Origin of the sequence: Paenibacillus curdlanolyticus YK9 (assembly GCF_000179615.1) — a bacterium.
GTDB classification, from domain to species: domain Bacteria; phylum Bacillota; class Bacilli; order Paenibacillales; family Paenibacillaceae; genus Paenibacillus_T; species Paenibacillus_T curdlanolyticus.
In genome coordinates this window covers 439,376-496,175 of record NZ_AEDD01000003.1, presented here as the reverse complement: position 1 = coordinate 496,175, position 56,800 = coordinate 439,376, and the positions used below count along the sequence as shown (strand labels likewise).

At 53.3% G+C, this 56,800-nt stretch carries 57 protein-coding genes (1 of these 57 only partly in view); 52 read left to right on the top strand and 5 right to left on the bottom strand.

Annotation, left to right across the window (positions count from 1 at the left end; genetic code table 11):
* Nucleotides 1–132: 132 nt before the first annotated feature.
* The gene (locus PAECUDRAFT_RS08040) at nt 133–1,407 is read right to left on the bottom strand and encodes a BaiN/RdsA family NAD(P)/FAD-dependent oxidoreductase (protein WP_006037622.1); all 1,275 of its coding nucleotides are present in this window, start codon (nt 1,405–1,407) and stop codon (nt 133–135) included.
* Nucleotides 1,408–1,571: 164 nt separating this feature from the next.
* Here PAECUDRAFT_RS08040 and PAECUDRAFT_RS08035 point away from each other — a divergent pair, with 164 nt between their 5' ends.
* The 9 genes from PAECUDRAFT_RS08035 (at nt 1,572) to PAECUDRAFT_RS08000 (ending at nt 8,486) form a co-directional block, all read left to right on the top strand.
* Nucleotides 1,572–2,411: an alpha/beta hydrolase gene (locus tag PAECUDRAFT_RS08035; RefSeq protein ID WP_006037621.1), complete on the top strand. Its 840-nt coding sequence runs from the start codon at nt 1,572–1,574 to the stop codon at nt 2,409–2,411.
* A gap of 133 nt (nt 2,412–2,544) precedes the next feature.
* On the top strand, nt 2,545–3,690 hold the full coding sequence (locus PAECUDRAFT_RS08030) for a tyrosine-protein phosphatase (protein ID WP_006037620.1): 1,146 nt from the start codon (nt 2,545–2,547) through the stop codon (nt 3,688–3,690).
* Between the two features lie 214 nt (nt 3,691–3,904).
* On the top strand, nt 3,905–5,626 hold the full coding sequence (locus tag PAECUDRAFT_RS08025) for a two-component system sensor histidine kinase NtrB (protein ID WP_006037619.1): 1,722 nt from the start codon (nt 3,905–3,907) through the stop codon (nt 5,624–5,626).
* A 61-nt stretch (nt 5,627–5,687) separates the two neighbouring features.
* A complete protein-coding gene (locus PAECUDRAFT_RS26570) occupies nt 5,688–5,813 on the top strand; it encodes a hypothetical protein (RefSeq protein ID WP_006037618.1) in 126 nt (41 codons plus the stop codon).
* A gap of 18 nt (nt 5,814–5,831) precedes the next feature.
* Entirely contained in the window at nt 5,832–6,239 is a 408-nt protein-coding gene (locus tag PAECUDRAFT_RS08020) for a DUF3905 domain-containing protein (RefSeq protein ID WP_006037617.1), read from the top strand.
* Nucleotides 6,240–6,371: 132 nt separating this feature from the next.
* Nucleotides 6,372–6,806 (top strand): BrxA/BrxB family bacilliredoxin, encoded by a 435-nt coding sequence (locus PAECUDRAFT_RS08015; protein ID WP_040711942.1) that lies wholly within the window; start codon nt 6,372–6,374, stop codon nt 6,804–6,806.
* 36 nt (nt 6,807–6,842) lie between these two features.
* Entirely contained in the window at nt 6,843–7,652 is an 810-nt protein-coding gene (gene nadE / locus PAECUDRAFT_RS08010; RefSeq protein WP_006037615.1) for an ammonia-dependent NAD(+) synthetase, read from the top strand.
* A 107-nt stretch (nt 7,653–7,759) separates the two neighbouring features.
* The gene (gene acpS / locus PAECUDRAFT_RS08005) at nt 7,760–8,185 is read left to right on the top strand and encodes a holo-ACP synthase (protein ID WP_006037614.1); all 426 of its coding nucleotides are present in this window, start codon (nt 7,760–7,762) and stop codon (nt 8,183–8,185) included.
* A 76-nt stretch (nt 8,186–8,261) separates the two neighbouring features.
* Entirely contained in the window at nt 8,262–8,486 is a 225-nt protein-coding gene (locus PAECUDRAFT_RS08000; protein ID WP_040711819.1) for a hypothetical protein, read from the top strand.
* Between the two features lie 41 nt (nt 8,487–8,527).
* On the opposite strand, the gene PAECUDRAFT_RS07995 is transcribed toward PAECUDRAFT_RS08000, so the two are convergent.
* Nucleotides 8,528–8,881: a c-type cytochrome gene (locus PAECUDRAFT_RS07995; protein ID WP_006037612.1), complete on the bottom strand. Its 354-nt coding sequence runs from the start codon at nt 8,879–8,881 to the stop codon at nt 8,528–8,530.
* Between the two features lie 172 nt (nt 8,882–9,053).
* Between PAECUDRAFT_RS07995 and PAECUDRAFT_RS07990 the strand changes: the two genes are divergently transcribed.
* The 5 genes from PAECUDRAFT_RS07990 (at nt 9,054) to PAECUDRAFT_RS07970 (ending at nt 13,157) form a co-directional block, all read left to right on the top strand.
* Nucleotides 9,054–9,968: a helix-turn-helix transcriptional regulator gene (locus PAECUDRAFT_RS07990; RefSeq protein ID WP_006037611.1), complete on the top strand. Its 915-nt coding sequence runs from the start codon at nt 9,054–9,056 to the stop codon at nt 9,966–9,968.
* 1 nt (nt 9,969) lies between these two features.
* Entirely contained in the window at nt 9,970–11,274 is a 1,305-nt protein-coding gene (gene mutY / locus PAECUDRAFT_RS07985) for an A/G-specific adenine glycosylase (protein WP_006037610.1), read from the top strand.
* Nucleotides 11,275–11,278: 4 nt separating this feature from the next.
* A complete protein-coding gene (locus PAECUDRAFT_RS07980) occupies nt 11,279–11,914 on the top strand; it encodes a bifunctional 4-hydroxy-2-oxoglutarate aldolase/2-dehydro-3-deoxy-phosphogluconate aldolase (protein WP_006037609.1) in 636 nt (211 codons plus the stop codon).
* Nucleotides 11,915–12,008: 94 nt separating this feature from the next.
* Nucleotides 12,009–12,530 carry a GNAT family N-acetyltransferase gene (locus tag PAECUDRAFT_RS07975; protein ID WP_006037608.1) on the top strand — a complete coding sequence of 174 codons (522 nt, stop codon included), beginning with the start codon at nt 12,009–12,011 and terminating at the stop codon, nt 12,528–12,530.
* A gap of 129 nt (nt 12,531–12,659) precedes the next feature.
* Nucleotides 12,660–13,157, top strand: coding sequence for a DinB family protein (locus PAECUDRAFT_RS07970; RefSeq protein WP_006037607.1), 498 nt, complete (start codon nt 12,660–12,662; stop codon nt 13,155–13,157).
* Between the two features lie 126 nt (nt 13,158–13,283).
* On the opposite strand, the gene PAECUDRAFT_RS07965 is transcribed toward PAECUDRAFT_RS07970, so the two are convergent.
* On the bottom strand, nt 13,284–14,066 hold the full coding sequence (locus PAECUDRAFT_RS07965) for a helix-turn-helix transcriptional regulator (protein WP_006037606.1): 783 nt from the start codon (nt 14,064–14,066) through the stop codon (nt 13,284–13,286).
* 171 nt (nt 14,067–14,237) lie between these two features.
* Here PAECUDRAFT_RS07965 and PAECUDRAFT_RS07960 point away from each other — a divergent pair, with 171 nt between their 5' ends.
* The 34 genes from PAECUDRAFT_RS07960 (at nt 14,238) to PAECUDRAFT_RS24500 (ending at nt 50,014) form a co-directional block, all read left to right on the top strand.
* Nucleotides 14,238–15,503, top strand: coding sequence for an ACP S-malonyltransferase (locus PAECUDRAFT_RS07960; RefSeq protein WP_006037605.1), 1,266 nt, complete (start codon nt 14,238–14,240; stop codon nt 15,501–15,503).
* Between the two features lie 21 nt (nt 15,504–15,524).
* A complete protein-coding gene (locus PAECUDRAFT_RS24515; protein WP_006037604.1) occupies nt 15,525–19,202 on the top strand; it encodes an SDR family oxidoreductase in 3,678 nt (1,225 codons plus the stop codon).
* Entirely contained in the window at nt 19,177–19,695 is a 519-nt protein-coding gene (locus tag PAECUDRAFT_RS24510) for a nucleoside deaminase (protein ID WP_006037603.1), read from the top strand. Before PAECUDRAFT_RS24515 ends, PAECUDRAFT_RS24510 begins: the two co-directional genes overlap by 26 nt.
* Before the next feature lie 28 nt (nt 19,696–19,723).
* A complete protein-coding gene (locus tag PAECUDRAFT_RS07945; RefSeq protein ID WP_006037602.1) occupies nt 19,724–21,106 on the top strand; it encodes a coproporphyrinogen-III oxidase family protein in 1,383 nt (460 codons plus the stop codon).
* Between the two features lie 30 nt (nt 21,107–21,136).
* On the top strand, nt 21,137–22,345 hold the full coding sequence (locus tag PAECUDRAFT_RS07940; protein WP_006037601.1) for a class I adenylate-forming enzyme family protein: 1,209 nt from the start codon (nt 21,137–21,139) through the stop codon (nt 22,343–22,345).
* Between the two features lie 2 nt (nt 22,346–22,347).
* Nucleotides 22,348–22,710, top strand: a complete 363-nt coding sequence (locus PAECUDRAFT_RS07935; RefSeq protein WP_040711816.1) for a 6-pyruvoyl trahydropterin synthase family protein — start codon at nt 22,348–22,350, stop codon at nt 22,708–22,710.
* Between the two features lie 47 nt (nt 22,711–22,757).
* A complete protein-coding gene (locus PAECUDRAFT_RS07930; RefSeq protein ID WP_006037599.1) occupies nt 22,758–23,039 on the top strand; it encodes an acyl carrier protein in 282 nt (93 codons plus the stop codon).
* A gap of 30 nt (nt 23,040–23,069) precedes the next feature.
* Complete coding sequence (locus PAECUDRAFT_RS07925; protein ID WP_006037598.1) at nt 23,070–24,308, top strand: winged helix-turn-helix domain-containing protein; 1,239 nt, start codon at nt 23,070–23,072, stop codon at nt 24,306–24,308.
* Between the two features lie 30 nt (nt 24,309–24,338).
* Nucleotides 24,339–25,343, top strand: coding sequence for an ABC transporter ATP-binding protein (locus PAECUDRAFT_RS07920; RefSeq protein WP_006037597.1), 1,005 nt, complete (start codon nt 24,339–24,341; stop codon nt 25,341–25,343).
* Nucleotides 25,318–26,136 (top strand): ABC transporter permease, encoded by an 819-nt coding sequence (locus PAECUDRAFT_RS07915; RefSeq protein ID WP_006037596.1) that lies wholly within the window; start codon nt 25,318–25,320, stop codon nt 26,134–26,136. Before PAECUDRAFT_RS07920 ends, PAECUDRAFT_RS07915 begins: the two co-directional genes overlap by 26 nt.
* 1 nt (nt 26,137) lies before the next feature.
* Complete coding sequence (locus PAECUDRAFT_RS07910) at nt 26,138–26,923, top strand: ABC transporter permease (protein ID WP_006037595.1); 786 nt, start codon at nt 26,138–26,140, stop codon at nt 26,921–26,923.
* 16 nt (nt 26,924–26,939) lie between these two features.
* Nucleotides 26,940–27,971 carry a hypothetical protein gene (locus PAECUDRAFT_RS07905; RefSeq protein ID WP_006037594.1) on the top strand — a complete coding sequence of 344 codons (1,032 nt, stop codon included), beginning with the start codon at nt 26,940–26,942 and terminating at the stop codon, nt 27,969–27,971.
* Nucleotides 27,949–29,271, top strand: coding sequence for a cation:proton antiporter (locus PAECUDRAFT_RS07900; protein WP_050794295.1), 1,323 nt, complete (start codon nt 27,949–27,951; stop codon nt 29,269–29,271). Before PAECUDRAFT_RS07905 ends, PAECUDRAFT_RS07900 begins: the two co-directional genes overlap by 23 nt.
* Before the next feature lie 3 nt (nt 29,272–29,274).
* Nucleotides 29,275–30,462, top strand: coding sequence for a cysteine peptidase family C39 domain-containing protein (locus tag PAECUDRAFT_RS07895; RefSeq protein ID WP_006037592.1), 1,188 nt, complete (start codon nt 29,275–29,277; stop codon nt 30,460–30,462).
* Nucleotides 30,459–31,964, top strand: coding sequence for an amino acid adenylation domain-containing protein (locus tag PAECUDRAFT_RS07890; protein WP_006037591.1), 1,506 nt, complete (start codon nt 30,459–30,461; stop codon nt 31,962–31,964). The genes PAECUDRAFT_RS07895 and PAECUDRAFT_RS07890 overlap by 4 nt, the downstream gene beginning before the upstream one ends.
* Before the next feature lie 55 nt (nt 31,965–32,019).
* Nucleotides 32,020–32,268 (top strand): phosphopantetheine-binding protein, encoded by a 249-nt coding sequence (locus tag PAECUDRAFT_RS07885; RefSeq protein WP_006037590.1) that lies wholly within the window; start codon nt 32,020–32,022, stop codon nt 32,266–32,268.
* 18 nt (nt 32,269–32,286) lie between these two features.
* The gene (locus tag PAECUDRAFT_RS07880; RefSeq protein ID WP_006037589.1) at nt 32,287–33,315 is read left to right on the top strand and encodes a Gfo/Idh/MocA family protein; all 1,029 of its coding nucleotides are present in this window, start codon (nt 32,287–32,289) and stop codon (nt 33,313–33,315) included.
* Entirely contained in the window at nt 33,287–34,264 is a 978-nt protein-coding gene (locus PAECUDRAFT_RS07875) for a hypothetical protein (RefSeq protein ID WP_006037588.1), read from the top strand. The genes PAECUDRAFT_RS07880 and PAECUDRAFT_RS07875 overlap by 29 nt, the downstream gene beginning before the upstream one ends.
* A 30-nt stretch (nt 34,265–34,294) precedes the next feature.
* Entirely contained in the window at nt 34,295–34,561 is a 267-nt protein-coding gene (locus tag PAECUDRAFT_RS07870) for an acyl carrier protein (protein ID WP_006037587.1), read from the top strand.
* Entirely contained in the window at nt 34,558–35,625 is a 1,068-nt protein-coding gene (locus PAECUDRAFT_RS07865; protein ID WP_006037586.1) for a BtrH N-terminal domain-containing protein, read from the top strand. Before PAECUDRAFT_RS07870 ends, PAECUDRAFT_RS07865 begins: the two co-directional genes overlap by 4 nt.
* Nucleotides 35,622–36,470 carry a 3-hydroxyacyl-CoA dehydrogenase family protein gene (locus PAECUDRAFT_RS07860; protein WP_006037585.1) on the top strand — a complete coding sequence of 283 codons (849 nt, stop codon included), beginning with the start codon at nt 35,622–35,624 and terminating at the stop codon, nt 36,468–36,470. Before PAECUDRAFT_RS07865 ends, PAECUDRAFT_RS07860 begins: the two co-directional genes overlap by 4 nt.
* A 20-nt stretch (nt 36,471–36,490) precedes the next feature.
* Entirely contained in the window at nt 36,491–36,748 is a 258-nt protein-coding gene (locus PAECUDRAFT_RS07855; protein ID WP_006037584.1) for a phosphopantetheine-binding protein, read from the top strand.
* Between the two features lie 21 nt (nt 36,749–36,769).
* Complete coding sequence (locus tag PAECUDRAFT_RS07850) at nt 36,770–37,909, top strand: acyl-CoA dehydrogenase family protein (protein ID WP_006037583.1); 1,140 nt, start codon at nt 36,770–36,772, stop codon at nt 37,907–37,909.
* Between the two features lie 10 nt (nt 37,910–37,919).
* Nucleotides 37,920–38,996 (top strand): HAD-IIIC family phosphatase, encoded by a 1,077-nt coding sequence (locus PAECUDRAFT_RS07845; RefSeq protein WP_006037582.1) that lies wholly within the window; start codon nt 37,920–37,922, stop codon nt 38,994–38,996.
* Between the two features lie 17 nt (nt 38,997–39,013).
* Entirely contained in the window at nt 39,014–39,604 is a 591-nt protein-coding gene (folE, locus tag PAECUDRAFT_RS07840) for a GTP cyclohydrolase I FolE (protein ID WP_006037581.1), read from the top strand.
* A gap of 48 nt (nt 39,605–39,652) precedes the next feature.
* Nucleotides 39,653–40,684: a hypothetical protein gene (locus PAECUDRAFT_RS07835; protein WP_199558736.1), complete on the top strand. Its 1,032-nt coding sequence runs from the start codon at nt 39,653–39,655 to the stop codon at nt 40,682–40,684.
* Nucleotides 40,685–41,079: 395 nt separating this feature from the next.
* Nucleotides 41,080–42,576, top strand: a complete 1,497-nt coding sequence (locus tag PAECUDRAFT_RS07830; RefSeq protein WP_006037579.1) for an MDR family MFS transporter — start codon at nt 41,080–41,082, stop codon at nt 42,574–42,576.
* 112 nt (nt 42,577–42,688) lie between these two features.
* On the top strand, nt 42,689–43,372 hold the full coding sequence (locus PAECUDRAFT_RS07825; RefSeq protein ID WP_006037578.1) for a 50S ribosomal protein L25: 684 nt from the start codon (nt 42,689–42,691) through the stop codon (nt 43,370–43,372).
* Nucleotides 43,373–43,586: 214 nt separating this feature from the next.
* Nucleotides 43,587–44,192: a pentapeptide repeat-containing protein gene (locus tag PAECUDRAFT_RS07820; RefSeq protein ID WP_006037577.1), complete on the top strand. Its 606-nt coding sequence runs from the start codon at nt 43,587–43,589 to the stop codon at nt 44,190–44,192.
* A 22-nt stretch (nt 44,193–44,214) separates the two neighbouring features.
* Complete coding sequence (locus PAECUDRAFT_RS07815; protein WP_006037576.1) at nt 44,215–45,051, top strand: SDR family oxidoreductase; 837 nt, start codon at nt 44,215–44,217, stop codon at nt 45,049–45,051.
* A 60-nt stretch (nt 45,052–45,111) separates the two neighbouring features.
* The gene (locus tag PAECUDRAFT_RS24505; RefSeq protein ID WP_006037575.1) at nt 45,112–45,597 is read left to right on the top strand and encodes a metal ABC transporter substrate-binding protein; all 486 of its coding nucleotides are present in this window, start codon (nt 45,112–45,114) and stop codon (nt 45,595–45,597) included.
* A 227-nt stretch (nt 45,598–45,824) separates the two neighbouring features.
* Nucleotides 45,825–47,210, top strand: a complete 1,386-nt coding sequence (locus PAECUDRAFT_RS07805; protein WP_006037574.1) for an LLM class flavin-dependent oxidoreductase — start codon at nt 45,825–45,827, stop codon at nt 47,208–47,210.
* The gene (locus PAECUDRAFT_RS07800) at nt 47,207–48,538 is read left to right on the top strand and encodes a M20 metallopeptidase family protein (RefSeq protein WP_006037573.1); all 1,332 of its coding nucleotides are present in this window, start codon (nt 47,207–47,209) and stop codon (nt 48,536–48,538) included. Before PAECUDRAFT_RS07805 ends, PAECUDRAFT_RS07800 begins: the two co-directional genes overlap by 4 nt.
* Nucleotides 48,539–48,835: 297 nt before the next feature.
* Nucleotides 48,836–50,014, top strand: coding sequence for a transglutaminase domain-containing protein (locus PAECUDRAFT_RS24500; RefSeq protein ID WP_006037572.1), 1,179 nt, complete (start codon nt 48,836–48,838; stop codon nt 50,012–50,014).
* 438 nt (nt 50,015–50,452) lie between these two features.
* Here PAECUDRAFT_RS24500 and PAECUDRAFT_RS07790 read toward each other — a convergent pair whose 3' ends face one another.
* Nucleotides 50,453–51,622: a virulence factor gene (locus tag PAECUDRAFT_RS07790; protein ID WP_006037571.1), complete on the bottom strand. Its 1,170-nt coding sequence runs from the start codon at nt 51,620–51,622 to the stop codon at nt 50,453–50,455.
* A gap of 55 nt (nt 51,623–51,677) precedes the next feature.
* Nucleotides 51,678–51,833 carry a hypothetical protein gene (locus tag PAECUDRAFT_RS25870; RefSeq protein WP_158306239.1) on the bottom strand — a complete coding sequence of 52 codons (156 nt, stop codon included), beginning with the start codon at nt 51,831–51,833 and terminating at the stop codon, nt 51,678–51,680.
* 244 nt (nt 51,834–52,077) lie between these two features.
* Here PAECUDRAFT_RS25870 and PAECUDRAFT_RS07785 point away from each other — a divergent pair, with 244 nt between their 5' ends.
* From PAECUDRAFT_RS07785 to PAECUDRAFT_RS07770, 4 genes are all read left to right on the top strand, one after another.
* On the top strand, nt 52,078–53,157 hold the full coding sequence (locus PAECUDRAFT_RS07785; protein WP_006037570.1) for a Gfo/Idh/MocA family protein: 1,080 nt from the start codon (nt 52,078–52,080) through the stop codon (nt 53,155–53,157).
* Between the two features lie 152 nt (nt 53,158–53,309).
* Nucleotides 53,310–54,932: an ABC-F family ATP-binding cassette domain-containing protein gene (locus tag PAECUDRAFT_RS07780; RefSeq protein ID WP_006037569.1), complete on the top strand. Its 1,623-nt coding sequence runs from the start codon at nt 53,310–53,312 to the stop codon at nt 54,930–54,932.
* Nucleotides 54,933–55,074: 142 nt separating this feature from the next.
* Entirely contained in the window at nt 55,075–55,737 is a 663-nt protein-coding gene (locus tag PAECUDRAFT_RS24495) for a zinc ribbon domain-containing protein (protein ID WP_006037568.1), read from the top strand.
* Nucleotides 55,738–55,914: 177 nt separating this feature from the next.
* Nucleotides 55,915–56,800: the 5' portion of a cation diffusion facilitator family transporter gene (locus PAECUDRAFT_RS07770; protein ID WP_006037567.1), read on the top strand. Its footprint extends 23 nt past the window's final position; the window shows 886 of its 909 coding nt (coding positions 1–886); the start codon lies at nt 55,915–55,917; the stop codon falls past the right edge of the window.

The following is a 56,800-nucleotide window of genomic DNA, read 5'->3' as shown; positions in this document are numbered from 1 at the left end:
CAGCGGCCATGCGCCAGCGGCCATGCGCCAGCGGCCCCGCCGTCGCCAGCGGCCATGCCCCGCGCCAGCGGCCCCGCCGCCTGCCGCCGCTCCCGCTTGCAGCCATCCGCCTGCGCTCCGCCGCCGTCCCGCTTACGCGCGGCTTGCACGCGCCGATTCGGCAGCGCTCAGCCCGGCAGCATAACCCGTCGAGAACGCGGCTGTAATGTTGTACCCTCCCGTATAACCGTGGATGTCGAGCACCTCGCCGCAAAAATACAGGCCGTCCGTCAACTTCGAGGCCATTGTCTTCGGATCGATTTCCTTCAAATTTACGCCGCCGCCGGTTACGAACGCCTCCTCGATGGAGCGGGTACCGTACGCGCGGAGCGGGAAAGCTTTTGCGCTGCGGGCGAGCTCCAGCCAGCGCTGCTTTGGAATGTTGTCGTACGTTATGCTGTCCTCCAGCTCTGCTTTGGCGAGCAGAAGCGGAATCATTTTGTCCGGCAAATAACCGTGCAGCACGTTCTTGATTGCTTTCTTTGATTCCGTCTGCGCAAGCTTCAACGTTTCTACATATACCTCATCGGCACTCAGGTCCGGAAGCAAGTCGATCGTCAGCACGATGTTGCCGACTTTGAATTGCTTCAGCGCTTTGACGACGAATTGGCTGCAGCGAAGCGCGATCGGGCCGGATATGCCGAAGTGGGTAAACAGCATGTCGCCGCGATGCGAGATGATCCGCTTTCCTTTGGGATTCCAGACTGTTAGCTCTACGTCGCGGAGCGATACGCCCTGCAGCTCTTTGGATACGATAAAAGGCTCGTTCGAAGTAATCGGCACCTCGGTCGGGAATAATTCCGTAATGGAATGGCCGCCCTTCTCCGCCCATCCGTAGCCGTCTCCAGTCGAGCCGGTATGCGGAACGGATTTTCCGCCGGATGCGATAATAACGCTTTTACCGACGTAACGCTCTCCCGAGCGAAGCCGAACGCCAGCTACTGCCCCGGAAGCAAACAGCACTTCGGCTACCGGCGCATTAACCTTAATCGTAACGCCCTGCTTCACGACTTGATTCACGAGCGCGTCGACGACGGTTTTCGCTTTATCGGTAACCGGAAACATGCGTCCGTTATCCTCCTCCTTCAAGCGAATGCCGAGTCCCTCGAAGAACGCGATGATGTCCTTGTTGCCGAAGCTGTTGAGCGCACTGTGCAAAAACCGCCCGTTGCCCGGAATATGCTTGATCAGCTCGTCCATGTCCTTATTATTCGTAACATTGCATCGGCCGCCGCCGGATATGCCAAGCTTGCGCCCGAGCTTGTCGCCCTTGTCCAGCAGCAGGACGCTTGCGCCGCGCTTGCTCGCCGCGATGCTTGCCATTAATCCGGCGGAGCCGCCGCCTATTACAATTACATCGTAATTCATGTTGCTTCCAGCCTCCGTATCCTCTCATGCTATGCCCTTCATTGTAATCGGAATAAGCCAATCACGCAAAAGACGCCAGATGCGCTGGTACTGACATCCAATAAAGCGATTGCATTTTGCATACAAACATGATAAAGGTAAAGTAAAAAAAGGGGGAAGCGGCGATGATTCAATCCCACGCTTTTGCGCTGGCAAGCCCGGTAGACGGTATTCGCTTGCAAGCCTATGAATGGCCAGCTGCCAAGGCACCGGTCGGCGTTGTGTGCCTTATCCATGGAATGGGCGAGCATCAAGGGCGCCAAATGGCAATGATTCGTCCGCTTCACGAAGCGGGCTTTACGGTATTCAGCTACGATCAGCGCGGACATGGCCGTTCGGAAGGGCGCAGAGGGCATGCTCGTTACATCGAGCATTTGACTCGGGATGCAGAGGCGCTGCTGCAAGAGGCTTCGCGCAGGCATCCAGCTGCGCCGATGTTCCTGTATGGTCATAGCATGGGCGGCAACGTGGCAGTGAACTGCGCGCTCCGGCATCGTCCGAAGCTGAGCGGCCTCGTTCTGTCCAGCCCTTGGCTGCGCCTTGCGTTTCAGCCACCGGGGTGGAAGGTGCGGCTTAGCCGAATGATCGGGTCGATCTGGCCGACCTTCACGCAATCGGCTGGCTTGCAGCCTGGCGAGTTGTATCGCGCGGGTAATCCGCTGGCCGCCTCGAACAAGGATGAGTGGTCGCATGGGCAAATCTCCGCCGCGATGTTTAATACGATTTCCGACGGTGGGGAATGGGCGATTCAACAGGGGGGCGAGCTGCGGATGCCTACACTAATTATGCACGGTACGGCGGATCGCATTACCTCTGCGCCAGCCAGTCGCCAGCTCGCGGATGCGATGGACCCGTCGCTGTGCACGTATTTGTCGATCGAGGGCGGCTATCATGAGCTTCATCATGATCCGGAAGGGCCAGAGACGATGCGAATCGTGACCGATTGGCTGGCAGCCAGGCTGTAGGAGCGAGAACACCAGCTTTACAATAACGACATCTGGACGTGATATTCGGTTAACAGAGGACAACCATAATGGTCTTGTATACAACTTGTATACGAGAAGCGTCCATTATGAATTCATCGAGGAGAGATGAAGGTTGAAATCGATTAATCGTTTTTGCGCAGCATCTATTGTGACGGCATCCATCGCGGCTGCGGCTATCTGGAGTCCCGTTCAGGCGAATGCAGCTGCGCCGGTCGTGTCGGCCAAACAATCGGTGGGGCAGTTTACCCAATCATCCGTCGTGCGCGATAAGAACGGCAACTATATCATTCGTTGGAAGGCTAATCAGGACCTCGGTTCGGCTAAAGTGTACTGGAGCACATCACCAGACCAGATTGAGAAGAACGGCAAGGAGCTGGCTCGCACTTACACGCGCTATAACGGCCTTGTAGCGGCCGATCCGAAGCCTGGGCAACGCGTGTACTTTCTAATTAAAGGCGGCAATGGCGCAACGATCAAAGCGGCGGAGCGGGCAGTCGAGCTGCAAGGCGTTGTCAACTTCCGCGACCTTGGCGGCTACGCGACGTCAGATGGCCGCCATGTCAAGTGGGGCAAGCTGTTCCGTTCCGGCGAGCTGGCGGGATTGACGGACGCGGATAAGCTTCAGCTCAAGACGATTGGGCTCAAGACGATCATCGACTACCGAAGCAACGCCGAGGTTGCGCAAAAGCCGGATCCAGCGTTGAGCGGCGCTACGAATATTCGTATGCCTGCAATGAAAGAGGTCGAAGGAAGCAGCAACGCTACGGATCTGAACAGCTTGATCGCTACAGGAGATCTCAGCGCGCTTGGCAAGCCGGGCGAAATGCTGGTTGAAGCGAACAAAGGCCTCGTCCAAGCGCCGGATGCTTATGTTTCGCTAATGGATGCGCTGCTTGCCGAGAAGACGGCGCCGATCGTTCAGCATTGCACGGCAGGCAAAGACCGCGCGGGCTTAGGCTCGGCGATCATTCTATTAACGCTGGGCGTATCGGAGTCGACGGTAATGGATGATTTCCTGCTCAGCAACGTGTATCGTGCGGAAGCAAACAAGCAAGCGATGGCTTATATGGGCACGATCATTAAAGACGCGGACGCGCTTGCTTCTCTTCAAGCTCTGATGGAGGTGCGTCAAGAATACCTGCAGGCTGCAATTGATACAATGAAGCAGCAATATGGCTCGATCGACGGCTTCATCGAGAAGGGGCTTGGCGTTTCCAAAGCAGAGCGGGCGAAGCTGCAAGCGATGTATTTGGAATAGGATCTGAACCCGTCCTTTACTTGTAATAAAGGTTACAAAAAGGCAACTATCTGATCATGATAGTTGCCTTTCCGTTTTTTCCGAGATGAATTGCGGGAATTTGTAATGGATGTATAGTAAAATTACGGAATCTGTGATTTAATTTGTGGTAATGGATAACATTTGAACAATGAAATACGCAGGGAATAGAGATAGCAGAGAAGGAGATTTCCCCATGTGGAAAACGATGATGCTGCAGCTGTTCATCTCATTGTTGCCGGCTGTAGCCTATCAGATGTGGAACGACCGTGCAGAGCGTAACGATAAAACGGGCGCGCGTTTTATCGGGCTTGTTAGCGCAGCCGCTATGGCGTTATGCATGGTAATGGCGCATCATTCAGTTGAGGGCTATCAATTTGACTTTCGGCATATCCCTTACGTAATCGGATCATTGTACGGCGGCGCTTGGAGCTTGGCTTTTTTGACCGTGGTGTATGTGGCATTCCGTCTGCCATTCATTGAAACGGGCACGGACTATATCGTTTTCGGTCTTTTTATCGTCATTTTTGGCTTGCTGCTGCTGCTATCTATTCGTCCCTTTCAATTCGCCAGGCGGTCGGATAAGAATAAGATTGTAATGGTGCTGTTTACGGTAGTCGAGCTGTTTTTTGGCTCCTCGATCCTATCGCATGCCTCGGGCGACGGCTCTGATAGCTTGCAGCATCGATTGCTTCTATTCTTAATCTTGTCAGCATTATCGTACTTCATGATTTGGTGCTCCGTACATATTATTGAAAGCATTAAAGAAAAGCAATTGCTTCAACTGCAGCTAAAGCAGCTGTCCGAGAAGTATCGGGCTGAGGTGCAAAAGCTGCAGCAGTTTATAGATGAAACGCCAATCGGCGTTGTGTTGACGAATATTGAAGGAAAGATCACTCACATCAACGAGGTGGCGTTGGATCTCTTCGCAGGGCCAGATAATAAGAAATGCACGAGAGAGATGAGGGGAAGCCCTTACGTTGAGCTGTTTGACTCTGTACGGGACGAACCGTGCCTGAACATGCTGGGCAAGGCGCTTGAGGGCAGGCGCTCGTCGGTCGAGCTGGTCGAAACGGAGGGCCGCGTGCTCGTCAAGACCGCGTTCTCCTTGCATGACTCGGAGCGTACCGGTCTCCAGTCCATTACAGGCGCTGCGCTTATCGTCCATGATATTACGGAGCTCCGTTATTTAAGGGCAGAGCTGGACCGTATGGACCGGCTTAGCCTGGTCGGCCAGATGGCGGCAAGCATTACCCATGAGATACGCAATCCAATGGCTGTCATTCGCGGCTTCGTTCAGCTGCTGAAGGAGCGCAGCGGGCAGGATATGCAGGATTATTTTCGGATTATTATGGATGAGCTCGACCGGGCGAATGCGATTATTAACGACTTCCTGTCGCTTGCACAGAATCGGTTAATCGATAAAAATCTGCTCTCGCTCAACAACCTGCTGATGGAAATGCTGCCCCTTATTACAGCAGACGCGAATCTTCGCGGGCTGGCCGTCGAATGCCGACTGGAGCCGAACCTGCCGGAGTTGTTCTTGAATGATAAAGAAATCAAGCAGCTCATATTGAACCTAGCGCGCAACGGACTGGAGGCTATGGCCGATGGCGATGGCGCCCTTCAGCTATCTACCTATACTTCAGCCGAGATGGTGCAGCTGCGGGTACAGGATGCAGGCGTGGGCATTTCCCAAGAAAAAATGGAGCGGCTGTTCGAGCCTTTCTTTACGACGAAGACGAAGGGGACAGGTCTTGGGCTTCCTGTTTGCTTAAGCATTGCAGAGCGGCATCACGGTCGCATCGATGTGGAGTCGGAGGAAGGCAAAGGCACAACCTTCATTGTGAAATTCAAGCTTGATCAGAGCATGGCCGAAGCGTCGGCCGCTTCAGAGCGGTCACTTGCAGAAGGATAACCTTTCGAGGATAATGAGCCCCCTACGCGCGTATACTAACGCTCGGAAGGGGGTTCAATTTATGGCGAAGAACAAGAATAATCGCGATTCGGTCGCAGCACCGAAGCATCGCGAGGACTCCAGCAAGCCGGCGGATTCACAGGGATTTGACAAAAAGCTGGATGGCCCGAATCGGCCGTCTACTTAAATGGCGGTGGAGTGAACGATGTGCGCGGCGCGATATGATGATCGAGACGAGGAGCGTTATGAGCAGTTGTATGGCAATCATGACGATCCTGCGCTTGACCCATACGAGATAAATTTTTTGCCGGCTTTTCGCAAAGGCAGGGGCTCTAGGGCGCCATTCATCAATTCGCATGGCATCGTCATCGGCGATCACATGTATGCATCGGCTGATTCGCCGCTCGAGCAATGGTCGGTGGAAACCGATCCTTCGATTATGGCTGGAGACGAGTGGGTCCATCCGTATAAGGATATCGGTTTTCTGACAGCGGATAACCGAGCGATTTTCGAGGAAGGCGAGCAGTTGCAGCAGGGCATCTTCATGCATCCTGACAAGGATGTCGGTTATGCTGCGGATGAGCCGCTGCAGGAGCGGAGCCCTAAAGAATAGCGTATCGCGAAGGACTGGGCAGCCGTGCCATACCGGCTGCTTTTTCTTTACTTTCATTTTCCATGAGGTTTATAATAAGAATTATAAAGTAAGAATAATAACGCTACATGGAGCGAAAGGTGAGTGGAGAACATGTCAATGTCCTTCGAACGATATATGCTGGATATGGTACAACCAATGCGCGACGATCTGACCCGTCTCGGCATTACGGAATTGCGTACGCCAGAGCAGGTTGAGGAGAGCATCCCAGGCGCGAAGGGAACGGCGCTTGTCGTCGTGAACTCGGTATGCGGCTGTGCAGCTGGCCAATGCCGTCCAGGCGTAGCAGCTGCGCTGAACCATGATGTAACGCCTGACCATCTGTACACGGTATTCGCAGGCCAAGATAAAGAAGCAACGGCTAAGGCTCGCGAGTATTTTGCCCCGTACCCGCCATCTTCCCCATCGATTGCGGTTATGAAGGATGGCGAACTCGTTCATTTCATCGAGCGCCACCAAATCGAGAACCGCTCGGCGGCTGACATCGCGGCTGATCTGACGGCTGCATTCGACCGCTTCTGCCGGTAATGTAGATAGACGTTTCTGGAAGGGACGAATACGAGAATGAGCTTGCAACGCGAAATCATTGAGCGTTTCGGCGTACAGCCGACGATCGACCCGGATGCGGAAATTCGCAAACGCGTCGATTTTCTGAAGGAATATGTGAAGAAGTCCGGTACGACAGGATTGCTGATCGCAATTAGCGGAGGCATCGACAGCGCAGTTGCCGCGGGCTTGTGCAAGCAAGCGACAGATGAGCTGTCGGCCGAATCGGGCAGGGAATATATTACGCTGGGCGTCTTCCAGCCGTACACGGAGCAGGTTGATATTTCGGATAGCTACGCTGTGGCGGATGCGTTCAAGCTGACTCATCGCGTGGAAACGAACATTGGCGAGACGGTGGACGAGATTGCCCTTGAGGTAGAGCATAGCCTGAAGGCAATCGGCATCAGCCGCCATCTAAGCCGTGGCGGCAAGGGCAATGTGAAGGCGCGGACGCGGATGGTTATGCAATACGCAATCGCGTTCGATATGAATTTGCTCGTTGTCGGCACGGACCATGCGTCGGAAGCGATTACGGGCTTCTACACGAAGTGGGGCGATGGCGCGGTTGATATTACGCCGCTTAGCTCGCTGAACAAGCGTCAGGTTCGCCAAGTTGCGGCCAAGCTCGGCGTTCCGCAGAGCGTGCTCGATAAGGCGCCGACAGCTGGCTTATGGGAAGGCCAGACCGATGAGGCGGAGCTGGGCATTATTTATGATGACAACAGCGACTACCTCGAAGGGAAGGAAATTGCTCCGGAAGCACGCGAGAAGCTTGAGAAGCAATATCTTCGCACGGAGCATAAGCGTTCGCCGATTCCAGGCATTTAATGATGGCTGCAAGCGATTGATGACTTAAAGAAAACCGGGTTGTAGATGCGATTCGTCGCGGCAACCCGGTTTTTGTGATGTTATGAATACGGGGCGGAGGGATCGGATTGATTATCGGCATTGGCCATGATCTTGCAGATATTCAGCGGGTTGCTGGCATTCTGGAGAAGGAAACGGGGCAGCGTTTTGTTGAACGGGTATTAATCGGCCAGGAGCGTGAAATCGCGGCATCCCTAACCGGACGGCGATTGGCGGAATTCGTTGCAGGAAGGTTCGCAGTGAAGGAAGCGGTAGTGAAGGCGCTAGGCTGCGGAATTGGAGCGATAGCAGGGCTGCATGATATCGAGGTGGGCCGCGACCCGCTAGGCAAGCCGGAAGTGCGCTTATCCAGTTCAACGAAGAAGAAACTCGGTTGGCAAACAGGGGAAGAGAGAGAGGCGCTTCGTCAGCAGCTGCACGTGACGATTACGCATGAACGCGGATTGGCGTCAGCTTTCGTCGTGATCGAGCAGCTGCCTGCCATGCAAGTTTAGACACCGCACCAAATGCCCATAGTAGGAATAAGGTATAGCATCCATATTCCAAATGGGGCGAGGGGCGATGGGTAAGATGAACAGTCGGTTGCCGCAAGACGCCAGACGATTCAAAACAGGGACAAGCGTACTGTACGATGGCATTTATACGGACGGTTGGGGCGGGGAGCTGCTGCTGCTGCGCGGAGAATCATTTCCCCGACATCCTGAGATGGGGGCAACGACCTGGACGTATGCGTCTGCAAAAATGCGATCGCGCGGCCGTGGCACGGCTAGCCTCTCGGATAGCTTGTTTTACTAAGAAAATCAGATCGATAAGCCGGCCAGCAGGATGGGGCCGGCTTATTGGCGTGCCGCGAGCCACTCGCTTAAAGCGGCGATTTCGGCTGCGGATAGCTTGTTTTTGAAGGATGGCATAATATCTCCGCCGTTCGTTATTTGATTGGCGATTTGATCTTTGCTCATGCGTTTCCCAACGCTGCGCAGGTCGCTTTCGGGCCCTACCTTGCCGCTCAGGTCGGAGGCGTGGCAGCTAATGCAGCTGGTATTGTACAAATCGACGGTCGACGAAGGGCCGTCAAGAGCGGAAGCTTTGTTCGATGATGATCCGCAGCCTGATAGTGCTATTATAACGGCGCCTATCGCACTCAATAGATAGGCGTTCTTGCTGCGCTGCGCTTTGCCTGCATTTATCATGATCAATTGGGCTCCTCTCTAAGCCTTATTTCTCATTTTGGCCGATCGAATTCTACGCTATAATTTTAACATATTTTACTGCGTCTTCTCATCTGCTCGACACCTCTTTATAATAAGAAGGATTACACTAGGTGTAACATGTCATACGAACCTACTAGGAGTATTAAATCCATTGACTTATGAAAGTATTTTATACAGAAGATTAAAGCAAATTGACGTGGAGCATTTACTCAGCGGCATTTCCAGTCGCGAGCCAGGCTGGGTGCATGAATCGGTCGGGCAAGGGCTCAGCCGATTGTTCTATCCGCTGGAGGGCTCGGGCTGGCTTCGGGTCGGCGAACGTCATTATGAGCTGCGGCCAGGCCATCTCTATATGTTGCCAGGGGACGTAGATCAAGCGTTCGGCACATTGGGCAGCGGAAGCTTCGTATTTTATTGGACGCATTATCGGATTAATATGGCCGATTACAATTTGCTCAAAGAGCTGGACGTGCCGTTTCAGATGAAAGTAAAGGCAGAGGAGCATCGCGAGCTTGTTGCGCATTTTGACCGGCTGCTTTTGCTTCAGCAATCGACGGCCTTAACGAACAATTGGCGTGCCAAAGCCGTATTGCTTGAGCTCTCGGCTATTTTCTTGGAAAGCGTAGAGCTGGAGCGTAAGCTTGAGGCGAAGCAGGAGATGATCGAACGGTTCGATGAGGTGCTTGCCTTCATCGAGGAGCGGTTGGCGGAAAGCTTGTCGATCGAGCAGCTTGCGCAGATCGCCTGCTTGCATCCGAACTATTTTGTGACGATGTTCAAGAGCCTGACGGGCCTCTCGCCGGTCAACTATATGAATGAACGCCGGCTAGAGCTGGCGCGTTCGCTGCTGTCGGACACCGAGCTTCCCGTGATGGATATTGCCGAGCGAATCGGCATGCAGAATCATTATTTGTCGCGATTGTTCAAACAGCAATACGGCATTACGCCGCGCAGGTATCGGGAGCTCTCGCAATCGATTGACGGAGCGGTGCAGCCTTATGAAGAAGGCGATTGGGAAATGAAGCCGGCAGAATCCGTCATGCTGAGGGAACAGGAGGGGAAATAGCATGCGAGATATAAAGTTGGCAGGCGGAACGGGACAAGCTGGCGAGGGGATGGACGTTGCTGCTTATTTTGGACGTGAGCTGCTCGGCTGGTATGACTTGGTCAAGCGTGTGCTGCCGTGGCGCCAGAACCGCGATCCGTATCGGGTTTGGGTATCGGAAATTATGCTGCAGCAGACGCGCGTGGATACGGTCATTCCGTATTATGAGCGGTTTATGGCAAGGTTCCCGACCGTTCAATCGCTTGCTGAAGCGCCGGAAGAGGATGTGCTGAAGCATTGGGAAGGACTAGGCTATTATTCGCGTGCGCGTAATTTGCAGGCTGGCGCTCGCGAGGTCGTTGCGCAATACCGCGGCATTGTCCCGGATGATGCGACAGCTGTCGCTTCGCTCAAAGGCGTCGGGCCGTATACGGCTGGCGCGATTATGAGCATTGCGTTCAATCGTCCGGAGCCAGCCGTGGATGGCAACGTCATGCGCGTCCTGTCGCGGTTCTGGGAGCTCGAGGATGATATCGCGAAGCCGGCTACACGGGTTCGAATCGAAAAGCTAGCTCGTTCGATCATTCCCGAGGGACGGGCGGGCGACTTCAATCAAGCGCTGATGGAGCTGGGGGCGCTCGTCTGTACGCCTAAATCGCCAGGCTGCCTAACCTGTCCGGTTATGCAGCACTGCGCAGGGCGATTGGCGGGCAAGGAGCTGGTGCTGCCGATCAAGACGAAGGCGAAGCCGCCGCGTCCGGAGCATCGCTTGGGCGTTATTGTCGCGGGCTCAGGTGAGCGCGCAGGGCAAGTGCTGGTCCGACAGCGGCCGGATACGGGACTGCTCGCGAAGATGTGGGAGCTGCCGCATATTCTGGTGTCCAAGGAAGCGGAGAAGCAGCTTGGAAGCAGAGGCAGAAAGAAAGGTGTACCTGTAGCGGAGGCGATGCTGCCTAAGCTTGCGGATCTGCTGGCGCAAACGCTGCATGTGGAAGAGGGGCTGCTTGTTCGGCCGACGGGTTACCGAGCGGAAGCCGATCATATATTTAGCCACATTCATTGGACGATGGATGTGTTCGAGGCGGATATGCCGATGGCTGCGGAGAGAGCTGACCATGCGGGACAGCCAGCAAGCGCTTATGCGGATGCCGCTGCTGAGACGACTGCGGCGTATGAGGCGGACAAGGGCGTTGACGGCGCAACTGGAACAGTAGGTTTGCCTGCGGGCTATCGCTGGATCGGGCCTGAAGCGCTGGACACGCTTGCGTTTCCGAATCTGTTCCTGCGCCTGCTGCACGATTATTGGGGACTAACCGGAAGGGGATAACGGGATGAGCAGTTTGTTGGATATGCTGCAGCAGCACAAAATCGTTGCGATCCTGCGCGGCATTGAGCCGCAGCATGCGGCTGCAACCGCGAAGGCGATTATTGACGGCGGCGTCCGCCTGCTGGAAGTGACGATGAATACGGACGGCGCGACGTCCATCATTCATAGCTGGCGTTCAAGCTTCGGCGACGGCGAAGCGCGCATCGGCGCGGGCACGGTGCTGGATATCGATATGGCGAAGGAAGCGGTCGCCGCTGGCGCGCAGTTCATTATCTCTCCTAATTTGGACGAGGACGTTATACGTTATGGGATCGAGCAAGGCGTGCCCGTATGGCCGGGCTGCATGACGCCAACTGAAATCGTACGCGCGTGGAAAGCGGGAGCGGAAGCAGTTAAAGTGTTCCCGATGGGAACGCTGGGCTGGAAGTACCTCGCGGAAATCCGCGCGCCGCTGGACCGGATTCCAATGCTCGCTACAGGCGGCGTCGATCTGGACAATATCGGCGATTATTTCCGTGCTGGCGCATGTGCAGTCGGCATGGGCGGCAAGCTTGTGAACCTTGATTGGGTGCGGGCGGGCGAGTATGAGCGAGTGACGGAGCGGGTGCGGCAGTTCGTTGATGCGGTAGCGAAGCTGTAAGCTGGCTGCGAATTCGAAATAAGATAATAAGAGCAAAAAAGTAGCCTGCGGCATCAGCCGCAGGCTTTTTCAAATATATAATATAAGGGGGGTCTTGTCACTTATTATAGAAACCGAAGCTGAAATGAACCTGAGTCGGATATTACAGAACGATTACAATATTGTTTCCGCTTTCAGTGCGCGTAGTAACATGTATGGAAAGGATAATTACGACAGTGATATAAGCCCGTGTAAGGAGATAAGCGAAGCTGAGGAAATCATTAGATTCCACGTAGAAGATACCGGATGCCGCTGGGGAATCATAAGCAAGAGTGAAGAGCAGTTCGTTGGAACGTGTGGATTCCATTGTTGGGTGCAAGGAGGAGAGCAGTCAAAAGCAGAGATCGGATTTGATCTAGGGAAGGAGCATTGGGGAAAAGGGTTGATGCAGGAGGTATTACGCCCTGTAATTGCGTTCGGGTTTAACCATATGGGCCTGGATTTAATCGAGGCTACGGTGGATCCGGAGAACGTTAGATCAATTAAGCTGCTTGAGAGGCTTGCTTTCCAACGAGAGCATGAGTTAAGGGATCAGCTCATCTATTATTATTTAAGAAGAGAGAGCTGGGAGACGTGAAGTACCCCACATTGTAATCGATAAAAATTAGGAAAAAAGGATTAGTCTTATTCTATCAAAGTGTATGAAATTGTATAATAATATATAAAATGGTATAGTTGTATTTAATTATAAGGGAGGTGTGAGGATATGGCTAAAAATCAGCTTCAGCTCGTACTTACACAATTGCAATGCGTTTGGAATAAGCCGTCGTGGACGGTGACGATATCGCAAGCGCTTGATCGGGTAGAAGCCGGCGACGCAGCATGGAAGTGTGGGGAAGCGGGCGGAAATACGATATGGCAGATCGTCAATCATATGAATTTTTATAACGAGCGTATGTTGAATCGACTGAAAGGCTTGCCGCAGGGCGCTTCGGCCGACTCTAATGAAGCGACGTTCGGCGAACCGGGCGCTGCGGACCACCAATCGGAATGGCGAGATACCGTCAGCCGCACGCTGGCAATCGGCAGCGAAATCTTAACTGCGCTTGAGCAATTGTCTGCGAATTCGGCAGAAGGCGGAGAAGACGAGAGACTGACGGAAGACCTCGCTAAGTGGCTGCTGCACGACACCTTTCATGTAGGTCAAATCGTTCAGATTCGTAAACAGCAGGGCTCGTGGCCGGCTCAGCGCGTGTTCGAGTAAAATTATTGCTTTCTAATTATAATAAGCTCATCTTTCAGCATAACGAGAAGCGGCATTCCTGTAGGCATATTAGCCTATAGGAATGCCGCTTCCTGTTTGCAGGAAGCAGGAAGCATGGGCTTGGCTTTACTTGTCTAAAAGCGCAAATTTGCGATTTTCCGAAGGCGTCATACCGAAATGCTTTTTGTAAATTGTACAAAACTGGGAGGATGAGACATACCCGACTTTTCGGCTTATATCGCTGATAGACAAGGAGTGGTCGTGTATAAATTCCCTCGCTTTCTGCATTCGAATTTTTTGCAAATATTGAATCGGCGAGATGTTAAACACTTTCGAATACGTGTTGGACAAATAAACGGAATTGCAGCCGATCAGACTTGCGAGATCGTCTAGCGTAATAGGACGATAGTAATGGTTGCGTAGATATCGATTAATGATGATGAGACGGGAGCCGATCCGCTCCAGCTGCGCTATTTTTCTGACACGCTGCCCGATAAATGGCAGACGGTCGCTGGCCCCTAGAATTAGCTCCGAAAGCAACAGTTCTTTCTCATCCGCGTGCAGTAAGCTTTCGAGAGGCAGATTCAATATCTCATGGCCTAACGCGCATTCTTTATCGGTCAACGCAACAATGCTCGTGCTGGCCGATGCGCCGCTAACGGAAAATTCGATGCCGCTCAACAGGTTAATGCCGGCGGACACATTTTCCACATGAAAATTGCTCCCGATAAACAAGGAGCCGCCTTTAACGGGGGTAGACAGCGTATTGGTCGTAATTCGAAGGTCGTCTCGGCACTTCATTAAGAACAACGAGTCGGCATGGGTCTGTTCAAACGATAGCGTCCCTTCCGGCACCAGAAGGATCTGTGTGAAGGAAGAGATAATTTTGCAATCCAGTAGGATCACCATCCTAAATCTCTCGTTTTACAGATTTCATCTGATTTCACAGTATTAATTGCTTGTACGGATGAAGGGTGATACTTTAGTGATGACAAGTCTACCACCATTTTTTAGGGGAATGAATGTGTAAAATTACGATAATATTGGACATAAAATTTTTCCCGAAGGAGAAGGATTTCCTTGACCAACATAGGCATGCTCTTTCCCGGGCACGGAGCGCAATATAGCGGAATGGCTAAAAAATGGCTCGATTATTGGATGGTCCCTATGATTTTTGAGGAAGCGAGCGATTCACTGGGGTTTGATGTTCAGGAGTTTTGTTTAAACGGCGACCCGGCAGATTTGGCTCGTACCGAGCTTGCCCAGCCAATCCTATTGACCGTCGGCTACATTGCGTTTCGTATTTTGATGGATGAATATGATTGGAAGCCGGCGTATTTGGCAGGGCATAGTCTTGGCGAGTTTACGGCATTAACTTGCGCGGAAGCGATTCGTTTTGGAGATGCATTGAAGCTTGTCAGCATGCGAGGCAAGCTGATGAAGCAGACGGCCGAGGAGGCCGGAGGCTCGATGATCGCCTTGATGGGATTGACGGCGGAGGAGATTGAGCTGGAATGCCGGCGCATCAGCGAGCGTATCGGATATGTACAGATTTCCAACTATAACTCGGCAGAGCAATGTACGCTGTCCGGCACAGCAGCGGCGTTGAGCGAGGCTGCGAGCGTACTGGAGAGCAAAGGCGCGCGTCTGATCGATGTTGGCGTAAATGCGCCATACCACAGCCCGCTAATGGAGGCAGTCGTTCGGCCTTTACGGGAAGAGCTGCAAAGATATGAGCTGAAGCTTCCGTCAATCGAGGTTGTGTCCAACACGATGGCGCGGGAATTCCGACAGGTGGACGAGCTTCGAGAAGCGATGGCTGTTCAAATTGTTCAGCCGGTTAGATGGTATGAGTCGATTGCTTACATGGTTAGCCAGGGCGTGACCGAGTTTATTGAAGCAGGCCCCCAGTCCATGCTCCGCAATTTGATGATGGTGAATGAATGGGATGCGAATATTTATGCATTCGATCTGCGCAGCGACGCCGAATTGATTCATGAAATGCTAAGAACGGACGATCCGCTTCAGGAGGTCGACCGCAATCGAAAAGCCCGGCTCGTCCAGGGCTGCTTGGCCGAAGCCGTATGCACGGAAAACCAAGGAGGCAACGAGGACCGTTATCAGAGCGAAGTGGTGCTGCCGTATCGCCATTTGAAGCTGTGGTATCAGCAGGCGATGAAATCAGAGAGTGACATTCCTTTCCACAGGCTGGACAAAGCGCTTCAGCTATTACAAAGCATAATGGACGTCAAGCAGGTACCTGCCGAAGAGCAGCGCCAGCGCTTCCAACGCATATTGTACCAATCGGGTCTATTTGATCGTTTTGAACATTTTCTTCGAGCATAACGCATGAGCGGAGGGGCAAATGTGAAAGAGACCAATCAAGGCGACATCGCGATTATCGGTATGGCTTCCCGATTTCCGAACGCAAGCGGCAACCGGCAATTTTGGGACATTATTCGAGACGGGCTCGATTGCGTAGGAGACTGTCCGGAAATGCGCAAGCAAGATATTGAACAATACCTCAATGCTATCGGCTACGATGCCGATGGCCGACTATACCGGCAGGCCGCCTATCTGGAGGAAATTGATAAATTCGACTACGAGTTTTTCAAAATTCCGCCGAGGGAAGCGGCGCTAATGGACCCCCATCAGCGAATTTTTCTGGAAACAGCCTATCAGGCGATTGAAGATGCCGGCTATTGCGGCCGGATGGGAGGGACGAAAACCGGCATTTACGTCGGCTTCCCGACCGAGTTTTCCGCTAAGGTTTATCAGAACATCATTTTTGAAACCACTCCGCATCTAGCAGGCGATTCGTTTACAGGTAATTTACCGGCAGTGCTGCCGGCGAGACTTGCTTACCTATTGAATTTGCGCGGCCCTTCTATGCTTATCGATACTTCCTGTTCTTCCTCTCTAGTAGCGATTCATTTAGCTTGTCAAAGTCTCCGTCAAGGCGAATGCGAATATGCGCTTGCCGGCGGAATCAATATTTTTGTTGTGCCTGTCATCAATCCGGCTGTTGAAGGAATCGGCATCGTAGCCTCTGACGGCAAAACCAAATCATTCGACGATCAATGCGACGGGGTCGGACAAGGCGAAGGCGTAGGCGTTCTGCTGCTTAAGCCATTGGAAAAGGCGCTGAACGACCGCGATCTTATTTATGCTGTCATTAAAGGCTCCGCTGTGAATCAGGACGGCAAATCGATCGGAATAACGGCTCCGAATGCGGCGGCGCAGGAGGATGCGATTGTAGAAGCTTGGCACAATGCGGCCGTGCCTCCGGAAACGATTACGTATGTGGAGGCGCATGGAACGGCGACTAAGCTCGGCGATCCAACGGAGCTGAAAGGCATTCGGAAAGCGTTTCAGCGTTACACCGGCAAACGACAGTTTTGCGCGATTGGTTCGGTAAAATCCAATATCGGGCATACGATAGGCGCAGCCGGCGTGGCCGGGGTAATTAAGTCAGCTTTGGCAATGCAAGCAAGAAAGCTGCCGCCGAACGTCCACTTTCAAATGCCGAATCGGAAAATCAGCTTCGAAGATTCGCCGGTTTATGTCAGTAATCAGCTCAAAGATTGGAAGCAGGAGGGGCCATTGCGGAGCGGTGTTAGCTCCTTCGGCATTAGCGGGACGAATTGTCACGTCGTGATGGAGGAGGCCCCTTGTTATTCGGAGCGGCAGCCAAGCAACTATGCAAGCCATCTATTTACGCTTTCTGCGCCGACGAAAGAACGGCTCGGCATAATGATTTCGAGCTATGCCGATTTCTTGAAGGAATACCCCGAGCTTGAGCTAAGGGACATCTGCTTTACGGCCAATACGGGCAGAACGCGTTATCGGCATCGGCTGGCTATTGTCGCGTCTTCCGTCCTCGACCTGGCAGCCAAGCTGGCTCGCATTGCTCGTTCGTGGGACGAATGCGAAGGACGAGGCGCTGAATGGCGGCTCGGAGAAGCGATTGAAAAGCTGGAAGCGACGGCCGTGATGGCGAGCTTATCCGAGCCTGCTTGCATCGAAGCGGCTTGCAGCGCTTTTATGGCCGGGGAGCCGCTGGACTGGACGGAAGCTTATCCTGATGCCAGAAAAATCAGCCTGCCAGGCTATCCGTTTAAACGGAGCCGATGCTGGATCGAAGTGCCGCTCCGCGCTTCTGCAATCTGCATGCCGGCAAGCCGTACGCCAGTTAGCGCTACAGGGGAATCGTTCTATGCTGCGGAATGGGAGGAGCGTCCGCTTGCGTTCCGGGCGGCGGCGGGCGCAGCGTTATCCTTGGCGATATTTACGGATGGGGCTATGACGGGCAGCTCCATTGTGGAAGCGCTGCGAAGCGAGGGGCAAACGGTATATGAAATTATGCCGGGGCAGGCTTACGAGCGGAACGGCGAGTACGAATACACGGTTGGCAGCGACGCGGCTTCCATGCTGGAGCTGATGAAGGAGCTGCAGCATAAGGAGATTACGGATGTTGTCGTCCTCTCGACATTGCCCGGAATGAAGCGGCCCGGTACGCTGCATGAAGTTAGGGGCGAATTGCAAGAAGGCGTTTACGGGTTGTTTCATATCGTTCAAGCGCTGGATCACTATTTCGCGAACCGCCGCGTCAGGCTGCTAATTGCAGTCAGCGGGGCGAGCGAGGTTGTCGCGGGCGATGAGGTAAGGCCGACGTCCAACGCCACGATTGGATTCGCGAAAGCTGTCCATTGGGAATACCCGAATATCCGATGCCGCACCGTCGATATCGGTCGGCGAACGTCGTTAAACGCATTGCTGGAAGAAATCCGGGGTGGGCATGGAGCCGATTTTGGCTGCGCTTACAGGGACGGTAAACGATACGTCGAGCTGATCCGTCCGTTGCGCGTCCAGCCGCGCAGTGATCGGACAGCGGGCATCAAGGAAGGCGGAACGTATATCATCACCGGCGGCACCGGCAGGCTAGGGCTGCGGCTCGCAGCGCATATCGCCAAGGACTTCCCGGTTCGGGCCGTTCTTTTAAGTCGCTCGGGGCTTCCGGACCGTGCCGAATGGGGGCGACTCCTGCAAGAGAGCGCGGATGAGAGCTTGAAAAACAAAATTCGCGCGGTCGTCCAGATCGAGGAGAACGGCTCGACCGTTCGGGTTATCCCATGCGACGTTTCGGACGAAACGATTGCAAGAGCTATGCTGGATAGCCTTTATGCTGAATATGGCCGAGTGGACGGTATCGTCCATTGCGCGGTATCCGATGAGAACATTCGGATCGCGGAGATGACCGACGAGCATCTATCAGCTTCGTTCGCGTCCAAAATTGAAGCGGCATGGATTGTTGCGGATAGCTCTAGACAGTGGGAAATGGACTTTTTTGTACTATTCTCATCGGTTATGACGCTTGTGTCGGGACAAGCCAATGCGATCTATACGGCAGGAAACAGCTATCTGGATGCACTGCCTTATGCGGTTCGCAGAGCTGGCATGGTAACGATCAATTGGCCGGAGTGGAAAAACATCGGCTTGGACGAAAGCAAAACCGTGGAGGAGGAGCGATCGATTTTTCTTAAGCTGGATGCAAGCGAAGGACTGCGCCTGTTCGATGCCGCCATTGCCTCAGGGCAGCCGAGACTCATTGCGGGGAGCATGAATTACGCAAGCGAAGCGTTCGAGCTGATCGATTATTTGCCATTCCAGGTGTCGGAGGACATTCTGGCGCAGCTTCCGAAACGGGCCGTTCGTTCCAAATCGGCGCCGGATACAGCTGATGCTCCTGCCCATTCAGCTCCCCCGAAAGTGCGGCTGACAGGCCGGTCCTCCGGACAATATTCCGTGACGGAACAGCTTCTAGCGGAAGCATGGTCGACTGTATTGGGCTATGAGGAAGTCAATATCGGGGACAATTTTTTTGAAATCGGCGGAAGCTCGATCTCTGCAGTTCGCATTGCGATCGAATTGATGGCCCATGATATTGTGCTGGAAGCGCCTGAGATTTTGCGTTACCAGACGGTTGAGAAAATAGCGGGCTTTATCGGAGGTGCAGTCCATGCCGCAGTCGCAGGACGAGCTTGACCGGATGTATATGAGGCAGGCGGTCGATTGCGCGATGGAGGGAACGCAGCGAATGGAATTCCCTTTTGGCGCGTGCCTGGTGCACAATGACCGGGTAATTGCGATCGCAAGCAATCGCTGCTTGTCTTCGAAGGATCCGACGATGCACGCAGAGATGATTGCGATACGGGAAGCATGCGGCACGCTGGACCGAGCGAGCTTGCAGCAAGCGACCCTATACGCGACGACCGAGCCCTGCGTGATGTGCATGGGCGCCATCCATTGGGCGGGTATCCCGCGCATCGTTTACGGGCTGACCATCGAGGATTCAATGGTGCTTGGCTTTAAGGAAATTCAGCTGTCGGCCAGAACGATCGCGGCGCATGCAGCTTATGAGATGACTTTGAAAGGGGGGGTGCTGACAGAAGAGTGCCAACAGCTGTTTCACAATTGGAACCGCAGCAGAAAGTTCATACGGCTTTTTGAAGATTGGTCGGCAACTCGCCCGAAGTAGGGGACATTCCATTAAAGGAGAAATGATGATGAGCAAATTGAATTTGAGGGAACGTTTGGACGATTTCTGGGTGTACCCGAAGCTGTCTAATTCCAGGCACCGCCGCAGCTTTGAAGATTCCTTTTTTAATTTTGTACAGGAACCAACCTCCAATGCGCCTTTGAACTTGTATATTCATGTGCCGTTTTGCGACTCGGCATGCTCCTTCTGCCCTTACTACAAGCTGGGCGTCAATAAATTCCGGGATTTCAATGCGGAATATTTGGATGCCGTCGTCAAGGAAATCGAAATGTATGCGGCTACGCCGTATTTTCAACAGCATAAAATCGCGTCCGTTCACTTTGGAGGCGGTAATCCGTTCATGATGAGCTTGAAAGATTATGAGCGGCTGATCGGGACGATTCATAAGCATTTTAAAGTGGAAATTAACGATAACTGGTCCTCGGAAGGGACGATCAACTCTGTAAAAAGCGTCGACTATATGAAGGGGCTGTTAAGTCTGGGCATTAATCGGGTCAGCTTCGGCATTCAAACCTTCAATGAGGACGTTCGGAGAAAAACGCGGATCAAAACGTCGATCGACCAAATTTACAGCGGCATCGACAAGCTGAAAACCGCGGGTATGGATTATTGCATCGATATGATGTACAACCTGCCCGATCAATCGATCGAGACGATGATTTCGGATTTGGAGAAGGTTACCGAGCTGGACCCTTATCATATCGATATGTACAACTTGGCGGTGTTCCCGAATACGAAGCTGGACAAGCAGATCAAAAACAAAAAATACGAGATTTCGCCGTCGCAGGAAAATCAGCTCATGATGTTCAAAATCGGCCATCAATGGCTGATGGACAACGGGTACAAGCAAATTATTACAAGCACCTATTCGAGAAGGCAGCAGGAGCCTCATATCGGAGACCTTCTCTATTTGACCAACAATAACGTGCTTGGCATCGGCGCTTCATCCCGCGGTTACGTAGACGGTCATGTCTATAAGAACGTGTGCAATCTTGATACGTATATCACGGAGGTGTCGGAAGGCCGCTTCCCGGCGGACTTGGCTTACAAATCGACGCTTGCCGAGCATCACGACCGCAAAATGGTATTTTTCCCGATTACGATGAAAATTCGCCGGGAGGACATTCCCGACTACGAGCGTTTCGCGCCTAAGCTGGAAACGGTCGTTGAGTTGGGATTGGCGGAATGGGTGGAGGATGAGCTTCGGCTTACCGAGCAAGGTCTCATCTACTCGGGCAATATTTCCGCTTATTTGATGAATGAAACGGAATGGACCGCGTATATCAAGTCGTTCTTCACCTCGTTGAAAGAGAAGACGAATTTCTATAACGAGGATTACATGGGAATCAATTTCGTCCCGGAAAGACAATTGCAGCAGGCGAATTCGTAGTCGCCGTCTGCGGAAGCGGAGGGCGATCCCGTGCTATATCATGATTTGGAGACATCGGCGCGCTTGTATGCCGCTCAACCGGCATTGATAAGCGGCAAGACAAGCCTGACTTATGCCGAGCTGCTCTGGCGCGTCAATAATGCAGCCGTACGGTTAGCGAGCGAAACGTGGCTTCCTGGCGCTCGAATCGGATTGTTTCTTCATAACTCGTTCGATTTTGCTGTCTGCCTTTATGCGCTTTCCAAACTGGGCTGCTCGGTGCTGCTGCTCAACCCGCTGCTGCGCGGTCTGGATGTGGAAGAGAAGCTGCGCATGGCCGGAGCGGAAAGCCTCATTACCGAGGCCGGATTAGCCCGCACGCTGCGCGAGCGGTTTCCGAAGCTGACGGACCATTGCGAGATCATCATCGCCAGCGAGCTGTGGGGGACCGGTTCGGGAGGCAGCGAAGAGCACGGAAGCGCTGTTCGCGCTGAAAGCCGGAATGCGGCGACGGGGAGCATTCTTCAATGCTCCTCGGGAACGACGGGCTCTCCCAAAATGGCCGTACGTTCCTCGGCAAACTTGTCGGAGGATGCGCATAACATTATTTCTTGCTTCGGCTACACGGATGAAGATCGAATCTATTGCAGCGTGCCCCTGTCCCATGGCTATGGGCTGACGATGGGCTTGATCGCGCCGATCCGGGCGGGTGCGCGCATCATCATCGAGAAATGGTTTATGCCGAATCGCTTTATTGGCGAATATGAGCGGGAGCGTCCGACGGTGTTTCTCGGCACGCCGGAAATTTTCGAGAGTCTTCAAATATACGGCTTCGAGAAAATAACGGGCTTCCGTCATACGAGATGGATGCTTAGCTCTAGCTCATCGTTGCCGGAACGGCTCGCACGGCAGTTTTTCGAGCAGTTCGGGAGCTGGCCGCAGCAGGTGTACGGCATGATGGAGGTTAGCACGATTAGCGCGAATTCGAAACCGACAGCCGATACGTTCGACAGTGTTGGTCATCCGGTTGCGAACGTGGACGTGCGAATCGACAGCCCGGGACCTGGGATGGCCGGCGAGATTATGATTAAAAGCCGCACCGTTTCGGAATTTATGATTACCGCGGAGGGGGACATGAAGCCAAACCCTCGCCTGCGGGACGGCTGGTTTCGAACGGGCGATATTGGCGTTGTGGATCGGCTGGGTAGGGTAACAGTGCTGAATAGAATGATCGAAACAGCGAAGGAGGATTTAGCGTGATCATGGTGTTGGGGAGGCATTTTGAGTTTGAAGCTGCTCACTTCCTGCCGGATGTCGGGACATTCGGGAGATGCAGCCGCATGCACGGCCATCGCTACGAGCTGACGGTTGAAATTGAAGGGCCGGTGAATAGCGACGGCTGGATTTGCGATTTCAAAGAGCTGAAGGGGGTCGTACAGGAGCAGGTGCTTGACCGGTACGATCATAGCAATCTGAACGATCATTTCGAAGTATCCACAGTTGAAAATATCGCTTCGCAAATTTTTTCGGCTTTGACGCATGCGCTGGACGGGAAGCCCTACTGGTTGAAAAAAATTAAGCTGTACGAAACGAGAAATTGCTACGCCGAAATTACGGCGAACTAATGTTTGATGGGAAGGACTTCCATTACGAATAACGGAGGCGTTAAAATATGAGTATGTCTACGGTTGGCGAAAGCTTTGAACAAAAGTTTCACGCGTTCGTATTGAAGAAGATTGCATCGCTCGGCGCAGTCGTCGAATTTGATGACGATACGGAACTCGTCGAAAACATGATCATTTCCTCTCTTTCGTTAATCAATCTGCTCGCCTCGATTGAGGAGTATGTGGGCAGGGACATTTTGGGCGACGAGTTTGGCATTGAGGATTTTACAACAGTGAACAAAATCATCGGTTCGGTCGGGAAAATAGTAAAGCCTAATTACGTATCGTAACAATCAAGGCGACAGGGAGAGAAAAGCAGCATGGCAAGCGGAAACCGCATCATAACCAAAGAACAGGCGAGACATTTTATACTGGCGCATCACGGGCTGATCGCGCCCCGCAGATTTGAGGGCAAGCAAGGGATTGCCGATTTCGTTCGCAAAGTGGGCTGCATTCAGTTCGATCCGCTTAATGTGGTCGGATTCAATCAGCATCTGGTGCTGCAATCGCGCATTCCGAATTTCGATTCGGCGATGCTAGACGAGATGCTCTATTCGGACAGGATCTTGGTAGATGGCTGGGATAAAAATATGTCCATTTACCTGAGCGAGGATTGGCCGTATTTTGAGCGCTTGCGAGAAGCGGCGAGGGATCGGCTGCGGGCGATGCCGCCTGTGCAGCAGGTCGCTTCGGAAGTGCTGGAGCGTATTCGAACGGAAGGGCCGAAGTCGTCTGGCGACCTTAGCTACGATCAGATTGTCGACTGGCCGTGGGCGCCAACCCGGCTGTCGCGGGCCGTACTGGAGAGCTTGTATTTTACGGGCGATCTCGTCGTTCACCACAAGCTGCGCACCCGCAAAGTATACGATCTCGCAAGCAGCCACTTGCCTTCGGCCTATTTGCAAGCAGCGGAACCGAATCCTACGGCCGAGACTTATTGGGAGTGGTACGTATTGCGTCGTATCGGCGCCATCGGGCTGCTCTGGAATAAGTCAGGCGACGCCTGGCTTGGCATTGCCGGATTGAAGAGCGACATCCGAACGAACGCCCTTGGGCGCCTGCAGGCCAAAGGCCAAATCGAAGCCGTTCAAGTCGAGGGGCTGGACAAATATCCGCTCTACATGCGAACGGAGGATGTGCCGCTGCTCGAAGCGATTATCGGAGGGGAGAGGTATCCTTCCCGCGCTTTCGTGCTTGCTCCGCTCGACAATATGATGTGGGATCGCAAGCTGCTGCTTGAGCTGTTCGATTTCGAATACCGGTGGGAAGTATACAAGCCGGTTGCAGAACGGCAGTTTGGCTACTATGTGCTGCCTGTTATGTGCGGTGACCGCTTCGTTGCTCGCTTTGAGCCCAGCCTGGATAAACGCAAGAAAACGCTTGTCATTAAAAACTGGTGGTGGGAGCCGGGGGCGGAACGCTCGACTGCCGTAATGGATGCGATCCGCGAGTGCTTTATCGATTTTATGCGGTTCACCGGTTCTCAAACGATACGTCTGGAACCCCCCGCAGCAGCCGAAGCGCCTGAATTGGAAGGTTTGGCATCGCTTGCGCGTTAAACGCAAATCAATCGGACGGGGGGAACAGCAGTGGATATCATCGTAGAAAATATTGAAAAGACGTATCGGGTGTTTAAGAAAAGCCCGGGGTTAAAAGCGTCGATCAAGTCCTTGTTTCATCGGGAATATGTGAACATCAAAGCGGTAAGAGACATTAGCCTCTCGCTGCGAACGGGAGAGATCGTCGGATTTCTAGGTCCCAATGGCTCGGGCAAAACGACAACGATGAAGATGATCGCAGGCTTGCTTCATCCCAATGCAGGCTCTATACGGGTCGGCCCGTTCATCCCGTCGGAACGAAAAAATCCGTATTTAAAAGAAGTAGGCTTTGTGATGGGGCAGAAGGGTCAGCTCTGGTGGGACCTTCCGCCTCTGGATTCTTATGATCTGCTGATCGACATTTACGGATGCGATAAAAGCTCGACGATGGCGTATGTTCATCATTTGGCCGAGCGTCTTCAAATCGAGGAATGCCTGCGGCAGCCGGTGCGAATGCTCTCGCTTGGCCAACGGATGAAAGCCGAGCTGATTGGCGCCATTATTCATCGGCCCAAGGTGCTGTTGCTCGATGAACCGACGATTGGTCTGGACATTTACTCGGCCCGCTCGATTCGCCGCATTATACGCGAGGAGGCGGCGAGCCGGGATATGACGATTATTTTGAGCAGCCACATTCTGGATGACATTCAGGAGCTGTGCAAGCGCGTCGTCATCATTAACCACGGGCAGCTCATCTATGATGACCTTCTTGAAAACTGTTATCGCAAATACATGTTTCAGAAGCAGATTCATGTCAAATTCAACGAAAGCGTCCGCAAAGAGGATTTGCTTTATTTTAATCAAATCAAGGAATTTTCGCCGTTTGAGGCCTGTTGGGAAATCGATCGCAGCGATGTGAGCCGAATCGGATTTGAAATCATGCAGCGTTTTAATATTGAGGACATTACGATTTCGGAAATCCCGCTGGGAACCGTCATTGAGTACATTACGAACGAGCAGGTGAGTGGAAATGGGAAAGTATCTCAAAGCGGTTAAGCTCTCCGCGCAGATTACGTTCAGCTATAATCGAAACTTTTTCATTTCTTCGGCCATTCAAATCTTCTCGTTGCTGATCACAATTTTTTTGTGGCGGGCCGTGTTTCATATGGGGGGATCGATCGAGCACTATTCATTCTCCGATATGATTTTGTACATCTTTGTCGTGAACACGCTGTTCGATTTCATCAGCACCAACAATATCTCGGAGCGCGTGTCCAATGATATTCGCACCGGCCAGCTCAGCATTTATTTGATGCGGCCGTACCCGCATGTGCTGGCGCTGTTCGCCGACTTGTTCGGCACCAAGCTGACGAAGGTTCCGATGCTGTTTATTTTGAACGGCTTAGTCGGAGGCATTATTTATTACTGCTTCTCCGTCGGCAGCCAAGGCATCGATGCGAACTTGTCGTTGCATTCGGCCGGAATGTTTCTACTGTTTGTGTTTTTCAGCTTCCTATGGAACTATCTATTCGATTATTTGTTGGGCCTGATCGCCTTTTGGGTTGATAACCCGTGGATTTTGTTTTATGTGAAGGGGCATGTGACGGCCGTATTTTGCGGCTTGATTATTCCGCTCAATTTGTTCCCTGCCTGGGCGCAGCATGTGCTGGACTACTTGCCGTTTCGCTATTACGTGTATTATCCCTATCAGGTGCTGACCGGTGAGGTCGGCTTGCAAGATTATGCCGCTAATTTGGCCTATTTTATCGGATGGATACTCGTAATAACGCTCATCATGTATGCCATTTGGAAAAAATCGGTTGCCCGGTTTACGGCGGCGGGGGGATAGCATGAAACGTTATTTTTATATCTTTTTTAAGAGCTTCAAGTTCAGTCTGATCAATCAAATGCAGCATAAGTTCAATTTTCTGCTGATGCTGCCGGTGAATCTTGTCTGGACGATGGAGGAAATTTTCATCACGTTCATTTTTTATAATTATACGAACATGATGTACGGGTGGCAGAAGGAAGAGTTTATTTTGCTGATCGGCACCTACTTTATCGTCGACAGCTTGTTTACTTCCGTTCTCTTGCCGAATATTAACGATTTGTCTGAGCGGATTCGAACCGGCAATCTTGATTTTTTCCTGCTTAAGCCGATCGATACGCAATTTCTGGCGATGACGCATCGAGTAGACGTCGGACTCGTATATGCCTTCTCCATCGGGGTTAGCGTGGTGGCCATCTCGCTTGCGCAGCTCGATATTGGGCTGCCGGTATATAAGCTGCTGCTCTATATTCTGCTGGTCATAAACGGGGCGCTGTGCTTTGCTTCGATCGTCTTCATCCTCGGCTCGTTCGCGTTCAAAACGATAAAAATCGATTATGTCGACTCGATCTTTTTAACCTTTGCCCAGTTTTGTAAAAAGCCGTTCGACATCTATCCGGCGCTTGTCAAAAAGCTGATGCTTTATTTGGTTCCATTAGGCTTCGTCTCTTATGTTCCTTCTGCCTTTCTATTAAATAAGATCGGTTACGTCTGGCTGCTGAGCTTTGCCATAACGCCCTTGCTGTTCTGGATATCGCGTAAAATCTGGTTAATGTCGCTTCGGGATTATGAAGGTGCATCCGCATAAACGAGGAGGAGCAGCCATGCACAGTTCTGCGCAATTACCAGTGGGGGAGCCTCTGCTCGACGCTTTCAACGAGCAAGCGACCTTACTGGCTTTGCTTAACGGCAGGAGGAATGAAGATCAGGTAAAGTCCTGGCTCATCTCGCAGTTCGTGAATTTATATGCGATAGAGGACGAGTTTGCTCAGGAGAAGTACATTATCAGCTCGACTCGCGATTTTCGGGGAGGGTTGATCGAGGCTTGCCCGTTCATCATGCAACGGGCGCTGCCGCGCGGCGTTATCGCTCAGAGCGCTGTCGGAATTGTCGGGGCGGTCGAGGATTGCGTGGAGCGAGGCATATATCTGTATGTCATGCTGAACAAGTTTTATATTCCTTGCGCTGAACAGTACGGCAAGATGCATTTCAATCATCTGACTCTGCTGTACGGAGTGGATAAGAACGAGCAGACAATCCATGCCGCGGATAATTATCGAAATAATAAGTTTACTTTCGAACGATTGTCCTTTGAAGCAATAAAGAATGCTTTCGATGGCTATGAGGAAGCGGCCAATCAGGCGGAGCTTAGCGTGTTTACGCTGGAACAAGCCGATGCCCCGTGGTCGTTTCGTAAGGAGGAGCTGATTGAGGGGCTAGACGGTTACTTGAATCCGCCCAAGCAGGGGATGATCGAAGGCTTGCGCGTTTACGAGCTGATGGAGCAGAGCCTGGACGATTTGAAGCTGCTTCATCTCGGCTCGTTCCACGCCGTATACGAGCACAAGAAAATGATGCGGGCACGATACGAAATGCTGATCGAGCTTGGGCTTATACAGGAAAATACCGAGCAATACAGCCTGCTTCAAACGATGGAGAAGGAGGCCGATCAGCTGCGGTTTACCTATTTGAAATACCGCTACGCCAATGGACATGCAGGGCTGCGGGCCATGATCCAGAGCAAGCTTCAGCTTCTTCGGACAGCCGACCTCACGATTTGCAGATGGCTCAGGGACGAGCTCTTGGACGTGGAGGCAGGCGCGCAGCTAGGAAATGAGCGTGAGCCGATTGGATAACTCGCATCTCATCCTTTTATTTTTTCAAGTTGCCTTGTTTATGATGATTTCGATTTCCGCAGGCGCTCTCGCGCGCAAGCTCGGGCAGCCGAAAGTCATCGGCGAACTGATCGGCGGGGTTGTCGTAGGCTCGCTCATCGCGCAAGCGAACGTTTCGTCGAGCTATGACATGCTGCATTCGCTCGCCAAGCTGACGCCGGAAATTAACGGACTGCTGCAAATCGGCATGCTGCTGTTCATGTTCATTGCCGGTTTGGAGGTAAACATGGAGCATGTGTCCCGCAAACTGAGGCCGGCCGTGTACTCCAGCTTGTTCGGCATGCTGCTGCCCTTCGCGCTTGGCCTGGCTGCGGTATTTCTGCTGCCGATGATGAAGGGGGCGAACGTCCATGTGGACGATTGGACGTACGGCTCGTTTATCGGGATCGCATTATCGATTTCCGCGCTGCCGGTCATTTTGAAGATTCTGATGGATTTGAACCTGATCCACACGGAAGAAGGAACCGTCATCTTGAGCTCGGCTACGATTAGCGATTTGATCTGTTGGACGGTGTTCTCCTGCCTGATCAGCTCGCTAGGCGTAGGCGGCAGTCTAGTCGGTCTTCTCGTGATTGTGCTCAAATACGTCGGCTTTCCGGCCTTGCTGCTGTTTATTGGCTCCGGCAAGCTATCGTTTCGCAGAACTGCACAGAAGGGGCCTGCAAAACGATCGAAGCAGCTGTTTGAAACAATTATTCTGATTATTCTGTTAATTTCGGGAATTGCAGAATGGCTGGGCATTCATCCGTTTTTCGCTGTCTTTATTTTAGGGGTAGCAATGCGAAAGCGATTGGAAGGAACCGCCACCCAGTCGGTCATTCAGCGGTTTTCGATCGATTTCTTTGCCCCGCTCTATTTTATTTCGGTAGGCTTTAAGGTTAACTTCTTTCAGCATTTCAATCTCTTGCTCTGCGTTATTGTCATCGCGATCGCTTGTATCGGTAAAATCGCCGGAGCAGGAATCGGAGCGCGAATCGGGGGCATGTCCGCTAAGAGCTCGGCGGCAGTCGGCATGGGCATGAACGCCAGAGGCGCCGTTGAGATCATCATTGCAACCGTTGCGTTGGAGCTGAAGGTCATCGATGAGGCGATGTTTGTCGCTATCGTCCTTATGGCGATTTTTACGTCCATCATAGCAGGAGTTTCGTTGAAATGGCTGTTAGGCGCCGATGGGGCGGACAAGCGCGCCATGCCGCTATCGGAGCCGAAACGAAGCAAGAACGCAAGCTTTGAAACCCATCCCGCGATAGAGGAGCTGTAATGAATGAGCCAAAAAATATTGCCTGTCGTTCAACCGCCGATTGCATGCGATAAAGATGATGCTAATATGCTGGCGGTTCTGTGGCCGCACGAGAACAATGAAAATGTGAAAAAATGGTTTGTTCGCAATTTTATCGATCTATGGTGCTATGACCCGCTTGATACGAAGGAGATGGGCTTCGATAAGCCATTTACGAGCCAGTTGGATTGCTTTCGTCCGGAGGGGACGAAGCATGTTTATTTCGACCGCCCTTTCCCCGATAGCACCATTCACGACTGCCAGCTGCTGAAGCGTGTGGCTTATGACCGCGATACGCTGGAGAAAAAGTATGACACGATTGTCGACATGGTCAAAGAAACGCTAGACAACGATTATTATATGTTTTTTGAGATCGACTGCTTCTATATCCCGTACGCGCTCTACAACAGGCGGATGCACTACAACAGCCGCACCTTGATTTACGGCTACGACGATGAAGAGGGTGTCCTGCACCTCGCCGACTTCTACGGGCCGTTCGACCGCAATGTCGCTTATAAATTCAGAGCGGTCAAATATGCGGATTTCGTAAAAGCGTACAGCAGCTACGAGTGCAGCAAAAACATTAATTTCGAGCATCTGCTGGCATTCAAATACGATCCGGACAAGCACATCCCGCTTAACAAGGGCGAGCTGAAATATGCGTTGAAGCGGTATACGGACGGATTCGAGGACACGCATAACAATGTGTATTACGGTATCAAATGCTATGACGCGATCCAAGATGCGTTAGAGAAAAAATATGTTGATTTCCGTATTTTTAATTATATTTCCAACCATGCGAAGGCGATGAGAATGCGCGTGGAATATTTATCGGAATTTGAAGCAATCGAGCTGGAGCCGGATCAAATGGCGGTATTCACCGATTTGGAGAAAAGCGCATTAGGCTGCCGCAACGCGCTGTTCAAGCTGGTCGTCAGCCAAGACCGCACGTTTAGAAATCGGCTGATGGATCAGTACCGTGCGCTGCGGGAGAAGGATCTGGCGTGCAACATGCTGCTGATCGATCAGATCAAGGATGCAGAGAACGTCTACAGGTGGGGGGCAGGCCTGAAGGAGGTTGGGACTGGAAGGCCCGAGGAGAAGGCAGAAACGAAAGCAAGCCCGGCAGCGGATAAGCCACACGCGGTTGTGTCCGATAAGGTGACCACGTGACCGTTCGCGAGACCGATGCGTCGAGCGGCTGCATCGATGTGCTGCATCGATTCGAGCGAGTCGTCAGCGAAGCGCCGCATCGCATCGCGATCGTGCATCAGGGTGAAGAGATAACGTTTGCTGAGCTGGACGAGCGAGCCAACGCGATAGCTGTTGCTCTTCAGGCGGCGGGCACAGATCGGGGCCAACTGGTCGGGCTGTTGGTCAGACGCAGCAGCTTCATGCTGGCGTCGCTGTTTGGCATTCTGAAAGCAGGCGGGGCTATGCTGCCGATCGATCCCGAACTGCCGGGACAACGCATCGATTACATGCTTAACGATAGCGGCTGCCTCCTGGTTTTGACCGATATCGAAGCGTTGGAAGAGCGGCAAGGCTTGCATATTGTTCGCGATACGGCAATTGAGCGCTGTGCAAGCGAGCCGATCGTTAGCTGTGAGCCGGCAGGCAATCAGCTGGCCTATGTCCTGTACACCTCGGGCTCGACGGGAATGCCCAAAGGCGTTCAAATTGAACGCCAAGCGCTGGCCGGGTTTGCGCAGGCGATTGGCCAGGCGCTTCCGATTGCTCAATGGCATACGATGCTGGCGTTAACGACGATTTCCTTCGACATTTTCATTATGGAGACGATCGTGCCTTTGAGCTTTGGGGTAACGGTTGCGTTGTTGGACGAGCAGCAGCAGCGAAATCCGATGAAGCTGAAGGAAGCGATGATGCGGCATCGTCCGGATGCGGTGCAAATGACGCCGTCAAGAATGCAATTGATCGAAATCGTAGATCCCGAGTTCGCGTGCCTGACTGGCGTATCGGCCATTATGCTCGGCGGAGAACGATTGCCGAGCTCCCTTCTGGCGCAGTTAAGTCGGAAGACGAAGGCAGCGATTTATAATCTGTACGGCCCGACTGAGGCTACGATTTGGGCGACGATAAGTGAGTTGACCGGCAAGTCGGAGGTGGATATTGGACGGCCGCTGTCCCATATCGACGTGCGGCTTCTTGACGACGACGGCTGCCCCGTTGCGGGAGAAGCGGAGGGCGAAATCTGCCTGACGGGCGTCGGCATCTCGAGCGGGTATCTTAATCGGCCCGCGTTGAACGAAGCCAAATTTACGCCATTGCCGGACGATCCGTTGCGAAGAATGTATCGAACGGGCGATCGGGCAAGGTGGAACCCTGACGGGACGCTGCGCTATTTGGGTAGAGTCGATGATCAAGTGAAAATCCGGGGCCATCGGGTGGAGCTGGGCGAGATCGAAGAGGCAATGCGCAAGCATCCTGCGGCGCTTCAGGTCGCAGCAGCAGTGTTTTTAGGAAAATATGAGCAGTACTTTCTTTGCGGATATTATATCGCCGACCGCGAAGTGCCGGTGCCGGAGTGGAGACAGACGCTGAGCGCGACCCTGCCGATTCACATGGTGCCGGAAGTGTTCGTGCGCTTAGCGGAAATGCCTCGTACGCACAATCATAAAATCGATCGGAAGGCGCTGCCGCACCCGACCTCCTAACGGGGAGCAAACGGGCGCAGCGGCGACATTGAATCTTAGAGCAGGAGGGTGAAGGATGGCTGAATTATTGGAGCGCCGGGTCAAGGAGATTTTATCGAGCCATGTCGATATCGCCGTCGATATCGACCGGCTTGAGGAAGATGCGCAGCTAGATTCCATCGGCGTCAATTCCATCAATTTTATTCGTACAGTGCTGGATATCGAAGGCGAGTTTGCTTTTCAATTTGATATTGATTTTTTAGGCTATGAAAGCTTTGGAACGGTTAGCGCACTCGTTTCCTACGTTAGACAGAATGCAAGCTGAACAAACGGAGGCATTAGCATGAGCGATAAAATTCGCATCGCCCTTGTTGGAGCTGGCCAGTGGGGGCTTCAGCATGCGAAGGCATTCGCCGGCTTGGAGCAAGCGGAATTATGCGCTATCGTCGGCCGGACCGAGCAGCGAACGAAAGCGCGTGCCGAAGCGTTCCATGCGCCCTATTATCTCGATGTGGCCGACATGCTGGACAAGGAGCGGCCGGATCTGGTCAGCCTGTGTGTGCCCCCCGGAGAATGCTTCGAGTTGGCGCTACGCGTCATTGAAGCCAACGTTCCGCTGTTGACGGAGAAGCCGTTAACGATGCGCGTGGAAGAGGCGAGAAGGCTCGTTCAGGAGGCGGAAAGACGGCGCTTATTTTTCTCGGTCAATATGATGCATCGTTTCGCCAAGCCGGTGCAGATGGCGCATAAAGCCGTCATGGACAAAAAAATCGGTCAAATTGTATTTGCCACCTGGAGAATGGGACAGCAAGGCTCCTGCCTGCATCATCCGTACGGCAACATGCTTGAAACGCAATGCCACGGCCTCGATTTAATGGAGCATCTGTGCGGGGAAATGGAAAGCGTGGTGGCCGAAATGACCGACATGACTGCTAAAGGGTTTACCACGTTGGCGTTGTCCGTTCGGTTCAAGAGCGGAGCGATAGGCAGCTTTGTCGGGACCTATGACGCGCCTGACAATTATCACGCGTCTCAACGGATGGAAATCGTCGGAACGACGGGACGCATCGTGATCGAGGATCTTGCTCGAAGTTATTCGCAGCAGCGAATCGGGCACGAAACCGCCTCCGTCTGGCAGGCCGGGCTCGTTAACGATGAAGACCGTTCCGTTCTTCACAGCTTGAACAAGCACGTACGCGAGCTGGTGCGTTGCCTAGCGGCAGGCGAACCGCCGCCTATCCCGGGCAGCGCCGGCTTGCGAGCGCTGGAATTGGGCTATGCGGCGATCGAATCGTTTGAAACCGGCAGGCGAGTTTACATTGGACAGGAGGCGGGTCGCGTCGATGATAACCGTACCGTCTATTCCTCATGACGAGGCGTTCAATTGTACGGAGGAAGCGCTCCGTACATTGGCGGCATGGCTTGAGCGGAACGTGATGCTGATGTATGCGAGCTGCTGGCGGTTCGAATATACGGCATCCTCAGCGGCTCCCCACCTGCCTAAAATCGGGGACAGGCTTCAATTTGATTTGCCCAGCAGCGCAAATTATCAGCTGCTTCGAGACCATCACGGCATTGACGTTCTGATCTATTCGGAAGCGCCGGAGCAGCTTGCAGGCCGCATCGTAAGCCAATTGAAGCTCGGCAAGCCCGTCGCACTGGACATTGACGGCTATTGGTGCCCGTGGATTACCGCCTATCGGAAGGGTCACATCGATCATGGCGTATGCATTACGGGGTGGTCGGAAGAGGACGCTTCCTTCATAGGCGTTGACAGCTATTACGGTCAGAGCGAAATTACGCTGCCGCACGATCATTTGCTTCAGGGCGCGCTTAATTGTTATACGTACGAGTTGCAGCAGCCATCGACCTCCTTCACGGCCAAAGCATGGCTGTCCCGAATTGCCGGCGAATTTCATGCCTCCGGCACGCTGGATGCGCTGCGAAGATTCGGGGAGGAGCTCGCCCACTCGTTTAACTTCGCGCGCGAATCGGAGGGCGAGCCGGTATACGAGCAGTCGCGGTTTTATTTGCAATTCGACCGCTACAGAAGGAGCCGCAGAAAGCTGGCGAAAGTGTTGGCGTATTTGGCGCATGAAGTCGAGGGGGAGGTCCCGGCGCTGATCCGCCCAGCGCTGGAAGCCGAACAATTGTTTAAGCATTGGAATGCGATGCACAAGCTCTTTTTGAAGTTATTTTTATCCGGGCGGTTTGACTCCCCCAGGACGATGCTGATCAGCGAATGGAACGAGATCGTCCGTCAGGAGGAAGAGATTTATCACATGCTGGCTGAGCAGGCCATTGAAGCAAGCGGCATCTAACCTGCTTGCAAGTTTGGAGGATATGTGCGAATGGAGAACACCTCGATTGAACGAACCGTTAGAAAAGTGATCGGAGACGTCATGGATCATCCGGATTTAGACGCGAACACGATGGACGTGAACGAGGACCTATTCGATTATGGTCTCAATTCGGTGTCGTTTATTAAAATCGTGGTCGGCATCGAAACGGAATATGATTTTGAATTCGAGGACGAGATTCTGGTCGGCGAAGGCTTCAATACGGTGGGCTGCTTCATCGATTACGTAAGCACTCGGGTGTCGGAGGCGATCGGATGAACCGCGTAGCGCCCGTAACGCAAACTCTGGGAGCTTTTGATCCCGCATTCGAGTTTTATTGCTTCAAAAACTGTTATCGGCAATGGCTCGAAATGCAAGGAGTGCCCAATGCATTCTACTATCTGGACTGTACGCTGGACTGGCGGTTTTCTCGGAAAGAGGACGACGCGCTTGGCTACTCGTTTTCCACCAGCGATATTTATACGAGCGTCCTTCCTTCGTTTCGCCACAAGATCGTGATGACGGATGACATGACGATTTCGCCGGTCGAGATTTGGGAGCGGAACAAGATGCTTCTAAAAGCGGGCATTCCTTTCGTAGCCGCGGTGGACGTCTACTATTTGCCCTACACGCCTTATTTCGGTAAAAAACATTCCTACCATGCGCTTCTCGTTTGCGGCATGGAAGAGGATCAGCTGGATATTATCGACTGGTACCCCCCTTGGTATTATCAAGGGCAGCTTAGCTATGCGGTAATCGATGATGCGCGCAGCTCCGAAAATCCGGCAGACGGGCTGCTAAGCGGTAATCCGATTCGCTACTTATGGGCGGAGCTGGAGCGGGGAGGCTGGCAGGCCGACAGTCGCGAGCTAATTGCGCAAGCCGTCGGCATAAGCATCGATCGATTTTACGGCACAACGACGTCCGAGCGGGATAGAGGCGATGTCCAATTCGGCGCGAAGGCGTTGGCGGCATTAAAGGACGCGGTTGTACAGCATGCTGCAGCGGACGAAGAAACGCGGGCGCGGTTTTTGCAGGATTTGCACGGCAAAACGTATTTTGTTCCGACACGCAAAAATTTGTTCGCGCGTTACGTAGAGAGAGCATGCGAGGAATTCCGTTATCCCAAGCTTGCTAAAGCTGTCCCTGCCATGTACGCCACGGTGACAGAGTGGAAGCGGTTTTTGAACCTCACGGTCAAGGCGAGCATGGCGCCTACGGCGGATAATTATGCGACCGTTGTGAAGACGCTGGACGGGCTGATTTTCGCCGAGAAAGACATTAATTATTTGTTATATGATGCAGCGCCCACAATCTGGCGGCAAGGGGAGAGTCGATTATGATCCGCAAAGCAAGCGTACTGGGAGCCGGTACGATCGGCAGAGGGGTCGCGCTGTTTCTGGCGCAGGGCAATCTTGACGTTACGCTCCACGATATTAGCGAGCAGGCGCTCGTTCAGGCTCGCGAGGAGCTGGAAAATCAGCTGCGGCTGTTGGCATTGACGGGACGGGGCCGAGTAGAAGCATTCGCCGGCACGATCGACCGGATTCGCTTTACGCTCGATTACGAGGCGGTGTCGGAGGCTGATTTTATTGTTGAGAACGTCACGGAGGATCGCGCGATTAAGGCAGCTCTATATCGGAAGATAGACGAGATCGCTTCCGAGTATTGTATCGTGGCGGCGAATACGTCGTGTATTCCGGTGACGGAACTGGCTGCGCATATTCGCCGCCCGGAGCGGGTCGTCGGCATTCATTTTATGAATCCGGTGCCGCTTATTTCAACGGTGGAGGTTATACGAGGCTTTCATACGAACGAAGAGACGCTGGGCGAAACGGTGGAGCTGCTGCAAGCGCTGGGCAAACAAGCGATAGTCGTTAACGATTCGCCCGGCTTTGTGTCCAACCGTGTCTCTCATCTGATGATGAATGAAGCGATGTTTGTGCTGCATGAACAAGTCGCTTCGGCGCAGCAAGTCGACGATCTGTTCAAACAATGCTTCGGGCATAAAATGGGGCCGCTTGAGACAGCCGATTTGATCGGGCTCGATACGGTCAAACGCTCCTTGGACGTGCTTTACGACAGCTTCCAAGATTCTAAGTATCGATGCTGTCCGCTGCTGGCGCAGATGGTTGCCGCGAATCGTCTTGGCAGGAAAACCGGTGCGGGCTTTTATGACTATGCATAGAGGTGAAAGGGGCTTACGGGATGCTTGAGCTGGATGTGAAGGGAAAAGCGAAGCCGTTTTTGTTGAAAGCGCTGCGTCGAAAAGACATTGCAGACGACGAGGACGTGTTTGCAGTGGGGGCGCTTAACTCGCTATTCGCAATGCAGTTGATTTTGTTTCTGGAGAAAGAGTTTCAGATTCGGGTAGAGAACAAGGATCTTAATTTGGACTATTTTCGCACCTTGAACGCGATCGATGCATTTGTGTCAGGCAAGCTGGATCGCGTTGCACGGGCCTAAACCTGAAGGGGGCGAAGCGAGATGACCAATGCGACAGCTTACGATCATGATGTGTTGAAGGAGGAAACGGAAGCGTTTGTCGCGCGAGAAGTGCTGCCAATCGCCGCCGCGATCGACAAGGAAGGGAAGATCCCGCTCGCATTGATCCGGGCGATGGGGGAGCATCATTATTTAGCGCCGTTTATCCCCCGCATCTACGGCGGAGCCGAGCAGGATATGATCGCGGTGGGCATCGTCAATGAAATATTCGGAACGGCTTGCTCCAGCGTAAGAGGAATATTGACGGTGCAAGGCATGGTGGCAATGGCGATTTGGCGATGGGGGACGGAGGAGCAGCGAAGGAAATGGCTGCCTTTGCTGGAGTCGGGCGAGGCTGTCGGCGCGTTCGGGTTATCGGAGACGTCAGCCGGAACGGATGCGCAAAGCCTGGAAACAAAAGCAGTCCGAAACGGGGATAGCTTCCTCCTGCAAGGCACGAAGAAATGGATTTCGCTCGGCCAGCTTGCTGACATTTATCTGATCTTCGCCAAATGCGAGGGTCAAATCTCGTTATTCTTGGTCGAGCGGAATACGCCGGGCTTGACGGTCGAGCCGATTCCGCCGTTGGCGGGGCTGCGAGGCTCGATGCTGGCAGAGCTCCGGCTGGAGCAATGCCGGGTGCGCGAAGATAGCTTGGTCGGCAGCATCGGAACGGGGCTTTCGATGATCGGGCTGTTCTGTTTGGATTACGGACGCTATACGGTAGCATGGGGCTGTGTCGGCATTGCCCGCTCCTGCATCGAGCATGCGCTTGCATATGCCGCAAGCCGTAACCAGTTCGGTTCGCAGCTTTCGGAGTTTCAATTGATTCAAAAAATGATTACCGAAATGGTCGTCGGACTGGAAGCTGCCAGATTGCTATGTCTGGAAGCCGGACGCATGCGTGATGAAGGCGATCCTGACAGCATTATGGAAACGTGGAAGGCTAAATATTTTGCCTCGAAGCTGGTCGTCGAAACGGCAGGCAAGTCGGTGCAAATCCACGGCGCTTCGGGCCTTGTGCAGGGGACGCCGGTAGAAAGGCATTACCGGGACGCCAAGGTCTACGAGATTATTGAGGGGACAAGCCAGGTCCACGAAATATTTATCGCGCAGCACGCATTCCAAACGATGCATAGTTAGGGGCGATTCGATGATAGAGGAAGCGGGCGGCCAATCGAAAGTGAAATGTCTCGTGTGGGATTTGGACGACACGATTTGGGATGGCATTTTGCTGGAGGATCAACGCGTGGCGTTAAAGGAAGGCGTGCGGGAAACGATCGCAGAGCTTGACCGTAGAGGCATTTTGCAATCCATCGCAAGCCGCAACAGCCTGAAGGCTGCGGAGGCGCGCTTAATGGAGCTGGACATTTGGGACTATTTTTTGTACCCGCAAATTCATTTCGGCAACAAATCGGACTCGATCAAGCAAATTGCAGCAAGCTTGAATATCGGACTCGACAGCATGGCGTTCATCGACGATCAGCCGTACGAGCTGGAAGAGGTACGTTATCATATTCCGGAAATCGCAACCATTGCAGCCGATCGGGTCGGCACGCTGCTGGAGCAGCCCCGCTTCATGCCCCGGTTTATTACGCAGGATTCGGGACGGAGAAGGCAGATGTACAGGGAGGACATGCAGCGTGCGGAGCTGGAACATCAATATGCGGGACCGCAGCATGAGTTTTTGTCTACCCTGCAGCTGGAGCTGGAAATTTCCCGGATGAGCGAAGAGGATTTGCAGCGCGCGGAGGAGCTTACTTTGCGGACGCATCAATTGAATTCGACGGGCTACACGTACGATTACGAGGAGCTGCTGGCATTCATGCAAGCGGACGATTATGAGCTATGGATCGTATCGCTGAAGGACAAATTCGGCGATTATGGCAAAATCGGCTTATGCCTAGTCGATCGTTCGGTAGCGGGAATCGGCATGATTAAGCTGCTGCTCATGTCCTGTCGTGTCATGAATCGCGGCGTAGGCTCCGTTTTGATCGGGTTTTTGCAAAATTGGGCGATTCGGGAGTCGATCGCGCTGCAAGCCGAATTCATTAACACGGATCGGAACCGGATGATGTACATGACCTATAAGTTCGCCGGATTCGAGGAGATTGAGGAGAACGGGCCAACAATCGTATTCGAGAGCAGGCGGGAGCAGGAGGTTTCCTATCCCGCTTACATGAAGGTGGCTGTAATGGCCGACAATGCTGCAGCTTCTGCGAAAATCTGATATTGCGAGGGAAAACAATGGCCTCTAAAGAATATCGAAATATACAAGCGGCGGAGAATCGGGAGCAGATTGAAGCGCATATCCGTTCGATATTGCGACTTATCGGGGAAGATGCGGATCGTGAAGGTTTGCTGGAAACGCCTGCGCGCGTAGCTCGGATGTACGAGGAAATATTTTCCGGCTACGTGGCCGATTATCATGAGGTGCTGGGCGTTTTGTTCGATGAAAACCATGAAGAGCTGGTGATTGTGAAGGATATCGATTATTTCAGCCAATGCGAGCATCATATGGTGCCGTTCATGGGAAAAGTCCATATTGGCTATGTACCGAGCGGCAAAGTAGCCGGTCTAAGCAAATTTGCGAGATTGGTAGAGGCGGTTTCCAAGAAGCTGCAGCTGCAGGAACGCATGACGACGGAAATTAGCGGAGTCATTATGGATGTGCTCGCGCCGAAGGGCGTCATGGTCGTGGTGACGGGGCAGCATCTGTGCATGTGCGGAAGAGGCGTGAAGAAATCGGGCGCGGTTACGGTAACCTCGGCAACGAGGGGCGAGTTCCGGCACAATTATGCGCTCCGCAATGAGTTCATGGCATTGATTCAATCATGACAGCAGCGCCTGCAAGGCTAAGGGACTTTTCTGCGAAGGTGGAATGCAATGATGAGCTCAGATCAGGTTATCCTGCCCGTTCAGATGCCGAAGGTGCTGCCTTATCAGCATCAGGCGGCGGCCCTTTCGATTCTGTCCGCCCGGGACGTTGACTTCATGCCATGGTTTTGCAACCAGTTTACGCAGTTGAGAGTTATTGAAGATCCGGCATCGCAGCCTTGGCTTGACTTCTATTCGTATATGTATGATGAGTTTCCTATCTGTCCGTGGCTCAAAACGGAGCATTTGTCGCATGAGACGGTTCTACGCTGCGGAGATGGCATCGAACAGTTTCTAATGGACAGCTTGCGGATGGAGCGATATGTTTACATTGTCGTTGAGTGCCGCTATGTTTCATTGTATCCGGCCTTCGGCAAGTACGATTCTCCGCATCCGTTGTTCGTTTACGGCTTTGATCAAGCCCAACGCATTTTTTATGTCGCAGACTTTTTCAAAGGGCAATTCGAGTTTGGAACGGTCTCATTCGACGAAATGCGGATGAGCATCCTGCACTATAAGAAACGCGACAACAATTTCGAAGGGGCCAAATTGATCGCATTCAACCCTGGCGGAGCGGCTTATCGTTTTGACTTCGAGCAATTTCGCGAGCTGTTGAAGGATTATGTACTGAATCGGGATACGCGACTGCGGTACCGTTTCCTGCTCCAAGTGAATGCGGAGGAACAACTCGGAATCGATCCAGCCTACGCAAGGCTCAGACGGGACATTCAGCATAGCGTGCAGAATAGCGGCAGCGAGCTGCATGTCACCTCCTTTCATGTCCTCTATGAGCATAAGAAAACGCTGGCCGCTACGCTACGATATTTGAGAGAGCAAGGGCATATAACCGGCGAATATGATATGGGCCAACTGGAGAGGCAAGGACGGCTGCTTCGAAACCTTATTGTGAAGTTCGGGCTGTCGCGCTCCGCTGCAGTCGCCCAACGCGCGATCGAGCAATTAGATGCGATGTGGGAAGGCGAGAAGCGGTTATTGCTGCGCTGCATACAAGAATGGGATCATGCGGGTGTCACGGCTTAATGGGATATGATCAATAGCGAACAAAAAAGTAGCCTGCGGCAGCTGCCGCAGGCTCAATTTATATATTCATAAGGGGGTCTTGTCACTTATTATAGGCAGCCTAGATGAAAGGAACCTGAGTGGAACGTTACAGAAAGATTACAAAATCGTAACCGTTTGCAGTCAAATAGAATAATTCGGCAAGCGGGGCGCTGCGTTCAATTCGGTCATCGGGATACAATAAAAAATAAATTGAACGAAAAATAACGCCGTGATATAATCAAGGGCGTCATTGGTAAATTAAAAATATGAGTTTACGCAGGTTTTTCCTAATTTAATTGTATATCTGCGGCTTTAATTTGTCAATGCTCTTTTTTGCCTAAATAAACCGCTCTATGAGCAGAAAGCAGGGACTTATGTCAGCCACTACGCAAAAAAATCCGGCATCAGCCGGCGGGGATGATTTCTCGCTAAAAGCGATTTTGCCTCCGCTTATGGCTATCATTGTCGGCATGATCATGGTTATTCTGGACAGCACCGTTGTCAACAATGCAATTCCGAAGCTCGTTGAATATTTCGATACGGATCTGAAGACGATCCAGTGGACGGTTACAGGCTATACTTTAGCTTTATCTGCGGTAATCCCGCTTGCCGGATGGTTGACCGATAAATTCGGCTCCAAGCAAATTTTTATGATTACAATCGCCCTGTTCACAATCGGCTCAGTGCTGTGCGGCATCGCGCAAACGCCGGAGCAGCTAATCCTTTACCGCATTATCCAAGGCTTGGGCGGCGGCATGGTGGCTCCGATCGGGATGGCTATGGTGTTTAAGCTGGCGCCTCCAGAGCGCCGCGGATCGATCATGGGCGTACTCGGCATCCCGATGCTGATGGCGCCGGCATTCGGTCCGGTATTATCCGGTTGGTTGGTCGATTCCGTTAGCTGGCATTGGATTTTCATCATTAATTTGCCGATCGGCATTATCGCGTTGATTCTCGGTTATAAATATTTGCCAAAATCCGACCGCCATTCGGCGCCTCATCTGGATGTGATTGGCATGTGCCTCGCGCCGATCGCCTTCTCCATGCTGGCATATGGCGTCAGTGAAGGCGGCACGAGCTGGTCCTCGACTTCGACGCTTACGGGACTGATCGTCGGCGGTGTTGCGCTCATCCTCTTCATCATCGTGGAGCTGAGACAGAAGCAGCCGCTGCTGGAGCTGAAAGTGTTCAAGTCGTCCGACTTTACGCGCAGCATCATCTTGGTATGGATCGTACAGCTTGCGCTGTTCGGCGCCATGCTCATCGTACCGCTATATTTGCAAGGCGTTATGCACTACAGCGCACTTGAAACGGGCTGGATCCTGATGCCGCAGGCGCTATGCGCGGGAATCGGCATGCCGATCAGCGGCCGGTTGTTTGACAAGATCGGCGCACGTCCGCTTGCCTTCGCTGGCCTTACAGCCGTATCTGTCGCCTTGTTCATTTTGTCTGGCATTTCCGTCGATACTTCGCTGTGGGTCATCATTCTGTGCATCTGCATTATGGGACTGGGCATGGGCTTCTCCATGATGCCGCTTAACACGCATGTCCTGAACTCGGCGCCTCGCCGTCTGGTGAGCCGCGTTACTCCGCTGACTACAGCAGCTCAGCAAGTAGTCGTCTCGTTTGCGGTCGCAGGCTTGACCGGTTATCTGACGTCGCAAATCACCTCCCACGCCGCAAGCGCGGGAGCGAATGCGAATCCGCTGGACGCTGTCGTTGCAGGGTACGGCGACACCTTCTTCCTGTCTGCGTGCATTGCGACTGCAGGCGTTGCATTGACGCTCATCCTGCGAAAGCCGAGACAGCTGAAAGAAGAGGATATCACTGGCGGGGAAAATCCGGACCCGGCGATGATGGTAGGTCACTAATCGCGAATCGGTTCTACAAGACGCTCGATTATTTTACATGGCATTAGGCAAGCCTAACGGGGAATCAGCTCGCAAACCATTGAGTCGCGGGCGTGTGAAGGAGGATTCCGAAGTGGGCATACCATTGACAGTTGAAGCTAGAGCCACTCGTACGAAGCGCGAGCTTCGTGAATTGCGCGGCCAGGGCAAGGTGCCGGGCGTTATATATGGCTCGGGCTTGGCAGGGCCGACGCTAATTGCATTGGCTGAGCGCGATCTTTTGCCGCTGCTTCGTACGCATCCCAATGCGGTGCTGGACGTAGCGGTGCCGGGCGGGCTGAAGGAGCCTGTCGTCATCTCCGAGGTGCAGCGTGATCCGCTGTCGCATCAAGTCGTTCATATCGATTTGCATCAAATTAATATGAATGAGAAGCTGAAGACGCATGTTCGTCTAGAGGTGACTGGGGACAGTACGGGCGTCCGCGAAGGCGGCATCCTGACATTGATGCTGCATGAGCTTGAGATTGAATGCTTGCCGAATCAGCTTCCGGAAGTGATCGAGATTAATGTCGCATCGCTCGGCGTAGGCGAGAATTTGCTCGTTAGCGATTTGACGCTGCCTGCTGGCGTAACGGTTCGCTCTGATGCGGATCAAGTCGTCGTAACGATTCTTGCGCCGCAGAAGGAGCTTTCGGCTGAGGAAGCGGAGGCTCAGGCTGTCGAGGCGCATGAAGCGGAGGCGCGTTCGAAGGAAGCGAAGATGCAGGAAGTGAAGACCGGTGTCGGCGGACAGCCAGCGCAAGTGGGCGGAAGCTAAACAGCTGAATCGACGTCAATGGATTGATGGTAACGCAATGACAAGCTAGGCTGCTTCGGCAGCCTTTTTTTATCGCAGCCTGTGGTGCTTAGCCGCAGGCTTTTTATTTTGGCTTAAAGAATAAACTTCTTGACTTTTAGCCGACGTCATACAGGTTCTTGACACCTGTGTGCTATATTGAGAACAATGCAAGCACTTGGTAAGGAGGCAATTCATGTTCCAGCATAGTCATCAAAAATATGTGGATGTGGCGTTCGGCGCGCAAGATTTGCGATATGGGGAGCTCATAAGCTGCACCTTTACTCGCTGTTCGTTTGTGAACGGATCGTTAGATGAGATTGCGTCCAGCAACTGTCGGTTTATCGACTGCGATTTTCGCGGCGCTTCATTGAATGGTTCGATTCATAAAGAATCGGCGTTTGAAAATTGCAGCTTCAGTGAAGCGAATCTTTTTGTTTCTAAATTCGACCAGTGCAAGATGACGGGCTCGGATTTTTCGGGCTCCAATATGGATGGGATCACGATTGTGCAAGGCGACTGGTCTTATACGAATTTAAGGCATGCCAGATTAGCGAAACAGAATTTGCGAGGGGTCAAATTTTACGAAGCGGACCTGTCAGGAGCCAATTTGGAGAAAGCCGATCTGAGGGATTGCGATTTAACGATGGTTCAGCTGGCGAAAGCGAAGCTGCAAGGAACGGATGTAAGAGGCGCCAAGATGGAAAGCGTCGATTTCAAGTCGCTGGTCGTTACCGGCATGAGAATGGATAGAGAGCAAGCCGTGTTATTGGCGCTCGCGCATGGTGCAAAAGTAGGTTAATTGGGGGGGGGAGCTACCGCGTATGAACAATCGTCGCGTGCTGCTGACCGGTGCAAATGCAGGCATTGGCAAAGCAACTGCCGAGGCGCTAGCGAAGCAAGGCGCTTCATTAATTCTCGCATGCCGGGACACGGCAAAGGGGGAAGAAGTCCGTCAGGAGATCGTGCGCAGCACTGGGAACGATCGGATCGATCTGCTCCGGTTGGATTTGGCTTCGTTCGCTTCGATCCGGACATTCGCTGCAGAGGTGAATCGTTCCTATGACAAGCTGGATGTTCTTGTGAATAATGCAGGGATCATGATGAATGAGTGGACGCCAACCGCCGAGGGGCTGGAGACGATCATGGGCGTGAACCATTTTGGCACGTTTCTGTTAACCGGGCTGCTGACCGATCTGCTCCAAGCAAGCGGCTGTTCGAGAATCGTTACGGTCAGCTCGATGGCCCACCGCATGTACAAGTTAAACGTAGATGATCTCCATGCCAAGCATAACTATTTGCCTTCGCGCGCTTACGGGCAATCGAAGCTGGCGAACATTCTGTTTACATACGAGTTGGCGCGCCGATTGAACGGGTCGGGCGTTACTGCGAATTGCCTGCATCCCGGAATCGTGAAAACCAGCTTTGCCAAGCGGCTGACTGGACTTGAGATGCTCTCCTTCGCTGCTTTGAAGCCGTTCATGATCTCGGTTGAAAAAGGGGCCGCGACTTCGGTGTTTCTAGCCTCCTCGCCAGAGGTAGAGGGCGTAAGCGGTCGGTACTTCATTCGCTGCAAGGAAGCGCGCTCCTCCAAGCTAAGCCATAACGCGCAATTAGCAAAAGCGCTTTGGGAGGAAAGTGAACGAGTGACCGGACTTTAAAGCGGGCTGCTGTAACCTTTTCTCTGCTGTTGCCGTCATAGATGATGGAGGTGGCACTAGATGGCATTCACGAACAAACGAGCCGTACTCATTGCTCTAATCGCATTATTATACATATTGGCAGGATGCTCCGCGAAAGCGACATCCGGTTCAAAACAAGCTTTGGACGATAAAATCGTTCCTGCTCCAACGATTGTGGCGGGGACAAGCATCATTCCGTCAACGCAAAGCACCTACTGCTGGGGGAAATTGGGCTGCGCTGATTATGTCGGGGGTAAAGCGATGGTTGAAGGAAAAACGCCGTTCGCTGTGAAGCCTGAATCAGAGATTCATATCTCGTTTGAATATGATCCTGCGCCGTCGCAAGTCAGCGTTTATCAGTACAAAGACGATAAGACGGCAGATGTTCCTCTAAACGAAGGCCGTTTTCGAGTGCCAGCGGACAAAGGCGTTTATTACTACGGGGTTTCAGCATACTGGACGACAGAGGATGGCAAATATTCCAAAGGGGATACTTCCTCCGTTTTTGTCATTGAGGTTAAGTAAAAGCAAGGCTACGCGCCTTGCTTTTTTTATTGCTAACGACTGCGCAATCCCTCTCCGAATGTTTAATCGCTGAATAGAGAATGTCTATTAGCGTCTATTGCGAACGGGTGGTAAATTAGTAATCATATAATTCTTACTAAACGCATAGGAATTTGATATTTTATTATTCGCAGCAAAGCCATGAAGCTTGTGCCCGACCACCATAGACCGCAAAGGGGAAATGAACGATGGCAAAACGAAAACAACTCAAGCTTGGTGCAATGCTGCACGGTGTCGGAAGCAGTACGTCGTTATGGCGGCATCCTGAGGTTCAATCGGATGCGAGCGTTAATTTTGAGCTATATAAAAGCTGGGTCACCAAAGCCGAGGCGGCTAAATTCGATCTCGCATTTGTGGCGGATGGCCTCTACATTAATGAAAAGTCGATTCCGCATTTCCTGAATCGGTTCGAGCCGATTACGGTGCTGAGCGCGCTGGCTGCGGTTAGCAATCGGATCGGTCTAGTAGGGACGCTGTCAACCTCCTACAGCGAGCCGTTTACGGTATCTCGCCAGTTCGCCTCGCTAGACGTTATTAGCGGCGGCCGTGCAGGCTGGAATGTCGTGACCTCTCCGCTAGAGGGCTCGGCGCTCAACTTCGGGAAGAAGGAGCATCCGGACCATGCGAAGCGCTACCGGATCGCGACGGAATATTTGGAAGTGGCGCGCGGATTGTGGGATTCCTGGGAGGATGATGCGTTCGTGCGCGATAAGGAAGCCGGGGTGTTCTTCGATCCTGCCAAGCTTCACACGCTGAACCATCAGGGTGAATTCTTCTCCGTACAGGGCCCGCTCAATATCGCTCGCTCGAAACAGGGGCACCCGGTCGTGTTCCAAGCCGGATCATCCGAGGTAGGCAAAAACTATGCCGCGAAGGAAGCGGACGCCGTGTTCACCGGCCACGAGACGATAGAGGATGCGATTGCGTTCTATCAGGACGTTAAAAACCGGGCGGCAGCTTTCGGCCGCAACCCGGACCACGTCGTCATTTTCCCAGGCATCGCTCCGGTTATCGGCAGCACAGAGGAAGAGGCGGAGCGCAAATACCAAGAGGTCGTAAATCTCGTATCGGCGGAAAATGCATTGCTTTATCTCGGCCGTTACTTCGACCATCACGACTTCTCTCAATATGATCTGGATGCGCCGTTCCCGGAGCTGGGGGAGGTAGGCCGCAACAGCTTCCAGAGCCATACCGATCGAATCAAAGCGGTTGCGAAAGAGAAGGGCCTGACGCTTCGTCAAGTTGCGCTAGCGACGGCAACGCCGCGTCCAACCTTCATCGGAACAGCTGCGCAGGTGGCGGACCGTGTGCAGGAATGGTTCGCACGAGGCGCGGCAGACGGCTTCATGATCGCCTCGGCTGTGCCGCACGGGCTTGAGGATTTTATCTTGCAGGTCGTTCCGATTTTGCAGGAGCGGGGCTTGTTCCGCACGGAATACGAAAGCGATACGCTGCGCGGAAATCTAGGGGTGCCGATTCCGGCGAACCGCTATGCGGCAGCTGGGGCTAACGGCGAAGCCCAAACGAAAGCGGCAGCTGAAGTGGCTGCTGCTAAACCTAGCGATCTGGCATGAATAGGGCGGGGCAGAGGGAAGCTTCGTTAACGGATAACGCCAACGCTTCGCGGCAGGAGGATGTGGCCGCGCCGGAAGCGCGGCTTCGCTCGGGCGGCGATCATGCGCTGGCTGCGATGCTCGATTACGTCGGTACACTGCACGACGAATTGGTTGCCATCCGCCGCGATTTGCATCGACATCCCGAGCTGCTCTATAACATCGATCGCACCGCGAGCATTGTCATTCGCCTGCTTCAAGAATGGGGAATCGAGGTCGAGCAAGGCGTCGGTCCCCATTTTGGCAAAGGCGTGGTTGGCTCGCTGCGCGGCGAATGCGGCGAGGGGCCAACTATTATTTTGCGCGCGGATATGGATGCTTTGCCGATTACGGAGCTGAACGAAACGGAATATCGTTCCAGCATCGAAGGGGTGATGCATGCCTGCGGGCATGATGCGCATACGGCCATGCTGCTCGGAGCGGCGAAGACGCTGGCGGCGAACCGCACAGCGTTTGCAGGCGAGATCCGTTTTGTTTTCCAGCCTGCTGAGGAAGGCGCGCTGCCGAGTCCGCTCGATGGCAGGCTGCTCTCCGGCGGGCGCGATATGATCGATGCAGGCATCCTGAAAGGCGTTGATCGCTGTTACGCGCTCCATGTCTGGCCGGAGCTTGAAGCAGGCACGGCGGGCGTTCACGCCCATTATGCGATGGCTGCCTCTAGCCATTTTCATGTTACGTTTCATGGGACGAACGGCCATCACAGCACGCCCCACCTGGCAGTGGACGCGATTCAGATGGCGGCAAGCTACATAGCAGCCGTGAACGGCATGATGGCGCATGGTGTCAATCCGACGGAATCGGCGGTATTGGCATTCGGCACGCTTGAAGCGGGAACCGCTATTAATGCCATCGCGGAGCGAAGCGTGATTAAGGGAACGTTCCGCGCTTTCGACAAAGCGACTGTGGCCGTGATCATAAGCGGGCTTGAGCGGCATGCGCAAGCAGTGGCACTCGCTTATGGGGGCACGTATGAGCTTGCGCTGCGCGAAGGGATCGCTGTCGCGAATGACGCAGCCGCCGTGCAGGATGCTGTGCGCGAAGGCGGGGCTGTTTTCGGAGAAGCGAATATGCGGCTGCTCGAACAGCCTAGTCTAGCGGGAGAGGATTTCGGTTGGTATTTGGACCGCGTTCCGGGCGCCTTCGTGCTGATTGGCTGTGCCAATCCCTCGCGAGGCCTTATAGAAGGGCTGCATCGTCCGCGATTCGACTTGGATGAATCGATACTTGTGCAAGGCGCAAGGCTGTTTGTGCGATTAGCGGTGCAGGCCGAAGCTGCCGTATATAAGTAAGCGCGGACGCATTCCAGCACGCGATCAACGAGCAGCGGGAGCAGATGGAGCGCTTTGCTTTGGACGTCGCTCCGATCCTTCGGCGAGAAGTGAAGAGCAAGCAGTGGCCAAGCAGGGAATTAGCCTATGCCTATACGGCAAGTGATGGTAGCAGGATAGCGTAAGAATTCGAAGCATGGACGATTAGGCACGGTGTGCTTAATCGTCTTTTTATGTCCATTTGGCATAATGTGGTTCTCGAATCGAGGGTTCGGTTATAATGTGCTTACAAGGACAAATTCGGCAATGAGGGAGTGAATGTCGGTGCGCAGCGTTCGCGTGGTACGGTTGGTCGTCGCAATGAGTCTGCTCGGAGGCGGCTTGGCGGCTAGTTACATGCTAAAGCCGGAGATGCTGCAGGGGGAGGCGGCGGAGTCTGTGGTCATTCGCGATAATCAGGCTTTAATCGTGGGGATTCATGAGCAGCTGCAGGCGCGCACCGAACGTTTTTCATTTCGTTTGAACGGAGCAGGCTTCTCGGAAGCTGCAATTAAGGAAGCGATCAAGCAGGCTATCGCCGCTGATGATTACACGGCTTACGTCATGGACTCCTATTACTATACGATCCGATCTCGCGCAAGCCGGGCAGATCTGGAACTCATCGTTCGCTATCGCGAAACGGCGGCACAAACGGCGCAGGTTGATCGCATAACGGACGTGGCTTTGCGAACGATTGTGCATGCGGGGATGAGCGATCATGAGAGGGTCAAAGCAATTCATGATTGGGTGGTTGATCTTGTTGCATACGATACGTCGCTTCAACGCTATACCGCTTATGAGGCTTTGTCGAGCGGGAAGGCCGTATGCCAAGGGTATGCGCTGCTTATGCATCGCATGCTGGTGAAGGCGGGTTTCGAGGATCGAATCGCCGAAGGAACGGTACAATCCGGTGATCATGCTTGGAATGTGGTGAAGCTCGGGGGCAACTGGTATCATCTCGATGCCACGTGGGATGACGCGGCGCCAGACACGAAATCGGTCAAGGATCAAGTGTTGGCGAAGTCTATAGGCAGCGAGACGAGGTATCGGTATTATTTGCTGACGGATGATCAAATGCGAGCCGATCATCATTGGACGAAGCCGTATCCGAAGGCGGAGGTTAGTTACGCTAGCGCGATAGTAGCGGATCAAAAAGCTGCTAGCGCCAGCACGGCTGCTAGCTTGGCGAAGCTGGAAGCGGCGATCGGACTGGACTGGCTGCGACCGGAGCGGACAGCGGATTCGCTGGCGTCCCTCACGAGCAAGCTGGCGGATACCGCCGCTCGGGGGCTGTTGGAGTTGACCGTCCGTTATACGAACGGCGAGTCGTGGTCGAATGATATCCGCGCGGCTATCGCCGATGCGGGAATCCGAGACGGTTATTCCGTTCGAAGCGTTCCTTATCGAACGGAGGGGTCGGTGCTGCTGCACATTGAGCTCATTCCTTCAGCGACGTGAAGGTGCAGCGCTCTGCGCGCAATAGGGAATAGAAATGTGCCCTATTGGCGGATCGGCAGCGCTCTGCGCGCAATAGGGAATAGAGATGTGCCCTATTGGCGGATCGGTGGTGCTCTGCGCGCAATAGGGAATAGAAATGTGCCCTATTGGCGGATCGGCAGCGCTCTGCGCGCAATAGGGAATAGAAATGTGCCCTATTGGCGGATCGGCAGCGCTCTGCGCGCAATAGGGAATAGAGATGTGCCCTATTGGCGGATCGGCGGCGCTCTGCGCGCAATAGGGAATAGAAACGTGCCCTATTGGCGGATCGGTGGAACCAGCGCGCACGCAAGGCACGCGGCTTCGCTCCAGCATCAGCGTGAGCGCAAATCAAACAAGCGCACGGCAAGCGAGAGAATCGCTTGTCCGTGCGCTATTTTTATGCGTAAGCAAACCTGCTTACTCCGATTCATTTCCCGCGCCGCGGTTCCGCTGCGTCATCTGCTGCCAGACCGAGCCAGCGGCTTCCTCGCCGCGCTCGATCCGCTCGACCGCCATGCTCGCTTGCAGCGAGATCTCGAATTCGGCGTCCGACATCGCCTCGCGCAGCGATTCCAGCGCGCGCTCGTCGCCTGCCTCGTAGAGGAAGCGCGCCGCCCGCCAGCGAACGAGCTTGTTGCTGTCGCGCAGCGATTCGATCATCGGTTCGATCGCGGCCGCATCGCCGATGTCAGAGAGCGTATCGCCCGCCGTCCGGCGAACGCTGACGGACTTGTCCCGCAGCGCAGTGAACAGTAGAGGCATCGCTTCAGCGCTGCGCAGATCGCCGAGATAGACGACGGCGAGACGGCGAATGGAGGCATTATCGTCCTTCAATGCGCGCTCCAGCAGCGGCAGCGCCTCCGGCGTTGCAGTAGCAAGTCGGTCGAATGCGGCATAACGGTGCTGCCAATCCGCAGCCGTTTCGAATTGCGCCAGCACTTCTGCAGGCGAGAGCGGAGCAGGCCGGATCGGCAGGTCGGAAGGTGCATCGGGACCTTGCGCGACCGACGCCTCAATCAGCGCAGCCAGCCGCTCCTCCGGATACGCGGCTTCCAGCTCCTTCACGATCTCGGCAGCAATTTCCTCTGGCTCTCCGTACCGGATGCCGAATTCCTCAAGCTTTCGCTCGCGTATCATCGTGGCGCCAGCGGCTGCTTGCACCGCATCGGTGAAACGCTGCGTCATAGCCGCGCGCACCTCGCGTTCGCCGATGCGAACCCGTACCTGCATCGGGATGCCCCGATACAGCTGGACGAGCACATGCGCTTCGCCGAAGCCGTCTGCGGAAGGCGAAGCGCCTTCCGCAGCAGCGCCTGCTCCCGCAGGGTCGCCCGCCGACAGCAGCCGGCGCGCTTCTGCTAGAATCGCTTGCCAGTCCGCATTAGGCTTGCGGTCCAGCGCGATAAAATCCGCCGTGCGGAATACGCTCCGCACGCCTTCAATCGCAAGCAGGTCGCGCAGCGGCTCAGGCGCTTCCGATGCGCGATCTGGCGTATAAGTATGTCGCAGTCCGCGGGGAAGCATTTCGTCGACATTCAGCTTCATGGAATTCGGGCTCGGTGTAGGTTCGATTGAGAGTAGCTTCATTGCAAGGATTCCTCCGTTTCTTGTCACGTGCATGATATCCCTAGTTTACCTGATCTTAAGCGACGAAGCGAATGGTCAGCAGCGTTTGTTCGCTAGTTGCTGCATTGATCAGCCCCGCGTCCATCTGAGGAGTTTCTTCGCAAGTTGCTGTATTGATCCACATGTCCATCTGAGGAGTTTCTTCGCTAGTTATTGCAACGATCAGCCCCATGTCCATCTGCTGTATTTTCAGCCAACTGCTGCAACGATGAGCTGCTTGTCCTTCTGCAACGTCGGGCAACTAAAGCCAGCGGCCGGTAAAAGCTGGAAAATAAAATGACGCTAGAAAGCAAATTCGGACAATACTATGCCAATCCGGCGCATCGTTATCGGAGAATGGAAGCGTTATAATAAAACTATATCTTGCCTGGCGTTTCCCTAGGGGGAGCCGGCACTAAAATCGGAGGAAATCAACCATGACTAACTCATCGACTGCCCGCATTCGTTTTGGCGTAATCGGCGCTGGCGCCATTGGTGCGATTCATATGGAAACCTTAAATAAACTCGCGGACGTAGCGGAGCTGAAAGCTGTAACCGATACGTACCTGCCGCTCGCTGAGCAGCGCGCAGCAGAATATGACATTCCAGTTACGCATTCTTCGCCGGAGGCGCTGCTCGCTGATCCGAAATTGGATGCGGTCGTGATCGCGGTGCCGAACCAATTCCATGCGCCGCTTGCGATTGCAGCTCTGGAAGCCGGCAAGCATGTCATTCTTGAGAAGCCGATGGCTATCGATTCCGCGAAAGCAAAAGAAATCGTCGACGTTCAAGAGCGTACAGGCAAAACATTGATCATCGCCCAGCAAATGCGCTTCTCTGGCCTAGCGCGTGCGGTGAAGGCTATCATCGACGAGGGCAAGCTCGGACGGATCTATAACGTGAAGAGCGGCTGGATTCGCAAAAAAGGCATTCCAGGCTGGGGTTCATGGTTTACGCGCAAAGAGCTGGCAGGCGGCGGTCCGCTGATCGATATCGGCGTTCATATGCTCGATTTGGCGCTCCACTTTATGAGCGGTCCTCGTCCGGTGACCGTATTCGGCACGACCTATGCCGAGTTCGGTCCGCATAAGCGCGGCACGGGCAACTGGGGAACGCCGAACTGGGAAGGCACTTACGATGTCGAGGATCTCGCTACGGCACTCATTAAGCTGGACAACGGCGCTACGCTGGCGCTTGATGTCAGTTGGGCAGCGCATGCGGCTGAGATGTCCGACGAGCCATACATTCATCTAATGGGATCGGAAGCAGGCATTTCGTACGTTGGCAATACAGCGAAGTTCATTACGCATGTTGACAATGAGGTCGTGACGACGGAAATCAAGCCGCTCGACGACGCGAATGAGCGCGAGCTGCTCGCTCGCCATTTTATCCAATCCATTCAAGACGGCACGACGCCGATCTCTTCCGCCATTTCGGGTTATACGAACAACCGGATACTCGATGCGATCTATGAGTCGTCCGAGACGGGCAATCAAGTGAAGCTGAACTGGAACTAGGCTGAGCATTGTGCATAACGGGATGGGTTTCCAAGAGGCGATGAATCGCCGATCTCTGGAAACCGATCCCGTTTTTTCACACCTTATGACGGAAGCGGGCATTTATGATATAATGATGCGATGAACATGTTTGAGAGGACGGGATCCATTCAATGATTAGTACGACAGGCGTCTCGCTTCGCTACGGCAAGCGCCCGCTATTCGAGGATGTTAATATTAAGTTTACGCCAGGCAACTGCTATGGCTTGATCGGCGCTAACGGCGCAGGCAAGTCGACTTTCCTCAAAATCTTGTCCGGCGAGATCGAGCCTAACACAGGCGAAGTGCACATTACGCCAGGCGAGCGTTATGCGGTTCTGAAGCAGAACCATTACGAATACGATGAGTTCTCGGTCTTGCAGACCGTAATTATGGGCCACAAACGCCTGTATGACGTGATGCAAGAGAAGGACGCGCTATATGCGAAAGCTGAATTCACGGACGAGGACGGTATGCGCGCAGGCGAGCTCGAAGCCGAATTCGCAGAGATGAACGGCTGGGAAGCGGAGTCCGAAGCGGCAGAGATGCTCAACGGCCTCGGCATTTTCACAGAGTTCCACGATAAGCAAATGAAGGAGCTCGGCGGCAACGAGAAGGTACGCGTTTTGCTTGCGCAGGCTTTGTTCGGTACGCCTAACATCCTGCTGCTTGACGAGCCTACCAACCACTTGGACATGGAATCGATCCATTGGCTCGAGAACTTCCTGGCTAAATTCGAAGGCACCGTTATCGTAGTCAGCCATGACCGTCACTTCCTGAATACGGTTTGTACGCATATCGCGGACATCGACTTTGGCAAAATCCAAATGTACGTCGGCAACTACGACTTCTGGTATGAGTCCAGCCAGCTGGCGCTCGCGCTGCAGCGCGACCAGAACAAGAAAAAAGAAGATAAAATTAAAGAGCTGCAAGCGTTCATTCAGCGCTTCAGTGCGAATAAATCGAAGTCGAAGCAGGCGACTTCCCGTAAGAAAATGCTCGATAAAATCTCGCTCGACGACATCCGTCCGTCGAACCGCAAGTATCCGTTCATTAACTTCAAGCCGGAGCGTGAAGCGGGCAAGCAATTGCTGCTTGTTGAAGGCCTGACGAAGACGATTGACGGCGAGAAAATTATCGACAACCTGACGTTCACCGTGAACAAAGGCGACAAAATCGCGCTCGTTGGTCCTAACGGTTTGGCGAAAACCGTTCTGTACCAGCTCATTATGGGCGAGCTCGAGCCGGATGCCGGCACGTTCCAATGGGGCATTACAACGACTCAGGCTTACTTCCCTAAGGACAACTCGGCTTACTTCGATGGCGTGGATTTGACGCTGGTTGACTGGCTCCGCCAATATTCCAAAGATCAGGACGAAACGTTCATCCGCGGATTCCTCGGCCGCATGCTGTTTGCAGGCGACGAGTCGATGAAGAAAGCAAGCGTATTGTCCGGTGGCGAGAAGGTACGCTGCATGCTGTCCAAAATGATGCTGTCCGGCTCGAACGTGCTTGTCATGGACGAACCGACGAACCACTTGGACCTCGAATCGATTACGGCGCTCAATAATGGCATGATCGACTTTGATGGCACGATGCTGTTCACCTCGCATGACCATCAGTTCGTTCAAACCGTTGCGAACCGGATCTTCGAGATTACGCCGAACGGCTTGATCGATCGGATGATGTCGTATGACGAGTATCTGGAAAATGCGGAAGTAAAAGCGATGCGCGAGCGGATGTATCCGGCGGAGTAAGACGTTTGCGAAGCTTTGAATCGTAACTCCAAGCCTGCAGGCGTGATTGCTTGCAGGCTTTTTTTGTCGAATGCTGATTAAGTGCCGCTTCGTGCGGTTAATGAGAACCAACTTACATTGCACGAACTTTGGGGGGATCTGCATGTCTATTTTTGAACGAGTGAAGCAAGGGGCATCCGATGCGGCGCGGAAAGCGCAGCAGACGCTTGAGATTACCCGATTGAACAGCCAGAAATCGTCGCGCGAGAAGGAAATGTCGAAGCTGTATACGGAGATGGGCGAGGCGATGTTCCACGCCTATATGCATGGCGAGACGGCGGAGACGGAGGAACGCGTAACTTCCTGCTGCGAGCAATTGCGGACGTTGCAGCAGGAGGTTGACGCGATTGAGGATAAGATTCAAGGCGTGAAGCTGGAGAAGAGCTGCGGCTGCGGCAAGGTCGTTCCAGTGAACGTGAAGTTCTGCCCGGACTGCGGAACGCGCTTTACGGAGCAAGAGCCGAAGCCTGAGATGACGATGGGCGAGATTCGCGTGATTTGCCCGGACTGCGATACGGAGAACGATCTGGCAGCGCGATACTGCACCGATTGCGGGCTGGAGCTCGGCAAGCCGAAGGCGGCGCCTGCTGACTTGTCGAAGACAGCGTCCCCTCTGCACCATGAGCAAGAGCATGGACATGAGCAAGAGCGAGAGCGAGAGCGAGAGGCATCGGCAGGAACGGAGCAACGCGATGAGCAGCGCCAATCCGACGCCGTCGGCAATAAGCCGCGCCGGGATGATGATAATCCATTCGGCTATTTTTAATGCATAATAAAGCAAGCGAAGCAGTCTGCGCGTATTTTAGCGTAAGGCTGCTTTTTTTGTCCCAATAATAGACGGGCATGAGGTGGTAAGCCTTATTCAAACAATGAGCCGGATGAATGGAGGGGAATGGGATAATCTAGGTGAGGTACCTTTTTAGGGAATTTGGAGGTCATAACGTTGGCGATTGGCGATCAGTATGCGGAAATTAAACAGGGCGAGCGAGGCGCTTGGATCAGCATCGGCGCATATTTGGCGTTGTCAGGCGTGAAGTTGTTTGCCGGGTATTGGTTTGCCTCGCTCGCGCTGACCGCGGATGGATTCAATAACTTAACGGATATTGTAGCTTCAATTGCTGTGCTGGTCGGCTTGCGCATTTCACAGAAACCGCCGGATAAGGACCATCCGTATGGCCATTTTCGAGCGGAAACGATTGCTGCGCTTATCGCATCCTTCATTATGGCAACGGTCGGCATACAGGTGCTGATTGATGCCGTGCGCTCCTTGTTCGCGGGCAAGCAGGAGATGCCCGGCCTAACGTCTGCTTGGGTAGCGCTGGGCGCAGCTGCTGCGATGCTGCTTGTCTATCAATACAATCGAAAGCTGGCAAAGCGAATTAACAACCAAGCGCTGATGGCAGCAGCCAAGGATAATTTGTCTGATGCGCTCGTTAGCATCGGGGCCGCGGTAGGCATTATCGGCGCAAGAATGGGGTTGGCATGGCTTGACCTCGCCGCCGCGTTCGCGGTAGGGCTTATTATTTGCAAGACGGCATGGGACATTTTCTACAGCTCGACGCATGCGCTGACGGATGGCTTCGACGAGAAGCGGCTCGTGACGCTGCGCGGTACGATCGAGCGGACCAAAGGCGTACGATCGATTAAAGATATTAAAGCGCGCGTACATGGCAGCAATGTGCTAATTGATGTGATCGTGCTCGTTGACCCCTCTTTAACGCTTGTAGAGAGCCATCAGATCAGTGACGAAATCGAGCAGCAGATGGAGCGCAAGCATAACATCATGAGCGTACACGTGCATGTGGAGCCATGCATCAGCACGCCGATGC

What these genes read in the sequence shown, in the direction of transcription:
- PAECUDRAFT_RS07925 (WP_006037598.1), top strand. Translation starts at nt 23,070, where the DNA reads ATGGCAAGCGGAAACCGCATCATAACCAAAGAACAGGCGAGACATTTT.
- PAECUDRAFT_RS07815 (WP_006037576.1), top strand. Translation starts at nt 44,215, where the DNA reads ATGAACAATCGTCGCGTGCTGCTGACCGGTGCAAATGCAGGCATTGGC.
- PAECUDRAFT_RS07835 (WP_199558736.1), top strand. Translation starts at nt 39,653, where the DNA reads ATGATGAGCTCAGATCAGGTTATCCTGCCCGTTCAGATGCCGAAGGTG.
- PAECUDRAFT_RS07930 (WP_006037599.1), top strand. Translation starts at nt 22,758, where the DNA reads ATGAGTATGTCTACGGTTGGCGAAAGCTTTGAACAAAAGTTTCACGCG.
- PAECUDRAFT_RS07790 (WP_006037571.1), bottom strand. Translation starts at nt 51,622, where the DNA reads ATGAAGCTACTCTCAATCGAACCTACACCGAGCCCGAATTCCATGAAG.
- mutY (WP_006037610.1), top strand. Translation starts at nt 9,970, where the DNA reads ATGCGAGATATAAAGTTGGCAGGCGGAACGGGACAAGCTGGCGAGGGG.
- PAECUDRAFT_RS07915 (WP_006037596.1), top strand. Translation starts at nt 25,318, where the DNA reads ATGGGAAAGTATCTCAAAGCGGTTAAGCTCTCCGCGCAGATTACGTTC.
- PAECUDRAFT_RS08000 (WP_040711819.1), top strand. Translation starts at nt 8,262, where the DNA reads ATGAACAGTCGGTTGCCGCAAGACGCCAGACGATTCAAAACAGGGACA.
- PAECUDRAFT_RS07905 (WP_006037594.1), top strand. Translation starts at nt 26,940, where the DNA reads ATGCACAGTTCTGCGCAATTACCAGTGGGGGAGCCTCTGCTCGACGCT.
- PAECUDRAFT_RS24500 (WP_006037572.1), top strand. Translation starts at nt 48,836, where the DNA reads ATGTCGGTGCGCAGCGTTCGCGTGGTACGGTTGGTCGTCGCAATGAGT.
- PAECUDRAFT_RS07995 (WP_006037612.1), bottom strand. Translation starts at nt 8,881, where the DNA reads ATGATAAATGCAGGCAAAGCGCAGCGCAGCAAGAACGCCTATCTATTG.
- PAECUDRAFT_RS07805 (WP_006037574.1), top strand. Translation starts at nt 45,825, where the DNA reads ATGGCAAAACGAAAACAACTCAAGCTTGGTGCAATGCTGCACGGTGTC.
- PAECUDRAFT_RS07830 (WP_006037579.1), top strand. Translation starts at nt 41,080, where the DNA reads ATGTCAGCCACTACGCAAAAAAATCCGGCATCAGCCGGCGGGGATGAT.
- nadE (WP_006037615.1), top strand. Translation starts at nt 6,843, where the DNA reads ATGAGCTTGCAACGCGAAATCATTGAGCGTTTCGGCGTACAGCCGACG.
- PAECUDRAFT_RS07820 (WP_006037577.1), top strand. Translation starts at nt 43,587, where the DNA reads ATGTTCCAGCATAGTCATCAAAAATATGTGGATGTGGCGTTCGGCGCG.
- PAECUDRAFT_RS08015 (WP_040711942.1), top strand. Translation starts at nt 6,372, where the DNA reads ATGTCAATGTCCTTCGAACGATATATGCTGGATATGGTACAACCAATG.
- PAECUDRAFT_RS07935 (WP_040711816.1), top strand. Translation starts at nt 22,348, where the DNA reads ATGGTGTTGGGGAGGCATTTTGAGTTTGAAGCTGCTCACTTCCTGCCG.
- PAECUDRAFT_RS07895 (WP_006037592.1), top strand. Translation starts at nt 29,275, where the DNA reads ATGAGCCAAAAAATATTGCCTGTCGTTCAACCGCCGATTGCATGCGAT.
- PAECUDRAFT_RS07875 (WP_006037588.1), top strand. Translation starts at nt 33,287, where the DNA reads ATGATAACCGTACCGTCTATTCCTCATGACGAGGCGTTCAATTGTACG.
- PAECUDRAFT_RS07910 (WP_006037595.1), top strand. Translation starts at nt 26,138, where the DNA reads ATGAAACGTTATTTTTATATCTTTTTTAAGAGCTTCAAGTTCAGTCTG.
- PAECUDRAFT_RS24505 (WP_006037575.1), top strand. Translation starts at nt 45,112, where the DNA reads ATGGCATTCACGAACAAACGAGCCGTACTCATTGCTCTAATCGCATTA.
- PAECUDRAFT_RS07855 (WP_006037584.1), top strand. Translation starts at nt 36,491, where the DNA reads ATGCTTGAGCTGGATGTGAAGGGAAAAGCGAAGCCGTTTTTGTTGAAA.
- PAECUDRAFT_RS07970 (WP_006037607.1), top strand. Translation starts at nt 12,660, where the DNA reads ATGGCTAAAAATCAGCTTCAGCTCGTACTTACACAATTGCAATGCGTT.
- PAECUDRAFT_RS07945 (WP_006037602.1), top strand. Translation starts at nt 19,724, where the DNA reads ATGAGCAAATTGAATTTGAGGGAACGTTTGGACGATTTCTGGGTGTAC.
- PAECUDRAFT_RS07885 (WP_006037590.1), top strand. Translation starts at nt 32,020, where the DNA reads ATGGCTGAATTATTGGAGCGCCGGGTCAAGGAGATTTTATCGAGCCAT.
- PAECUDRAFT_RS08025 (WP_006037619.1), top strand. Translation starts at nt 3,905, where the DNA reads ATGTGGAAAACGATGATGCTGCAGCTGTTCATCTCATTGTTGCCGGCT.
- PAECUDRAFT_RS07980 (WP_006037609.1), top strand. Translation starts at nt 11,279, where the DNA reads ATGAGCAGTTTGTTGGATATGCTGCAGCAGCACAAAATCGTTGCGATC.
- PAECUDRAFT_RS07850 (WP_006037583.1), top strand. Translation starts at nt 36,770, where the DNA reads ATGACCAATGCGACAGCTTACGATCATGATGTGTTGAAGGAGGAAACG.
- PAECUDRAFT_RS07880 (WP_006037589.1), top strand. Translation starts at nt 32,287, where the DNA reads ATGAGCGATAAAATTCGCATCGCCCTTGTTGGAGCTGGCCAGTGGGGG.
- PAECUDRAFT_RS08020 (WP_006037617.1), top strand. Translation starts at nt 5,832, where the DNA reads ATGTGCGCGGCGCGATATGATGATCGAGACGAGGAGCGTTATGAGCAG.
- PAECUDRAFT_RS08040 (WP_006037622.1), bottom strand. Translation starts at nt 1,407, where the DNA reads ATGAATTACGATGTAATTGTAATAGGCGGCGGCTCCGCCGGATTAATG.
- PAECUDRAFT_RS07965 (WP_006037606.1), bottom strand. Translation starts at nt 14,066, where the DNA reads ATGGTGATCCTACTGGATTGCAAAATTATCTCTTCCTTCACACAGATC.
- PAECUDRAFT_RS25870 (WP_158306239.1), bottom strand. Translation starts at nt 51,833, where the DNA reads ATGGGGCTGATCGTTGCAATAACTAGCGAAGAAACTCCTCAGATGGAC.
- PAECUDRAFT_RS07845 (WP_006037582.1), top strand. Translation starts at nt 37,920, where the DNA reads ATGATAGAGGAAGCGGGCGGCCAATCGAAAGTGAAATGTCTCGTGTGG.
- PAECUDRAFT_RS07860 (WP_006037585.1), top strand. Translation starts at nt 35,622, where the DNA reads ATGATCCGCAAAGCAAGCGTACTGGGAGCCGGTACGATCGGCAGAGGG.
- folE (WP_006037581.1), top strand. Translation starts at nt 39,014, where the DNA reads ATGGCCTCTAAAGAATATCGAAATATACAAGCGGCGGAGAATCGGGAG.
- PAECUDRAFT_RS07800 (WP_006037573.1), top strand. Translation starts at nt 47,207, where the DNA reads ATGAATAGGGCGGGGCAGAGGGAAGCTTCGTTAACGGATAACGCCAAC.
- PAECUDRAFT_RS08035 (WP_006037621.1), top strand. Translation starts at nt 1,572, where the DNA reads ATGATTCAATCCCACGCTTTTGCGCTGGCAAGCCCGGTAGACGGTATT.
- PAECUDRAFT_RS07865 (WP_006037586.1), top strand. Translation starts at nt 34,558, where the DNA reads ATGAACCGCGTAGCGCCCGTAACGCAAACTCTGGGAGCTTTTGATCCC.
- PAECUDRAFT_RS07780 (WP_006037569.1), top strand. Translation starts at nt 53,310, where the DNA reads ATGATTAGTACGACAGGCGTCTCGCTTCGCTACGGCAAGCGCCCGCTA.
- PAECUDRAFT_RS24510 (WP_006037603.1), top strand. Translation starts at nt 19,177, where the DNA reads ATGCCGCAGTCGCAGGACGAGCTTGACCGGATGTATATGAGGCAGGCG.
- PAECUDRAFT_RS07900 (WP_050794295.1), top strand. Translation starts at nt 27,949, where the DNA reads ATGAGCGTGAGCCGATTGGATAACTCGCATCTCATCCTTTTATTTTTT.
- PAECUDRAFT_RS26570 (WP_006037618.1), top strand. Translation starts at nt 5,688, where the DNA reads ATGGCGAAGAACAAGAATAATCGCGATTCGGTCGCAGCACCGAAGCAT.
- PAECUDRAFT_RS07870 (WP_006037587.1), top strand. Translation starts at nt 34,295, where the DNA reads ATGGAGAACACCTCGATTGAACGAACCGTTAGAAAAGTGATCGGAGAC.
- PAECUDRAFT_RS24495 (WP_006037568.1), top strand. Translation starts at nt 55,075, where the DNA reads ATGTCTATTTTTGAACGAGTGAAGCAAGGGGCATCCGATGCGGCGCGG.
- PAECUDRAFT_RS07785 (WP_006037570.1), top strand. Translation starts at nt 52,078, where the DNA reads ATGACTAACTCATCGACTGCCCGCATTCGTTTTGGCGTAATCGGCGCT.